At 63.3% G+C, this 55,775-nt stretch carries 52 protein-coding genes, 3 pseudogenes and 1 riboswitch (1 of these 56 running past the window's edge); of the genes and pseudogenes, 19 read left to right on the top strand and 36 right to left on the bottom strand.

Annotation, left to right across the window (positions count from 1 at the left end; translation table 11 throughout):
* A protein-coding gene (locus PG892_RS08570; protein ID WP_052815157.1) for an efflux RND transporter periplasmic adaptor subunit crosses the window boundary here: on the bottom strand, positions 1 to 114 show its 5' end (the start). The gene continues 939 nt to the left of window position 1, outside the view; only the first 114 of its 1,053 coding nucleotides appear in the window; it begins with the start codon at positions 112 to 114; the stop codon falls past the left edge of the window.
* 210 nt (positions 115 to 324) lie between these two features.
* Here PG892_RS08570 and PG892_RS08565 point away from each other — a divergent pair, with 210 nt between their 5' ends.
* Both PG892_RS08565 and rssA read left to right on the top strand, forming a co-directional pair.
* Positions 325 to 1,881 carry a sensor domain-containing diguanylate cyclase gene (locus tag PG892_RS08565; protein ID WP_052815156.1) on the top strand — a complete coding sequence of 519 codons (1,557 nt, stop codon included), beginning with the start codon at positions 325 to 327 and terminating at the stop codon, positions 1,879 to 1,881.
* A gap of 34 nt (positions 1,882 to 1,915) precedes the next feature.
* Positions 1,916 to 2,785 carry a patatin-like phospholipase RssA gene (rssA, locus tag PG892_RS08560; RefSeq protein ID WP_052815155.1) on the top strand — a complete coding sequence of 290 codons (870 nt, stop codon included), beginning with the start codon at positions 1,916 to 1,918 and terminating at the stop codon, positions 2,783 to 2,785.
* Positions 2,786 to 2,850: 65 nt separating this feature from the next.
* Here rssA and PG892_RS08555 read toward each other — a convergent pair whose 3' ends face one another.
* The 3 genes from PG892_RS08555 to PG892_RS08545 all read right to left on the bottom strand — a co-directional run bounded on the left by PG892_RS08555 (position 2,851) and on the right by PG892_RS08545 (position 5,944).
* Complete coding sequence (locus PG892_RS08555) at positions 2,851 to 4,191, bottom strand: sodium-dependent transporter (RefSeq protein WP_080989904.1); 1,341 nt, start codon at positions 4,189 to 4,191, stop codon at positions 2,851 to 2,853.
* An 18-nt stretch (positions 4,192 to 4,209) separates the two neighbouring features.
* Positions 4,210 to 5,352 (bottom strand): IS4-like element ISAs18 family transposase, encoded by a 1,143-nt coding sequence (locus PG892_RS08550; protein ID WP_041204923.1) that lies wholly within the window; start codon positions 5,350 to 5,352, stop codon positions 4,210 to 4,212.
* Between the two features lie 325 nt (positions 5,353 to 5,677).
* Positions 5,678 to 5,944, bottom strand: a complete 267-nt coding sequence (locus PG892_RS08545) for a helix-turn-helix domain-containing protein (protein ID WP_010673503.1) — start codon at positions 5,942 to 5,944, stop codon at positions 5,678 to 5,680.
* Between the two features lie 258 nt (positions 5,945 to 6,202).
* Between PG892_RS08545 and PG892_RS08540 the strand changes: the two genes are divergently transcribed.
* The 4 genes from PG892_RS08540 (at position 6,203) to PG892_RS08525 (ending at position 10,784) form a co-directional block, all read left to right on the top strand.
* The gene (locus PG892_RS08540; protein ID WP_043152400.1) at positions 6,203 to 6,790 is read left to right on the top strand and encodes a hypothetical protein; all 588 of its coding nucleotides are present in this window, start codon (positions 6,203 to 6,205) and stop codon (positions 6,788 to 6,790) included.
* Positions 6,791 to 7,072: 282 nt separating this feature from the next.
* A complete protein-coding gene (ompA, locus tag PG892_RS08535) occupies positions 7,073 to 8,092 on the top strand; it encodes a porin OmpA (protein ID WP_010673501.1) in 1,020 nt (339 codons plus the stop codon).
* 412 nt (positions 8,093 to 8,504) lie between these two features.
* Positions 8,505 to 9,506, top strand: coding sequence for a porin OmpA (gene ompA, locus PG892_RS08530; protein WP_052815703.1), 1,002 nt, complete (start codon positions 8,505 to 8,507; stop codon positions 9,504 to 9,506).
* A 219-nt stretch (positions 9,507 to 9,725) separates the two neighbouring features.
* Positions 9,726 to 10,784 (top strand): OmpA family protein, encoded by a 1,059-nt coding sequence (locus PG892_RS08525; protein WP_052815704.1) that lies wholly within the window; start codon positions 9,726 to 9,728, stop codon positions 10,782 to 10,784.
* Between the two features lie 74 nt (positions 10,785 to 10,858).
* On the opposite strand, the gene PG892_RS08520 is transcribed toward PG892_RS08525, so the two are convergent.
* Both PG892_RS08520 and PG892_RS08515 read right to left on the bottom strand, forming a co-directional pair.
* The gene (locus tag PG892_RS08520; RefSeq protein ID WP_039039301.1) at positions 10,859 to 12,553 is read right to left on the bottom strand and encodes an NAD-dependent malic enzyme; all 1,695 of its coding nucleotides are present in this window, start codon (positions 12,551 to 12,553) and stop codon (positions 10,859 to 10,861) included.
* Positions 12,554 to 12,608: 55 nt separating this feature from the next.
* Positions 12,609 to 13,466: a helix-turn-helix transcriptional regulator gene (locus PG892_RS08515; RefSeq protein ID WP_010673497.1), complete on the bottom strand. Its 858-nt coding sequence runs from the start codon at positions 13,464 to 13,466 to the stop codon at positions 12,609 to 12,611.
* Positions 13,467 to 13,586: 120 nt separating this feature from the next.
* On the opposite strand from PG892_RS08515, the gene PG892_RS08510 reads away from it, so the two are divergent.
* Complete coding sequence (locus PG892_RS08510) at positions 13,587 to 14,966, top strand: MATE family efflux transporter (protein WP_052815705.1); 1,380 nt, start codon at positions 13,587 to 13,589, stop codon at positions 14,964 to 14,966.
* Between the two features lie 151 nt (positions 14,967 to 15,117).
* Positions 15,118 to 15,366, top strand: coding sequence for a YciN family protein (locus PG892_RS08505; RefSeq protein ID WP_010673495.1), 249 nt, complete (start codon positions 15,118 to 15,120; stop codon positions 15,364 to 15,366).
* Between the two features lie 30 nt (positions 15,367 to 15,396).
* Here the strand turns inward: PG892_RS08505 and PG892_RS08500 are convergent, their stop codons facing one another.
* Positions 15,397 to 16,536: a GGDEF domain-containing protein gene (locus PG892_RS08500; protein WP_010673494.1), complete on the bottom strand. Its 1,140-nt coding sequence runs from the start codon at positions 16,534 to 16,536 to the stop codon at positions 15,397 to 15,399.
* 243 nt (positions 16,537 to 16,779) lie between these two features.
* On the opposite strand from PG892_RS08500, the gene PG892_RS08495 reads away from it, so the two are divergent.
* Positions 16,780 to 18,177, top strand: coding sequence for a nucleobase:cation symporter-2 family protein (locus PG892_RS08495; protein WP_041213345.1), 1,398 nt, complete (start codon positions 16,780 to 16,782; stop codon positions 18,175 to 18,177).
* A 100-nt stretch (positions 18,178 to 18,277) separates the two neighbouring features.
* Positions 18,278 to 18,991, top strand: coding sequence for a lipoyl protein ligase domain-containing protein (locus PG892_RS08490; protein ID WP_052816157.1), 714 nt, complete (start codon positions 18,278 to 18,280; stop codon positions 18,989 to 18,991).
* A 195-nt stretch (positions 18,992 to 19,186) separates the two neighbouring features.
* On the opposite strand, the gene PG892_RS08485 is transcribed toward PG892_RS08490, so the two are convergent.
* Complete coding sequence (locus PG892_RS08485) at positions 19,187 to 20,563, bottom strand: alanine/glycine:cation symporter family protein (protein ID WP_052816155.1); 1,377 nt, start codon at positions 20,561 to 20,563, stop codon at positions 19,187 to 19,189.
* Between the two features lie 264 nt (positions 20,564 to 20,827).
* A riboswitch (glycine riboswitch) is annotated at positions 20,828 to 20,938 on the bottom strand.
* Between the two features lie 506 nt (positions 20,939 to 21,444).
* Here PG892_RS08485 and PG892_RS08480 point away from each other — a divergent pair.
* Positions 21,445 to 22,593, top strand: coding sequence for a type III PLP-dependent enzyme (locus PG892_RS08480; protein WP_010673490.1), 1,149 nt, complete (start codon positions 21,445 to 21,447; stop codon positions 22,591 to 22,593).
* Positions 22,594 to 22,658: 65 nt separating this feature from the next.
* Here the strand turns inward: PG892_RS08480 and PG892_RS08475 are convergent, their stop codons facing one another.
* The 3 genes from PG892_RS08475 to yfcD form a co-directional block, all read right to left on the bottom strand.
* The gene (locus tag PG892_RS08475; protein ID WP_010673489.1) at positions 22,659 to 23,627 is read right to left on the bottom strand and encodes a calcium/sodium antiporter; all 969 of its coding nucleotides are present in this window, start codon (positions 23,625 to 23,627) and stop codon (positions 22,659 to 22,661) included.
* Positions 23,628 to 23,751: 124 nt separating this feature from the next.
* Positions 23,752 to 24,222: a peroxiredoxin gene (locus tag PG892_RS08470; RefSeq protein WP_052816154.1), complete on the bottom strand. Its 471-nt coding sequence runs from the start codon at positions 24,220 to 24,222 to the stop codon at positions 23,752 to 23,754.
* 112 nt (positions 24,223 to 24,334) lie between these two features.
* Positions 24,335 to 24,865: an NUDIX hydrolase YfcD gene (yfcD, locus tag PG892_RS08465; protein ID WP_080990053.1), complete on the bottom strand. Its 531-nt coding sequence runs from the start codon at positions 24,863 to 24,865 to the stop codon at positions 24,335 to 24,337.
* A gap of 177 nt (positions 24,866 to 25,042) precedes the next feature.
* Between yfcD and PG892_RS08460 the strand changes: the two genes are divergently transcribed.
* Positions 25,043 to 25,258: a DUF1107 family protein gene (locus PG892_RS08460; protein WP_010673486.1), complete on the top strand. Its 216-nt coding sequence runs from the start codon at positions 25,043 to 25,045 to the stop codon at positions 25,256 to 25,258.
* 95 nt (positions 25,259 to 25,353) lie between these two features.
* Here the strand turns inward: PG892_RS08460 and PG892_RS08455 are convergent, their stop codons facing one another.
* From PG892_RS08455 to PG892_RS08360, 20 genes and pseudogenes are all read right to left on the bottom strand, one after another.
* The gene (locus tag PG892_RS08455) at positions 25,354 to 26,097 is read right to left on the bottom strand and encodes an amino acid ABC transporter ATP-binding protein (protein WP_010673485.1); all 744 of its coding nucleotides are present in this window, start codon (positions 26,095 to 26,097) and stop codon (positions 25,354 to 25,356) included.
* 13 nt (positions 26,098 to 26,110) lie between these two features.
* Positions 26,111 to 27,205: an amino acid ABC transporter permease gene (locus tag PG892_RS08450; RefSeq protein WP_103857885.1), complete on the bottom strand. Its 1,095-nt coding sequence runs from the start codon at positions 27,203 to 27,205 to the stop codon at positions 26,111 to 26,113.
* A gap of 9 nt (positions 27,206 to 27,214) precedes the next feature.
* The gene (locus PG892_RS08445) at positions 27,215 to 28,402 is read right to left on the bottom strand and encodes an amino acid ABC transporter permease (RefSeq protein ID WP_223937699.1); all 1,188 of its coding nucleotides are present in this window, start codon (positions 28,400 to 28,402) and stop codon (positions 27,215 to 27,217) included.
* Positions 28,403 to 28,464: 62 nt separating this feature from the next.
* A complete protein-coding gene (locus tag PG892_RS08440; RefSeq protein WP_010673482.1) occupies positions 28,465 to 29,484 on the bottom strand; it encodes an amino acid ABC transporter substrate-binding protein in 1,020 nt (339 codons plus the stop codon).
* Between the two features lie 460 nt (positions 29,485 to 29,944).
* Positions 29,945 to 30,256, bottom strand: coding sequence for a DUF2845 domain-containing protein (locus tag PG892_RS08435; protein WP_161469726.1), 312 nt, complete (start codon positions 30,254 to 30,256; stop codon positions 29,945 to 29,947).
* Complete coding sequence (locus PG892_RS08430) at positions 30,241 to 31,254, bottom strand: ABC transporter permease (protein ID WP_103857888.1); 1,014 nt, start codon at positions 31,252 to 31,254, stop codon at positions 30,241 to 30,243. Before PG892_RS08430 ends, PG892_RS08435 begins: the two co-directional genes overlap by 16 nt.
* Positions 31,255 to 31,333: 79 nt before the next feature.
* Positions 31,334 to 32,213 (bottom strand): annotated as a pseudogene (locus PG892_RS08425) (ABC transporter ATP-binding protein).
* A 137-nt stretch (positions 32,214 to 32,350) separates the two neighbouring features.
* Entirely contained in the window at positions 32,351 to 32,962 is a 612-nt protein-coding gene (locus PG892_RS08420) for an FKBP-type peptidyl-prolyl cis-trans isomerase (RefSeq protein WP_010673478.1), read from the bottom strand.
* Positions 32,963 to 33,153: 191 nt separating this feature from the next.
* Positions 33,154 to 33,243, bottom strand: a pseudogene (locus PG892_RS08415) (copper homeostasis protein CutC); the annotation flags it as partial.
* A gap of 38 nt (positions 33,244 to 33,281) precedes the next feature.
* Entirely contained in the window at positions 33,282 to 33,401 is a 120-nt protein-coding gene (locus tag PG892_RS08410) for a copper homeostasis protein CutC (protein ID WP_080990051.1), read from the bottom strand.
* 8 nt (positions 33,402 to 33,409) lie between these two features.
* Positions 33,410 to 34,135: a copper homeostasis protein CutC gene (locus PG892_RS08405; protein WP_052816142.1), complete on the bottom strand. Its 726-nt coding sequence runs from the start codon at positions 34,133 to 34,135 to the stop codon at positions 33,410 to 33,412.
* Positions 34,136 to 34,176: 41 nt separating this feature from the next.
* The gene (locus PG892_RS08400; RefSeq protein WP_010673476.1) at positions 34,177 to 35,079 is read right to left on the bottom strand and encodes an ROK family protein; all 903 of its coding nucleotides are present in this window, start codon (positions 35,077 to 35,079) and stop codon (positions 34,177 to 34,179) included.
* 109 nt (positions 35,080 to 35,188) lie between these two features.
* Entirely contained in the window at positions 35,189 to 35,695 is a 507-nt protein-coding gene (locus tag PG892_RS08395) for a GNAT family N-acetyltransferase (protein WP_052816140.1), read from the bottom strand.
* Entirely contained in the window at positions 35,683 to 36,498 is an 816-nt protein-coding gene (locus PG892_RS08390) for a M48 family metallopeptidase (protein ID WP_010673474.1), read from the bottom strand. Before PG892_RS08390 ends, PG892_RS08395 begins: the two co-directional genes overlap by 13 nt.
* A gap of 152 nt (positions 36,499 to 36,650) precedes the next feature.
* Positions 36,651 to 37,625, bottom strand: a complete 975-nt coding sequence (locus tag PG892_RS08385; RefSeq protein ID WP_039039286.1) for a PstS family phosphate ABC transporter substrate-binding protein — start codon at positions 37,623 to 37,625, stop codon at positions 36,651 to 36,653.
* A gap of 273 nt (positions 37,626 to 37,898) precedes the next feature.
* A complete protein-coding gene (gene phoR / locus PG892_RS08380) occupies positions 37,899 to 39,194 on the bottom strand; it encodes a phosphate regulon sensor histidine kinase PhoR (RefSeq protein ID WP_010673472.1) in 1,296 nt (431 codons plus the stop codon).
* Between the two features lie 72 nt (positions 39,195 to 39,266).
* Entirely contained in the window at positions 39,267 to 39,956 is a 690-nt protein-coding gene (phoB, locus tag PG892_RS08375; RefSeq protein WP_010673471.1) for a phosphate regulon transcriptional regulator PhoB, read from the bottom strand.
* Positions 39,957 to 40,058: 102 nt separating this feature from the next.
* A pseudogene (locus PG892_RS08370) lies at positions 40,059 to 40,468 on the bottom strand (VOC family protein).
* Positions 40,469 to 40,536: 68 nt separating this feature from the next.
* Positions 40,537 to 41,823: a GGDEF domain-containing protein gene (locus PG892_RS08365; protein WP_053288159.1), complete on the bottom strand. Its 1,287-nt coding sequence runs from the start codon at positions 41,821 to 41,823 to the stop codon at positions 40,537 to 40,539.
* A 283-nt stretch (positions 41,824 to 42,106) separates the two neighbouring features.
* On the bottom strand, positions 42,107 to 43,783 hold the full coding sequence (locus PG892_RS08360; protein WP_128272612.1) for a sigma-54-dependent Fis family transcriptional regulator: 1,677 nt from the start codon (positions 43,781 to 43,783) through the stop codon (positions 42,107 to 42,109).
* Between the two features lie 288 nt (positions 43,784 to 44,071).
* On the opposite strand from PG892_RS08360, the gene exaC reads away from it, so the two are divergent.
* On the top strand, positions 44,072 to 45,589 hold the full coding sequence (gene exaC / locus PG892_RS08355) for an acetaldehyde dehydrogenase ExaC (RefSeq protein WP_041213364.1): 1,518 nt from the start codon (positions 44,072 to 44,074) through the stop codon (positions 45,587 to 45,589).
* Between the two features lie 51 nt (positions 45,590 to 45,640).
* Here exaC and PG892_RS08350 read toward each other — a convergent pair whose 3' ends face one another.
* Complete coding sequence (locus PG892_RS08350) at positions 45,641 to 46,435, bottom strand: AraC family transcriptional regulator (protein ID WP_103244450.1); 795 nt, start codon at positions 46,433 to 46,435, stop codon at positions 45,641 to 45,643.
* 96 nt (positions 46,436 to 46,531) lie between these two features.
* Between PG892_RS08350 and PG892_RS08345 the strand changes: the two genes are divergently transcribed.
* Entirely contained in the window at positions 46,532 to 47,419 is an 888-nt protein-coding gene (locus PG892_RS08345) for a DMT family transporter (protein ID WP_161470782.1), read from the top strand.
* A gap of 95 nt (positions 47,420 to 47,514) precedes the next feature.
* On the opposite strand, the gene PG892_RS08340 is transcribed toward PG892_RS08345, so the two are convergent.
* Both PG892_RS08340 and PG892_RS08335 read right to left on the bottom strand, forming a co-directional pair.
* Positions 47,515 to 47,919 carry a carboxymuconolactone decarboxylase family protein gene (locus PG892_RS08340; RefSeq protein ID WP_161470781.1) on the bottom strand — a complete coding sequence of 135 codons (405 nt, stop codon included), beginning with the start codon at positions 47,917 to 47,919 and terminating at the stop codon, positions 47,515 to 47,517.
* Positions 47,916 to 48,899, bottom strand: a complete 984-nt coding sequence (locus PG892_RS08335) for an aldo/keto reductase (RefSeq protein ID WP_161470780.1) — start codon at positions 48,897 to 48,899, stop codon at positions 47,916 to 47,918. Before PG892_RS08335 ends, PG892_RS08340 begins: the two co-directional genes overlap by 4 nt.
* 99 nt (positions 48,900 to 48,998) lie before the next feature.
* Between PG892_RS08335 and PG892_RS08330 the strand changes: the two genes are divergently transcribed.
* A complete protein-coding gene (locus tag PG892_RS08330) occupies positions 48,999 to 49,907 on the top strand; it encodes a LysR family transcriptional regulator (RefSeq protein ID WP_270825319.1) in 909 nt (302 codons plus the stop codon).
* Positions 49,908 to 50,021: 114 nt separating this feature from the next.
* Here the strand turns inward: PG892_RS08330 and PG892_RS08325 are convergent, their stop codons facing one another.
* Both PG892_RS08325 and PG892_RS08320 read right to left on the bottom strand, forming a co-directional pair.
* On the bottom strand, positions 50,022 to 50,714 hold the full coding sequence (locus PG892_RS08325) for a response regulator (protein ID WP_010673461.1): 693 nt from the start codon (positions 50,712 to 50,714) through the stop codon (positions 50,022 to 50,024).
* A 3-nt stretch (positions 50,715 to 50,717) separates the two neighbouring features.
* A complete protein-coding gene (locus tag PG892_RS08320) occupies positions 50,718 to 52,283 on the bottom strand; it encodes an ATP-binding protein (RefSeq protein ID WP_010673460.1) in 1,566 nt (521 codons plus the stop codon).
* Between the two features lie 258 nt (positions 52,284 to 52,541).
* Between PG892_RS08320 and slyA the strand changes: the two genes are divergently transcribed.
* From slyA to PG892_RS08300, 4 genes are all read left to right on the top strand, one after another.
* Complete coding sequence (gene slyA / locus PG892_RS08315) at positions 52,542 to 53,015, top strand: transcriptional regulator SlyA (RefSeq protein ID WP_010673459.1); 474 nt, start codon at positions 52,542 to 52,544, stop codon at positions 53,013 to 53,015.
* Between the two features lies 1 nt (position 53,016).
* A complete protein-coding gene (locus PG892_RS08310) occupies positions 53,017 to 54,072 on the top strand; it encodes an HlyD family secretion protein (protein ID WP_201872218.1) in 1,056 nt (351 codons plus the stop codon).
* A gap of 10 nt (positions 54,073 to 54,082) precedes the next feature.
* A complete protein-coding gene (locus PG892_RS08305) occupies positions 54,083 to 55,111 on the top strand; it encodes a DUF2955 domain-containing protein (RefSeq protein WP_052815465.1) in 1,029 nt (342 codons plus the stop codon).
* 183 nt (positions 55,112 to 55,294) lie between these two features.
* Entirely contained in the window at positions 55,295 to 55,654 is a 360-nt protein-coding gene (locus tag PG892_RS08300; protein WP_270825317.1) for an MliC family protein, read from the top strand.
* Positions 55,655 to 55,775 lie beyond the last annotated feature (121 nt).

Below are 55,775 nucleotides of genomic sequence, written 5' to 3'. Positions count from 1 at the left end.
ATTGATCTCTCTTGGTGCTGGCTTGCTGGCGGGTTCAGCCTGCCGCAGATGCCAGGCGCCCGCCGCCAGCAATAGAAGAAGAGGGAAAAGCCACAGCCACACGCGCGTTTTCATCACAAGATCCATGCAGTCAAAGAGAGAGGAAGAAGAGATAGCTTCATCAAGGATGGCACCATGTTACCCCCTGACTATGCCGTGACTATGTATAAATGTGACAAAACGTAACAGTCCGGTGAGAAGATCATCAAAAACGCATCTTGTCGGCACGCGCGTCAGGGTTCTGCCTTACACTGATGCCGACTCTCGCCATCTTCCGGTACGCCCATGTCCATTCCCTCCCCCGCCTTTGCCAGATACCGATTGCAGTGGCTGCTGCTGGGCCTCGGCCTGCTGCTGTTGCTGCTCGCCCTGCAACATGCGTTTCGCCAGGTTACCGAGATCAACAAGCGTGACACCATCAACGCCGCGACCCAGCTCAGCAGCCAGCACCAGCGGATGGAGACCTTCCTTGAGGCCATGCGCGGCCAGGCGGAGGAGCGCCTGCGCAGCAATCCCCAGTCCGTGCTCTCTCGCCAGCTCTATCAGGCGCTGCAATCCGACGGGGAGCACGGCATCAATCTGGATCGCATCCCTGTCGATCTGCCCCCCGCCCTCATCGGCAACCTGACCGGGCAGGGCCCGCTGCCCCATGACGGCAGCGAGCGGCAAGCCAGAATACATCTCGCCCTCAGCCTCTCCCCCCTGCTCGCCACGGCCAGCAAGCTGCTGGACAGGGACGTGGCCTGGATCTACTTCACCGGTACGGACAATTTCATCTACCTCTATCCCTGGGTGCCATCCAGCCAGTTTCGCTTCGATCCCGTGATTTACAGCAAGGCCTACTGGCAGGAGGCGATGGCCAGGCATCCCCACCTGGAGCACGCCATGCTCTCGCGCCCCTACCAGGATTTTGCCGGACGGGGGCAGATGATCACCCTCTCCCAGCCCATTACCCAGGGCGGCCAGATCATTGGCCTGCTCAGCATCGACATCCAGACCGTCACGCTGGCGCAGACCCTGCACCGCCTCGCCCCCCGGATTGGCACCCTGTTCCTGCTCAACGCCCATCAGCAGATCCTCGCCAGCAGCCAGTCCGGTACCGCGCCGCCCCCGGTCAGGACGGCGCAGTCAGCGGAATATGAGTGGCAACAGGGCGCCTTGCAGCTCGTCTATCCCATCCCGGAGACACCGCTCTCCCTCATCCATCGCATCCCGCTGCTGCCTCTGCTGCAGACGCTGTTGTGGCAATCGGCGACGGCGCTCATCACCATTCTCTGTCTGGTGGTGGCGACCGTCTCCAGCCTGCGTGCCCAGCGCCTCAACCGGCGCCTCAACTACCTGTCGCGCCACGATGCCCTGACCGGCGCCTTCAACCGCCACTACTTCGATGCCTTCGAACACCGCCAGGCCCTGGCAGGCCGCCAACGCATCGGCGCCATCATGTTTGACTGCGATCACTTCAAACAGGTCAACGACCGTTTCGGCCACGGGGTGGGCGATCAGGTCCTCATCCGTCTGGTGCAGCTCTGCCAGTCCCTGCTGACACGGGAGTGCCACCTGATCCGCTGGGGCGGCGAGGAGTTCCTGCTGCTCGTCACCGATGAAGCGATCCCTCTGGCCCCTTTGGCCGAGCGGCTTCGCCTGTGCATAGCAGAGCATCCCTGGAGCGCCATCGCGGCCGAGCTGAAGGTGACCGTCAGCCTGGGCCACTGTCGTCAATCACCGGCCATCTCCTTGCAGGAGGTGATCCGCCGCGCCGATATCGCCCTCTATCAGGCCAAGGCCAACGGCCGCAATCGCAGCGAAGCGTGGCGGGATGACGGACAGGAGAAGCCGGAGTAAGCTGGACTCCCACTTCATGTCAGGAGACGCAACTGTGTCACGAAAACCCCGTCTGGGATTGGCCCTGGGTAGCGGTGCGGCCCGAGGATGGGCCCACATCGGCATCATCCGTGCCCTGGAGCGACTGGGCGTCAAGCCGGATCTGGTGGCTGGCTGCTCCATCGGCAGCTTTGTCGGCGCCGCCTATGCCGCTGGTGAACTGGACAAGCTGGAGAGCTGGGTGCGCGGCTTCAGCCGCCTGCAGGTCATGGGGCTGCTCGATCCTGCCCTCTCCGGCGGCCTGTTTCGCGGTGACAAGGTATTTGGCATCGCCGCCGGCCATCTGGGGGATCCCGCCATCGAAAGCCTGCCGCTGCCCTTTGCCTGCGTCGCCACCGAACTCGATACCGGTCGCGAGATCTGGTTGCAGGAAGGACCGCTTCGCCAGTGTGTGCGCGCCTCTTGCGGTATGCCCGGCCTGCTCACCCCGACCCGGGTGGAGGAGCGCTGGCTGGTGGACGGGGCCGTGGTCAACCCGGTCCCCATCTCCCTAGCCCGCGCCATGGGAGCCGAGGTGGTGATCGCCGTCAACCTCAACACCGACATGCACCAGCCCTGGACCGACGAACCGGACGAGCCCGTGCAGGGGGGGCTGCTCAGCCAGTGGTTGAACCGGGGCGAGCGCGAACCCAGTACCCCCGGCATGTGGGGGGTGATGACGGGCTCCATCAACATCATGCAGGAGCGCATCACCCGTGCCCGGATGGCCGGGGATCCCCCCGAGATCCAGCTCTGCCCGCGCCTTGGCAACCTCTCCATCATGGATTTCCACCGCGCGAGCGACGCCATCAACGAGGGGGAAGCCTGTGTCGAGCGCAACCTGGAGCAGCTCAAGGAGGAGCTGTCACGACTCTGCCTGATATGAAGGCATATCGGGGTAAAAGACAAAAAGAGCGCCAATAGGCGCTTTTTTGTTTCGGGTTACGCGGCTCAGAACAGCCCCAGCCCCTTGAGCATCACTACCAGGATCAGCAGCGGCGACACATAGCGGATGATGAAAAACAGGGGGCTGAGGATGGGCAGCGCCAGCTTGCCCCCATTGGTCAGCGCCGTCGTCATCCGCTCGAATCCCCATACCCAGCCCACAAAGAGGCAGAGGAAAATGCCGCCAAGGGGCATCAGCACGTTGGAAGAGACGAAGTCGAACAGATCGAAGAAGGTTTTCCCGCCAACCTGCACATCCGCCAGCGTGCTGCTCGAGAGCGCACAGGTCGAGCCGACCGCTCCCAGCACCAGCAGGTTGATCAGGGTCGCCCTTGTGCGGCTCATGTGAAATCGCTCGGAGAGCACCGAGACCGGCACCTCCAGGATGGAGAGCATGGCCCCGGTGGCTGCGATGGCGGAGAGCACGAAGAAGAGCACCATGAAGAGGTGTCCAAACGGGATGCTGGCAAACACCGCGGGTATGGTGATGAACAGCAGGGAGGGGCCTGCGCTCGGCTCGAAGCCAAAGGCAAAGACCGCCGGGAAGATGGCGATCCCCGCCAGCATGGAGACGAAGAGATCCGCGCACATCACCCGTACCGTGGTGAGAGGGATGTGCTGATCGTCCCGAAAGTAGCTGCCATAGGTCATCATGCAGCCCATCCCGATGGAGAGCTTGAAGAACGCCAGCCCCATGGCCGTCAGCACGACGCCTGCGGTCACCTTGGAGAAATCCGGCGAGAACAGGAAATGCAGTCCTTCGCTCGCTCCGGGCAGAGTCAGGCTGCGCACGCCTATCACCAGCAGCAGGATGAAGAGCAGTGGCATCAACCGCTTGGTGACCGCTTCGATCCCCCTGGAGACCCCCATCAGCAAGATCCCCCCCATCAGGGCCAGCACCAGCCACTGCCAGAGCAGACTCTGCAAGGGATCCGTGATGAGTGAATTGAAGGCAGCACCCGTGACGGCGGGATCGGTGGAGAGGATCTCGCCGCTGGCCGCCTTGAAGATGTAGGCAAATACCCAGGCCGCCACCTCGGAGTAGAACGACATGATGAGGAAGGCCGCGCTCACCCCCATGGCGGCGATCAGCCACCAGGGTTGCCCCTTCGGAGCCAGCTTGATGAGCCCGCTGACCGCATCCGTCCTGGCCTCGCGCCCCAGCATGATCTCGGAGATCATCACCGGCAATCCCACCAGCAGGGTGGCGATGACATAGACCAGCAGAAAACCGGCGCCACCGTTCTCACCGGTCAGATAAGGAAACTTCCAGATATTGCCGAGCCCGACGGCAGACCCCAGAGTCGCGGCCAGCACGCCAAAGGTGCTGGTAAACCCCTCAGAGATCCCCTCATTTTTAGAGACTCAAATAATTCCAAGTGTGCGGGTATATAAGCGGTGTTGCTTCAGGTAGTAGATAAATTTATCCATCAACAAGACCGCATTGGCTTCTTTCATTTTAGGTAGCAACTGGTAATAGATGACCCCTTGCCGAAAGAACGAATAGGTTCGGCTCTTGCTGGTATTGACCTTGATCGTTCTCTCTAGACCGACACTGTCTCCAGCCTTACCCAGCAGCGTCAGCAAGACGATGGCCAGGGCACTGAATAAAAACAGTCGGTCGCGCCGGACCGGATTACTGATGTGCACATCTCCCATACCCATGCCGAATTTGTAATCTTTGATATCACGAAAACTGGTCTCGATACCCCAGCGCTGGCCGTATAGTTGCAACGCCTTGGCGGCGCTCAGGTCGGTCCGGTTACTGGCCAGAAACCACGCGTCTTTCATGCCACTCTTATGACAACAATAGACCCGTTCGACAGGCTGTCGCTGCCCAGTTAGCTCCACCGCTTTGAGGGTTCGGGTGCGCCCGGTCGGCGTTAGCCAGTCCCGAGCTGGAACCTGCTCTACACCAGGGTAACCAACCAAAACATTTCCTTTAAATCTAATGAGATAAGCAAAGCCTAGCTCTTGCTCCAGGCGTTCGAACAGCTCCATGTAACCAAAGCCGCGGTCAGCTACTACCGTCACGAAGATACCCTCTGGCAACGTCTGCTTGAGCTTGGTGAGCAGCTCTTTCTCATGGGCATTGCGTTGCCCTTTGAGCAACGATTTCCGATGGGTTTTCCACAGCAGCGGAGTACTGCGACCGTGGTTGGTTTGCAGGCTGATAACCAAGGTACTGTGATCATCGGCATCGAATTCGGTCCAGTCCATGGAGACTACGATCTCGGTACGTTCACCGACCACATAGGGCACCCAATCGTCAAAGAGGCTCCAGACATTGAGCTTGGTGTTAGTGAGCAGGCGATCCACCTGTTTAACCGCATGTTTACGTTCGAGACCGTTGGCCAAGGAGAGGCCACTACCGATGGCGTGGATGGCCAGTGAACCTGACTCGATAACCCCGAGGGTAGCATTGGCGAGGGAAAGAACACGCTTGGCATGCATGTCCTGTCCAAATATATCGTCGATGTGGTTGAGGATTAGTTCGTGGTTAAACATGGGGATAGTCTGTTGGGTATTAGCTGGTCAAGGATGGCGATCATACCTCAGAAGCCGCGCCACGCCTCGCTCATATGAGGGGATGGTTAAGGGTAAACCCATCTCTGGCTTTGGTAATGGATTGGCTCATCGTTGTCTCGCTGTGTGGATCACCGCCTGAATTAAAAGGGTCGGAGTGTTCCGTGGATTAATCCAGCCCGACAAGATGATTTAGTGAAAATCGCCGTTGACCGCACACAACGCATTATTTAATTAAATAATCATCCATTTTGATAAATAAAAAATGCCGCCTCGAGGGCGGCATTTTTATCAAGGTTGAACTAAATCAAGCCTTGGCAATATCGTCCGGACCGATCTGGCCGATTTCGGCGACTTTCTTGTCAGCCAGCAGCCAGAGGGTGAACTTGTGCAGATCGGGGTGGTGGGCCAGTGCAACCAGGAAGGCGCCTCCGACTTCACGGTAACCCAGTTCATAGTTCTTCAGGGTGGTTGGGGGGACGCCCAGCAGATCGGCAAACTTGGGACGGCTCAGGCCTACCGCTTCGCGGATCTGACGGATCTTCTTGCCAACAGTTACGATATTTGAATTCATGTGTTCCATACTCCGTTCGGCGGATTGACTCCACCTTTATTTTTCGCGACGACTCGTAGTCAAGTGTATCAGTTTTGAACGGACTCGTTATGGTCGAGCCTCTATCTATAATCAGCGTCTTTCGACGACAACCCTTCACAAACCTCGGGGATGGTAATCGCTGCGTCGCCTCAGGTAAACAGTCTCGAAAAGAAACCTTTCTTGTTGCCCGGCCATCCCTCGTATAATTCGCCGGTTATTTCCAAGAGAGTCATCAACATGGCATTTCCCGGCATCATTTCCCGTCTTCATTCCGACCCGGACTCCCTCCCCCGTCAGCTCGCCCAGGGTCTGCAGACCCGGGCCGAGGCGTTCTGGTTGCCCATGGCCATGCAGGGGGACGCCACCACCGTGCTGGCGGCCCTCCCGGACAGCTGCAGCCTCTATCTTGAAGGCCAGGCGACGCTTCCCCTGCGCAGCCACGACGGCGTCGTGGCAGAAAACGGCACCCTGGCACTGGGCAATGGTCACACGATGACGCTGGCCAAGGAGAAAGGCGATGGCGGCATCGTGCCGGAAGAAAGCCTCGCCGAGATGGCCCAATGGCTGGAAGCGGGTCATCGGCACTTCATCTGCTCTACCGCCGTCCAGCCCGTGGCGCGGGCCATCCTCAACATCTGGCCTCTCGATCCCTACCTCGCCCGTCACTTCTTGCTCAGTTTCACACCCTTGCTGTGCGAAGCAACCGAGGCGGACTATCTTGCTGTCCTCTCGGTCAGGGCGGGTGACGCCACCCCGCGGCACGCTTGGGCTGAGGCTTATATGAAGCTTGAGAAGAAACTGCATCGCGCCTACTTGGATCACTAATAAATCCCAAGAAACAGCCAGTTATCCCTACGACACAATTTGCCCCATCCCTTATCTGTGAGCTTGATCATGTTTTGAAATGGGCATAAAGTGCGCCACGTCATCGGAATGACGTCGGCTGTTCGTGGCGGAGTATGCACTTGTGCACCCAGATACGTGCCTCCTGGATGGATCTAGGATCCCTGTTCGCACCAACGTCGTTGGTCGACAGAGCCAGCAGCTTACATAAATTACAAAGTGCGAAGCACGTGAACAACGTGCCATCTCAACGAGGATTATTTTATGATGAAAATGGCTCCTTCCCTGATCGCCATCGCTATGGCCACCATGGGTGCAACTGCAGCTCACGCCGCTGACGACATCTACTTCGGCGCCGGTGTTGGTGCAACTCACTTCAACGGTCTGAACAAGATCGAAGGCGTGAACGTTGGCGAAGAAGATGCGGCTGCTGCCAATGCCTTCGTTGGTTACAACTTCAACGAATACTTCGGTTCCGAGCTGGGCTACCAGTACACCGGCCGTGGCAACACCGACGGCAACCGTTACGAGAGCCAGGGTGCCACCCTGTCCGGTATCGCTCGTCTGCCGCTGGGCAACGATTTCTCCCTGTTCGGTGAAGCTGGCGCCTACTGGGGCCACACCGACGGTCTGGGCACCAGCGATACCAAAGTATCCCCGCTGGCCGGTGCCGGTGTGACCTACAAGGTCAATGACGCGCTGGATCTGCAAGCTCGCTACCGCTACATGTGGGACGTGGCTGACCTGCACGCCGACAACGTACGCTACAAGTCCAACCAGAGCGTTGCGACCTTGGAAGCCGTTTACCACCCGTTCCGTACTTCCTACGTAGCGCCTGCTCCGGCCCCGGTTGTTGAAGAAGCACCGGCCCCGGCTCCGCAAATCGTTGAGAAGAACTTCGCCCTGAACTCCGACGTGCTGTTCGCCTTTGGCAAAGACAGCCTGAAAGCCGAAGGTGTGCAAGCCCTGAACGCTCTGTACCAGCAAATCGTTGAGTTCCAGCCGAAAGACGGCAACGCCGTTGTTGTTGGTTACACCGACCGTATCGGTTCCGACGCTTACAACCAGAAGCTGTCTGAAGCTCGTGCCCGCACCGTTGCCAACTTCCTGGTCAGCAAGGGTATGGCTGCCAGCAAGGTTGCCATCGAAGGTCGCGGCGAAGCCAACCCGGTCACCGGCACCAAGTGTGACGGCGTCAAGGCCAAGGCTCAGCTGATCTCCTGCCTGGCTCCGGACCGTCGCGTAGAAGTTCGCGTATCCGGCGTACAAGAAGTTCAAAAGTAATCTGACTTCGCTCAGGTAACGTAAAAAAGGGGATGCCACGGCATCCCCTTTTGCTGTCTCTCTCCTCCCCCCAGCGACACTCTCTGTCTCACCTTTTCTCCCCTTTACCCCCGTATTGCGGCCCCGCGACACCGGTGTCGGCGCTGCATATCTGTGCAGAAACTTGATCACGCTGATTCAAAAGAATACAGTAGCAACGCTTGTAAGACATTGGATGAACTATTAAAAGTGCTCAGTGCCCGGTTAGTTGTCCATGGAGAAACAGCTTCATGAGAATCCAGGTTTCCATCCATTTTTTATTCAAGCCGTCCGTGATCCGCTCACGGTGTCGCACATGAAGTGTCATCTGCGACCGGTATAACAAAGAGTGCGCAGTACGCCCATAGCACGGCAACTCAACAAGGATAAAACGATGAAAATGAAAATGGCACCAACCCTGATTGCTCTGGCCATTGCAGCCATGGGAACCACCACCGCTCAGGCGGCCGACGACTGGTACACGGGTATGGGTGCAGGTTGGGCCTATGGCCACGACCTGGATACCTTCGGCCAGGATGCTGACAAGGACGCCACCGCGCTCTCCCTGTTCGGCGGTTACAACTTCACCGAGAACTTTGCCGCCGAGCTCGGCTATCTCTATGCCGGCAAGGCTGGCGTCGATGGCGTCGACTTCAAAACCCAGGGTGCCACCCTGTCCGGTATCGCACGCCTGCCCATGAATGACATCTTCTCCGTCTTCGCCGAAGGGGGTGCCTACTTCAACCACGTCAACGGCAACGGCCAGAGCGACAACGGCACCTCGCCGCTGGCGGGTCTGGGTCTGACTGCCAAGCTCTCCGACCTTATCGACCTGCAGGCCCGCTACCGCTACATGTGGGATCTGGGTGACGATCAGAAAACCTGGAAAACCGACATGAGCGTCGCCACCCTGGAACTGGTGATGCACCCGAACCGCACCACCTATGTGGCACCGGCCCCGGCACCGGCTCCCGAGCCGGTTCCCGAGCCCGTCATGGTCGACAAGAACTTCTCCCTGAGCTCGGACGTGCTGTTTGCCTTCGGCAAATCCACCCTGAAGCCGGAAGGGGCTGCTGCGCTCAACACCCTGTATCAGCAGATCGTCGACGTCCAGCCGAAAGATGGCAGCGCCGTGGTGGTGGGTTACACCGACCGCATCGGCTCCGATGCCTACAACCTGAAGCTGTCTGAAGCCCGTGCCCGCACCGTGGCCGACTTCCTGGTTGGCAAGGGTCTGCCGGCTGGCAAGGTTTCCATCGAAGGTCGTGGTGAAGCCAACCCGGTCACCGGCACCCAGTGTGACGGCATCAAGGCCAAGGCTCAGCTGATCACCTGCCTGGCACCGGATCGCCGCGTCGAAGTGCGCGTCACCGGCGTACAGGAAGTGCAGCAATAAGGGGACAACCACCTGTTAAAAAAAGGGGCCATTCCGGCCCCTTTTTTAATGCCCGGACGGCACCGCCAGCGCGGGCAGCCCACCTGCCTGTCTCACCGATTTTCCATACAGATGCGTCACTTAAATGGTTAATGCGCTCACATCGCCTATACATAATGTTGGCTATACATAGCAAAGGGCTGGGAGCCCTATAACACCCAACATCGACGAGGATACGCGATGAACATAAGACTGAAACCTGTGTGGATTGTATTGGCATTGGCGACGAGTGCCGCCCAGGCGGCACCTGTTCACGACTGGTATGTGGGGGCTGGGGGTGGCTGGGCCTTTGCCCATGACATCGATGATTTCAGCAAGGACGTCGGCAAGGACGCGACCGCCATCAACGCCTTTGTCGGCTACAACTACAACGAGAATCTGGGGGCAGAGCTCGGCTACCTCTCCACCGGTGACTGGGATATCGCCGGCCAGGACTTCAACAGCAAGGGGGCCACCCTGTCGGTCATTGGCCGTTTGCCGCTGGGGGACATCTTCTCTGTCTTTGCCGAAGGGGGCGGTTATCTCTATCACGTCGACTCCGTCAACGGGGGAGATGACAATCTGGCTCCCCTGGCGGGTCTGGGCCTGACCGCCAGACTGAGCGACTGGGTAGACATCCAGACCCGCTACCGCTACATGGTGCGAGTCGGGGACGATCCTGACAACGATAAGGTGGGCAGCGGTACCAAACGCTGGGTCAGCGACATCAGTACCGCCACCATCGAGCTGGTACTTCACCCCAATCGCACCGTCGCCGCAGTGCCGGTGGCCGCGCCTCTGGTCGTGGCACCGCCGCCCCCGGCTCCCGAGCCGGTGGATCAGACCTTCAACCTGAGTTCGGATGTGCTGTTTGCCTTTGGCAAGGCGGAGCTCAAACCGGAGGGGATGCAGGCACTCGACGCCCTCTACCAGCAGATCGTCGACGTCAAACCCAAGGATGGCAACGCCATGGTGATGGGCTACACCGACCGCATCGGCTCGGATGCCAATAACCAGGCACTGTCGGAGGCCCGTGCAAGCACGGTCGCCAACTTCCTGATTGGCAAGGGGCTGCCCGCAGACAAGGTGAGCATCCAGGGCAATGGCGAGAGCAACCCGGTCACCGGCACCCAGTGTGATGCCATCAAGGCCAGGGCTGCCCTCATCGACTGCCTGGCCCCGGATCGCCGGGTCGAAATCCGGGTCACCGGTGTCAGCAATCCCGCCGAGCCCGCCCCCGCCGAGCAACCGGCACAATAACCTCCTCTTCCTTCACAGCTGTGCACAAAAAAGGGATGCCGAGGCATCCCTTCTGCATGTCTGTCCCCTTGGGATCAGAAGGAAGTACGACGATAGCGGCGGTACTCGGGGCGCCAGAAGTTCGCCTCGATGGCCTGATCGATCACATCATCGGGGGTCTGCACCGCCTTGCCCTGCAACATGGCGGTCTTGGCCACCATCTTGGCGATGTAGCGGGAGACCTGATGGATGTCCGCCAGATCCGGCAGCAAGGAGCCCTCTTCCCCCTTCACCAGGGGTGAACAATCCGCCAGGGCACGGCTGGCCGACATCAGCATGGCATCGGTCACCCGGTTGGCACCGGAGGCGATCACCCCAAGGCCGATACCCGGGAAGATGAAGGAGTTGTTGCACTGGGCGATGACGTAGCGCTTGCCCTTGTACTCCACCGGTGCGAACGGGCTGCCGGTGGCGACCAGCACCTGGCCGTCGGTCCAGCGAATGAGATCCGCCGGGGTGGCTTCCACCCGGGAAGTGGGGTTGGAGAGCGGGAAGATGATGGGACGGGCACAGTGCTTGTGCATGGTCTTGACCACCTCTTCGGTGAAGAGGCCCGGCTGGCCGGAGACCCCGATCAGGATGTCCGGGCGACCGTGCTCCATCACCTCCAGCAGGGAGATGTTGTCCCCCACCGGCCACTCCTTGATCCGTTCGACCGGCTGGGAGAGCTTGCGCTGGAAGTCGAGCTGGTTGGGGATCTTGTCGGTGATGAGACCGAATCGATCCACCATGAAGACCCGGCCCCGCGCCTCGGCGTCGGTCAGCCCTTCGGCCTTCATCTGCGCCACGATCTGCTCGGCGATGCCGCACCCGGCACTGCCCGCCCCGAGGAAGGCGACCCGCTTCTCGGAGAGCTTGGCACCGGAGGCCTTGCAGGCGGCGATGAGGCTGCCCAGGGTCACCGCGGCGGTCCCCTGAATGTCATCGTTGAAGCAGCACAGCTCATCCTTGTAGCGGTTGAGCAGCGGGGTGGCATTGCCCTGGGCGAAATCCTCGAACTGCAGCAGGATATCCGGCCAGCGGCGCTTGACCGCCTGGATGAAGGCATCGACGAACTCGTCGTACTCTTCGCCGGAGATGCGCGGATGGCGCCACCCCATGTAGAAGGGGTCGTTCAGCAACTGCTGGTTGTTGGTGCCCACGTCCAGCACCACCGGCAGGCAGTAGGCAGGGGAGATGCCGCCACAGGCGGTGTAGAGGGAGAGCTTGCCGATGGGAATGCCCATGCCGCCGATGCCCTGATCCCCGAGGCCCAGGATGCGTTCGCCATCGGTGACCACGATCACCTTGACGTTCTGCTTGGTGGCGTTTTGCAGCATGTCATCGATCCTGTCCTTGTCCGGATAGGAGATGAAGAGGCCGCGGGCGCGGCGATAGATGTTGGAGAACTCCTCGCACGCCTTGCCGACCGTCGGGGTGTAGATGACCGGCAGCATTTCGGTGAGGTGGTTGTTCAGCAGGCGGTAGAAGAGCGTTTCGTTGGTATCCTGGATGTTGCGCAAATAGATGTGCTTGTCCATGTCGTTGCCAAACGCCATGAACTGGCGATAGGCACGCTCTGCCTGCTCTTCGATGGTTTCGATGTTCTGGGGCAGCAGACCTTCCAGGTTGAAGCTGCTGCGTTCTTCGCTGGTGAAGGCGCTGCCCTTGTTGAGCAGCGGCGTCTCCAGCAGGGCTGGACCTGCGTAGGGAATGTAGAGGGGACGTTTCTGATTATTATCTTCAAACATGGATCTGTACCTTGACTGTGTGGCCCGTCGATCCTATGGGCTTGAGCCAACAATTTCAAAGGGTTTGCACCTCCCTTGCGAAAGGTTTGCGACCCAGTCGACGAAAGGCCCCCGGAGTCTGACCCGTCAGACGCCGAAAACGGTTGGCAAAGTTGGCGCCGTCGCTGTATCCGACCCGGGCCGCCAGCTCGGCCAGCGGCCAGTTGGTGTAGAGCAGCAACTGGCGCGCCTTGTTCATGCGAAGTCCGGTGAGCCAGGCCATGGGGCCCATGCCGAACACCTGCTGGCAGAGCCGGTGCAGATGGGGTACCGAGCAGGCCATCTGGTCGGCCAGCAGGGCCACGCTCCAGGGCTCGTCCAGACGTGCCTCCACCCGCCGAAACAGCGCCTGCAGCCGCAGCTCCGGCGTGCCGCGCACCTCCCCCTGCAGGGTCCGCTCCAAGAGCGCCAGCAGCAGGCTCAGCAGCTGGGGCTGGAGCGGCGAACGTATTCCCTCCCCCTGCATCAGGCTGAGCAGGTGGTAGAGCTGCTCCCCCTCCTCCCCCTGCCAGATGCGATGGCCAAGCCGGTGCAGATGCTGCCAGCGCGGCACGTCGTCCAGCAGGATCCAGCTGGTATGCCAGACTTCCCCCACCAGCCTGAGGCCCCCCGGCACGGCGGCCGGGAGAAAGACCAGGGCTCCCGCCGGGATGGGCTGCTCCCCGCCATCGGTGAGCAGGGCGCCCCCCTCGTCATGGCTCACCATCAGGATGTGAAACTCCGGTCGGTTGCGGCGGATAAGGTAGTGCTCCCGTATCGTCGAGAGGCCGGTCAGGAAGACGCCCGCCTCCCCAAGCAGGGGCAGCCCTTCGCGTCCCAGCATCCGCTCTTCGCAGGCCGGGGCGATTTCCAGACACTCGCTGATAAATGGCATAGCACCTCAACAGGATAGTTTTGCACAAGAAAGCCGAGAGAGGCTCACAGTGAAGCCTCCCGATATCACCCCTATCATACCCACGACAAAACCTGATTTTTACCAACCCGGTTAACATAAATGAATTATTGGCAAGCGATTTTAAAACAAACCACCGATCGCGAGTTCATGACGCGACTGTGGCGACTGGCCCTGCCGGTTTCGCTGCAATCCATGATGTTCTCCCTGCTCGGCCTCATCGACATCATGATGGTGAGCCAGCTCGGCACCACGGCTGTGGCGGCGGTCGGCTTGGGCAACCGGGTCTTCTTCTTCAATCTGCTGGTGATAGCGGGGCTCTCGGGCGGGGTCTCGGTGTTGGCGGCACAATATTTCGGCCGTGGCGAGATGGCCGGGGTGCGCCGCTCCCTGGCCCTGGCCCTGGTGGGCGCCCTGACGGTAAGCCTGCCCTTTGCCCTCGTCTATGTGCTCTCACCGGGCAGCGTGCTCGGGTTTGCCAGCCAGGAGCCCGCGCTGCGCGAGCTGGCCGACGAGTTCCTGATGATCACCGGCGCCACCATCCTCTGCACCGCCGTGGTGGTGCCCCTGGAGTCGGCCCTGCGCTCGGTGGGCAATGCCGCGGCGCCGACCCGTATCGGCATCATCGCCATCATCGCCAACGTCATCCTCAACTATGCCCTCATCTTCGGCCATTTCGGCGCCGAGGCCATGGGAGTAGCCGGTTCCGCCTGGGGCACCACCCTGTCGCGCCTGCTGCAGACCGCGCTGCTGCTTGCCTATGTGTGGCGTGCCGAGCCCCGTCTCATCCCGCGCAAGCAAGACTGGCTCGCCGCCTTCAAGCGCAAGGAGGTGGTGCGCTTCACCCTGATCGCCCTGCCGCTGTTGCTGCACGACGGGCTCTGGGCCTTCGGCATGCTGCTCTACGGCTTCCTCTACGCGCACCTCGGCACCGACGCCCTGGCCATCATGACCACCCTCGGCACGCTGGAGAGCATCCTCATCTCCCTCTTCTTCGGGCTGGCGGTGGCCTGCTCCACCCTGCTCGGTCACCGGCTCGGGGCCGAGGAGTATGACGAGGCCTGGCAGCACTCCCAGCTCTTCCTGCTGCTGGCCCCCGTCGGCGCCCTGCTGGTGGGGACCGCCGTCTGGCTGATGCAGGGCAGCCTGCTGCAATGGGTCGGCAACCTGCCGGGCGAGCTGATGACTGAGGCCGGCCAGGTGCTCGCCATCATGTGTCTGGGCATGCTGCTCAAGGTATTCAACATGGTGGGGATCGTCGGGGTGCTGCGCTCGGGGGGGGACGTCAACTACAGCATCTTCATCGACATCGTCGGCATGTGGTGCATCGGCCTGCCGCTGGCCTGGGTGGCGGTCAGCCTGCTGGGCTGGCCCCTCTCCTGGGTGGTGGCCGTGGTCCTGCTGGAGGAGCTCTCCAAGGTGCTGCTGGTGCAGCGCCGCATTCGCCAGCGGCGCTGGCTGCGCAATCTGGTGCTGGGATAAGGGAAGAGCGCAAAGCGGGAAAATGCGGGGTCATATCAATGACAGAAAATCCCGCTTTGCAGTATGCTGGCCCCCTCTTCAATCAGAGGCGGGGTGCGCCGGCCATGCCGACCCTTGTGCCCCTGCCCAGTAGTCGTTTAAGGAGACGAGCATGCAACCACAAAAAGAGCGGATCACCGAGACTGCCCTGCTGGAGATGGCCAACAAGATCATTCGTGAACACGAGGACTTCATCCACGGCATGCGCGCCGACTCGGTGGAGCAGAAGGGGGACATTCTGGTGTTCAAGGGGGAGTTCTTCCTGGCTGAGGACGGCACCCCGACCGGCAAGACCATGGCGGTGTTCAACATGTTCAAGCTGCTGGCCCAGCAGCTCTCCGGCAAATACACCCTGGCCTGACGCCAGCCCCGTCATCACCGGATGCCGCCCTCAGGCGGCATCCGTTTTTGTGCGCCCTGCATCGCCCGCGGGTTTGCCGGCCTCGGCCACCACGCAGTTGCGACCCGCCATCTTGGCCATGTAGAGGCACTCGTCCGCCCGGTTGAGCAGATCCTCCACCCCCTCGCCACGCTGGGCCAGGGTCAGACCGATGCTCACCGTCACCTCCAGCAGCTCGTCGGAGGTGGGGCTTTTCACCAACCTCGCCTCCACCGCGACCCGCAGCCGCTCCGCCACCCGCTTGGCTTGTGCCAGATCCGTGCAACCGGGCAACAGGATGGCAAACTCCTCCCCGCCGTAACGCCCGAGCACCATGCCGGGCTCCAGTTGTTCCGACAGGGTGGCCGCCACCTCCTTGAGCACCGCATCCCCCGCCAGATGGCCGAAGGTGTCGTTGATGCGCTTGAAGCGGTCCAGATCCAGCAGCAGCACCGCGAAGGGAGCCTGTTTGCGGATCATGGCGGCCCTCGCCTTCTCGAGCTGCTTCATCAGCAGGCGGCGGTTCATCATGCCGGTCAGCTCGTCCGTGGTGGATTCCCGATAGAGTTGCAGCAGCATGTTGAGCTGGCCGCACTGCACCCAGGCGCTGGCGATGGCAAAGAGCCCCAGCAGCCAGACCTGGTTGAGGGTCTGCACGCTCCAAAGAGGCTGGCCCACCAGCAACCAGTTGCCCGCCAGCATGGTGGCCAGAATGCCCCCCGCCAGTTGCAGGCTGAGGGAGAGGGGAATGGGGAAGATGGCGAACAGGCTGATGAGCAGATAGGGGAAGGCCATGTAGCCCGCCTGCATCTCCTGATCCGCGCCGAAGCTGTGCAGGCAGATGAGGGAGAAGAGCATCATCACCGCCATCAGGTAGCCCAGCGCCAGCTTCATGCGCTCGCGCTTGAAGTGGATGAGATAGGAGAGGGGGATGAGGGGCGAGAGGGCCAGCAGGCAGAAGATCCTGACCTGGAACAGCGCCTCGAACTGGATGGCTGGCAGGGTCAGCCAGTCCACCAGGGCCCAGCTCGGGAGCCCCGCCATCAGCAGACAGGTGAGCAGCCGCAGCCGCACCGTCATGAAGCCCATCCGGGTCAGGGTAAAATCTTCGGAGTGGGCGCGGGCACTCCAGAACTCCGACAGCTTCAGCATCCAGAGTCTCCATCTTCGAACCGAGGGCTCATTCTACACCGTCCCCATTCTGATGCATCAGCCTCCCTCCCCTTTGTGAGGGATCGGTCTCACACAAACCGGCGGATCTTAATCGCCACAGGAAAACGTTTCAACCCATCGAGAAATAAACGAGTTTGCGCTCAATTAGCGCTGGAAAGCGCGATACCAATCACTAAAATAGCGCCCAATTTTCTCCCATCCCCCCACACATTCGAGGTATTTATGGAACAGGCTGCCGCCCCAAGCGCCATCCGAGAGGCCCATCCCCCCAGGCGAGCCCACAGCGAACTGGTCTACGGCATCGAGGATGTCCCCCCCCTGCCCCAGACCCTGTTCGCCGCCCTGCAGCATATGCTCGCCATGTTTGTCGCCATCATCACCCCGCCCCTCATCATCGCCAACGCCCTCGGCCTCCCCGCCGACGACACCCGCTACATCGTCTCCATGTCCCTGGTCATGTCCGGCATCGCCTCCTTCATCCAGACCCGCCGTTTCGGCCCCCTCGGTTCCGGCCTGCTCTCGGTACAGGGCACCAGCTTCAACTTCCTCGGTCCCATCATCGCCTCCGGCCTCGCCCTCAAGCAGGCGGCCATGCCCACCGACGATCTGCTGGGCACCCTGTTCGGCACCATGCTGGCAGCGGCCCTCACCATCGTCGTCATGAGCCGCTTCCTGCACCTGGTCAAACGGATCATCACCCCGCTGGTGACCGGCATCGTGGTATTGCTCATCGGCCTGACCCTCATCAAGGTAGGGCTCATCAGCATGGGGGGCGGCTATGGCGCGCTGGCGGACGGCAGCTTCGCCAGCCACACCAACCTCTTTCTCTCCCTGCTGGTGCTCGGCCTCATCGTGCTGATGCAGCGCAGTCGCAACCCCTGGTTGCGCCTCTCCGCCATCATGATCGCCATGCTGGCGGGCTATGCAGTGGCACTGCTGCTGGGCAAGGTGGCTGCCCCCACCTTCGACGGCCCCCTGCTGATGGTGCCTGTTCCGCTGCACTACGGGCTCGGCTTTGACTGGCAGCTGTTCGTGCCGCTCGCCATCATCTTCGTGGTGACGGCGCTGGAAGCCATCGGCGACATGACCGCCACCTCCGACATCTCCGGCGAGCCGCTGGAAGGGCCGGTCTACATGGCGCGGATCAAGGGGGGCGTGCTGGCCGATGGCGCCAACTCCATGCTGGCGGCGGTCTTCTCCACCTTCCCCATGTCCACCTTCGCCCAGAACAACGGCGTCATCCAGCTGACCGGGGTGGCCAGCCGCCATGTCGGCCTCTTCATCGCCGCCATGCTGGCCCTGCTCGGCCTGTTCCCGGCGGTGGCGAGCCTGGTGCAACAAATACCTGAACCCGTGCTCGGCGGCGCCACCATCGTCATGTTCGGTACCATCGCCGCCGCCGGGGTGCGCATCATCTCCCGGGAGGAGCTCGACCGCCGCGCCCTGATGATCCTGGCGGTGTCGCTCGCCATGGGTCTCGGAGTGGCCCAGGTGCCCGAGGTGCTGCAACACCTGCCGGAGCTGGCCAGGAGCGTGCTCTCCTACGGCGTCGCCACCGGCGGCCTCACCGCCATCCTGCTCAATCTGCTGCTGCCCAGGCGCGCCGCCGCACAGGCCTGACACTCCGCCATCCTTGCACCAAAGCCCCGCCATGCGGGGCTTTACCTTGTTTGCCCCCGCGCGTACTGTGCTTGGCAGCCTCTGCCAAAGGATGCCTTTCATGCCTTATACCCTGCTGCCCCCGCCGCCCGCCCACCAGACACCCGACCAGATCCTGGCCGAGGAGCAGCGCTGGCTGCGGGAGTGCGCCGGTGACGGCGAGCCCAGGGCCCTCCTCTGGCAGGGCCCCCAATGCCTCATCGTCACCCGCAAGGATACCCGTTTGCCCCGCTACCAGGCCGCCTGCGAGCAGCTTGCCGCCGAGGGCTGGCCGGTGTTCGTGCGCGACAGCGGCGGCACCGCCGTGCCCCACGGCGCCGGCATCCTCAACCTCTCCCTCATGCTGCCCCGCATCACCACGGATCTGGCCCACTACTACCGGCTGCTGGGGGCGCCCCTGCTCGCCCTGCTGGAGGAACACGGTCTTGCGGGCAGCTACGACTTCGTGCCCGGCTCGTTTTGCGACGGCCAGTACAACCTGGTGATCGGAGGGCGCAAGGTGACCGGCACCGCCCAGCGCTGGCTGGCGCCGGGCCGGGAGCACGACGGCGCCGTGCTGGCTCAGGCCATGCTGCTGGTGGCGGGGGATGTGGACCAGGGCACCCGGATGGCGAGCCGCTTCTACGAACTGGCCGGGGGCGAGCTGCGCTTTGCTCCGGGCACCTCCACCACCCTGTCCCACGCCATTGGCTGGCAGGGGGATGAGGCGGCCCTGGTGAGCCGGGTGAGCAGGGCGCTGGCGCAGCGGCTCACCGGAGATATTCCCTCCCCCTGACCCCCTGGGGGCAACAAGCGCTGCCATTCATTGCGTAAAATGCAAAAAAGCCACGATGAGAGTCGTGGCTTTTGCGTATTTCGCACAGATATTGTCAGAAGAGCCGGGATCCGGGTTTTGCCATCCCAGCCCGGATCCCGGTTGACACCATGGACAGGAGCCCGGTGACAGGACTTCCCGCAGGCCCGCTTCTCATCAGGCCGTCTGCGGCTCGGGCTCGGACTCCGTATCCCGGTCCCGGCTGAAGTAGGCGCGGGTCTCGGCAATCACCACGTGGCGCAGGCCGATGAGGCCGATGAGGTTGGGCACCGCCATCAGGCCGTTGACGATGTCGGCCAAGAGCCAGATCAGGTCCAGATGGAGGAAGGCACCGCTCGCCACCAGCACCAGATAGATGAGGCGGTAGGGTTTGATCGCCTTCACCCCGAACAGGTACTCGGTGCAGCGCTCGCCGTAGTAGTTCCAGCCAAGGATGGTGGTAAAGGCGAAGAACAAGAGGCCGATGCTCACCAGATACTGGCCCACATGGGCATCCAGCCCCTGGGCAAAGGCCAGACTGGTCATGGCCGCACCGCTCACATCGCCGCTCCACACCCCGGTCACCACCAGCGTCAGGCCGGTCATGGTGCAGATGATGATGGTGTCGATGAAGGTACCGGTCATGGAGACCAGCCCCTGCTCCACGCAGGAATCGGTCTTGGCCGCCGCCGCCGCGATGGGGGCCGAGCCCAGGCCCGACTCGTTGGAGAAGACCCCGCGCGCCACCCCGGACTGGATCGCCAGCATGATGCCGGCGCCGACGAAGCCGCCGGTGGCCGCATGGCCGGTGAAGGCGCTCCCGATCACCAGCATGACCGCATCGGGCAGGGCGCCTGCATTGTTCACCAGCACCCCGGCACAGGCGACGATGTAAAAGATGGCCATGAAGGGCACCACCTTGCTCGACACACTGGAGATGGACTGAATACCCCCCAGGGTCACCAGCGCCACGATCAGGGTCAGCACCACGGCGGTCACTTCACGAGGTACCGAGAAGGAGAGGCTCATGGCATCACTGATGGCATTGACCTGGGGGAAGGTACCGATGCCGAAGAAGGCGACGCCGATGCCGAACAGGGCAAACAGCTTGGCGAGCGGCCTGGAGCCGAGCCCCTTCTCCAGATAGTACATGGGGCCACCCGCCATCTGGCCGTTGGCGTCCTGCTGGCGATATTTCACCGCCAGCAGGCACTCGGCATACTTGGTGGCCATGCCGAACAGGGCGGCCATCCACATCCAGAACAGGGCGCCGGGGCCGCCCAGCTTGATGGCGGTGGCGACCCCGACGATGTTGCCGGTGCCGATGGTGGCGGAGAGGGCGGTGCACAGGGCGCCGAAGCTGGAGACATCCCCCTGCTTGCCCTGACCCTGATCGCGGCCAAAGACCAGCTTGAGGGCCAGCGGCAAACGCACGATCTGAAGCAGACCCAGACGCAGGGTGAGATAGATACCGGTCCCGACCAGCAGGATCAGCAGGGGGGGACCCCAGATAAAGCTATCGATGGCGGCGAGCGCCGATTGAATTGATGACATGCATCCTCCTTAAAAAACAACGATTAAGGAGGAGAAGGATGATCTTCCCATAGGTGTCGCGATCGGCCAGAGGCGATCGGATGCGGGCCAAGAATGTGTTCACACTCTTACTGCGAGGCCGTGATCAAGGCTCATGCGCAGCTCGCTTATGTGGGACCGAGAGGCTCATGTACTCACATACACCCCGGTTCCTGCGCGGCGCTTTACCTTGCTGACGACCTCTCGTGACAGATTGTGAACAGTTCCAAGCTCAGGTACAACCATCCCATCCCCTCTGTCCTTTTGCCTGAGAGTTTCCGGCGCCAGATTGCGATGCAATCGTGGTGCCTTGCTCCTTCGGCGCCCGATCTAACGGGTCTCTCCAGAGTATCGTCCAGTAGCAGTCCACACCGGTTGCCCGGTACCTGAAAGATTCACTTCTTCGGTGGATGGTTGCCCATCGCTCTCCTGCTACCTTCATCCGAACTAGTTTGGATTAGGAAGCGGGCATGGTAATCCAAAAACTGTGAGCTGTCTCGCACTCCCTGGCCCCGGCGCCCCCTTTTTACATGGCCGCAACACCCAGGCCTGATGTTATTAGTTCGTTAACTATCAACAGCTTATCAAGCTCCCTTCGGGGGCGATCCCCATCACGGCCCTGAACGCTCCCCGTATCAAGAGCCTGTTTCGTCTCGACCAGAAAAACTTGCCAACATATCCAATCAAAATGCTTGCACACAAACTCAATAAGCCGATAATCCCGCGCATAACTAAGCACTTCGCAAGGGAGTTATGCAATGTGCCTGGTTGGTCCCTCCGGACCGCTCGCCTGAGCCGGCCGTCGCCGGTTCAATCGCATATGGCTTGGGCATATCACGCCCCCTAAGGATTTTCAAAAGAGAATGAACGAGACCCTGGTCGCACAAGATTACCGTCAGTTGGTTGAACAATTCGGCTCCCCCCTGCTGCTGCTCGACAAGGCAGCCGTCCGCAAACAGTATCGGGCCCTGGCGGCCGCCCTGCCCGATGTGCGCTTGCATTATGCACTCAAGCCCCTGCCCCACGAGGCGGTGGTCTCTGTCTTGAAGGAAGAGGGGGCCTGTTTCGATCTGGCCACCAATGGCGAAGTGGATCTGGTGCGCAGCCAAGGGGTTCGCCCGGGGCGCTGCATCCATACCCATCCCATCAAGCGCGACAGCGACATCCGTTATGCCCTGGAATTCGGCTGCACCGTGTTTGTCTATGACAACCCGCTGGAGCTGGAGAAATTCCTGCCCTACAAGGACGAGGTGAAACTGCTGCTGCGGGTCAGCTTCCCGAACCCCGAGACCAAGGTCGATCTTTCCAAGAAGTTCGGCTGCACCCCGGAGCAGGCACTGCCGTTGCTGCAACTGGCCCAGGCCAAGGGGATCAAGGTGATGGGGCTGTCATTCCACGTCGGCTCCCAGGTGCCCCATGCCCGTCGCCACGTGCAGGCCATCGACGCCTGCCGCGAGATCATGGAGCAGGCCTGGGAGCTAGGGCTCAAGCCCTGGGTGCTGGACATCGGCGGCGGCTTTCCGGTGGACTATGACGGCGGCGAGTTCGACATCGACGGTTTCTGCGCCCCGATCCGCGAGGCCCTGGCCAAGCTGCCCGCCACGGTGCAGAAGATTGCCGAGCCGGGCCGCTTCATCAGCGCGCCGGCCATGACCTCGGTTTCCAGCGTGATGGGCAAGGCCCACCGCGGCGACAAGATCTGGTACTACCTGGATGACGGTCTCTACGGCAGCTACAACGGCCAGCTCTACGACCACGTTACCTACCCGGTGAGCACGCCCTATGCCCACGGCGAACTGCACAATGCGGTGCTCTCCGGCCCCACCTGCGACAGCGTGGACGTCATCCGCGACAGCATCATGCTGCCGGATCTCGAGATCGGCGAGCTGGTGGTGGGTCGGGTGATGGGGGCCTACACCTGGGCCTCCGCCTCCACCTTCAACTTCTTCCCCAAGGCGAGCATCCTGATCCTGGACAGCGCCCAGAAGCAGAAGCTGGTTGCCGTGGCCTGAGACCAGGACCCGCGCACAAAAAAGAGGGGACGCCGCGGCGTCCCCTCTTTCATTTCATCACCAGACTAGATGAACTGGCTCGTCAGCAGCCAGCCGGTGTAGGCGACGAAGCAGGCGAGCAGCACGCCCCCCTCCAGCCGGTTGATGCGCCCCTGCCCCTTGCGGCCCAGACACATCACCAGCAGCAACAGGGTCAGCCCCATCATGATGCTCCAGTCGCGGGAAAGCACTTCGGGCGCCACCTCGAGCGGGTGGATGCCGGCGGCGATGCCCACCACGGCCAGGGTGTTGAACAGGTTGGAACCCAGCACGTTGCCAAGGGCCAGATCGTGCTCGTTCTTGCGAATGGCGATGAGGGACGATGCCAGCTCCGGCAGGGAGGTCCCCACCGCAACTATGGTCAGGCCAATCACCAGATCGCTGATGCCAAAGCCCTGGGCGATGGTCACCGCCCCCCACACCAGCAGACGGGAAGCCCCGATCAGCAGCACCAGGCCGACGATGAGCCAGAGGATGGCGCTCTTGAGAGACATGCCCTCGGAGACGATGTCCTCCTCAGTATCAGTATCCAGCGCATCCCCCTTGCCGTTCATGCCGGCCCAGATGGACCAGCCCATCAGCACTGCGAACACAGCCCCCAGAATGGCGGCATCCATCCGGCCCAGATTGCCATCGATGAGCAGGGCGCCGGAGAGCAGGGTGATGCCGAGCAGGATGGGGATCTCCTTGCGCACCACCTGGGAGGCGACGGCAATGGGGCTGATCAGGGCGGTCAGACCCAGGATCAGGGCAATATTGGTGATGTTGGAGCCATAGGCATTGCCGAGCGCGAGCCCGGGATTGCCCTGGGAGGCCGCCAGCGCGGAGACCACCATCTCGGGGGCCGAGGTACCAAAACCGATGATCACCATGCCGATCAGCAGCGGCGGCATACCGGCGTAACGGGCGGTGGCGGCGGCGCCGTCCACGAACTTGTCGGCACTCCAGACCAGCAACGCCAGTCCGGCAATCAGGGCAACAAAAGCCAGGGTCATATTGTTCTATCTCATCCACGGCAAACACGAGAGCCAGGCAAGTTGCCTGGCTCCATCCAAACGCGGCCTCAGTGTAACGGGGTCGCTTGCTATTTCAAGGTGTAATCAAACGCCGATTAATCTTTCACAGCGCCGCCAGCAGGCTCTGGGCATCCGACACCTCGAACTTGCCTGGCGCCTCCACGAAGAGCCGCTCCACCACACCGTCGTTGGCGATGAGGGCAAAACGCTGGGCCCGCACGCCGCCGAAGGCGCCGGTCTCCTTGGCCAGACCCAGTGCCCGGGTCCAGCTGCCGTCACCGTCCGCCATCATGGTGATGGCAGAGGCGTTCTGGGCCTCTTGCCACGCCTTCATCACGAAGGCGTCGTTGACCGACAGACAGCACAGTTCCACCCCCTTGGCCTTGAACTGATCGGCCAGCACCACGTAGCCCGGCAGGTGAGCGTTGGAGCAGGTGGGGGTGAAGGCGCCGGGCACCGCAAAGAGCACCACCCGCTTGTCGGCAAACAGGGCCTGGGTATCCTTCACCTGCTTGCCCTCGGCGGTGATAAAGGTAAATTCCCCTGCGGGCAGGGATTGACCGACCGTGATCATGATGACGCATCCTTCTGTGGTTCAAAGAGGCCCAGTCTACCCCATTCCACCAGAAGGCGAAGGGGTCCATCGAGCAGCAACCAAGCGATCGGGGAGCGAACGCCTGTCGCCCCTATTTCTGGCCTGATGGCAGGCGCCTTGCCTGCCAGGTGGCGATGGCGAGCAGGGAGTCAGGCGTGAACTCGTCCGCCCGATCGGCTATCTCGCCCAGGCTCATCCAGTGCACCTCGCTCACCTCTTCGGCCTGCAGTTGCAGCGGCCCCTGATAGTGACAACTGAACAGGCCGCCCCAGACCCGGTAGCGGCTGCAGCTCGCCTCCCCTTCGGCATAGAAGGTGCCGTAATCCTGCAGGGGCACGTCGCGGATCCCCAGCTCCTCGGCCAGCTCTCGCCGGGCGGAAAGGGCCATGGCCTCCCCCGTGGTCACCACGCCACCGGCGCAGGCATCCAGCATGCCGGGGCAAAAATCCTTGCTCGGGGTGCGCCGCTGCACCAGGATGCGCTCAGCCTCATCCAGCACCAGGATGTAGCTGGCACGATGGCGCAGGTTTTCCTGACGCACCCTGGCGCGCTCGGCCACCCCGATCACCCTGTCCTGCTCGTCTACTATGTCCACCCACTCCACGTGCGGCACCTTTGTCATGTCTGCAATGGCCGCAGTATATCGGGCCCCGGACCCGGACTCTCACTACTTTTTCAACGCCGGGGCTGCACGCCAGCCGATCACAAGACAGATTCATACAAATCTTTATCAAGTGTCACATCAGTGTCACGGTCCGTCGGCATAGTGTGCCCTGTCCAAACAACAGGGTCTCTTGCCATGAAGGTGTTCAAGCAGTGGTCTCCCCGTCGAATTGCTCGATATATCAAGAGCTTCCATCATGGAAGTTTCATGGTTGAAGCACTGGGGCGGTTTGAGTTTCAAGGGGGGATCATCGATGTGAAGCCGTTGAGCTGTCATCAGGCGCTGAGCCTGGCCCGGCAGATCAACCTGGCCGTGCGCGATCTGCGCACCACCACCCTGTTGCCGGGCTGACATACTCCTTTCTGTCTGTCGTCGACTTCCATGTACACATTTGCCCGCCGCTCATTCGAGCGTGCGGGCTGTTTTTCTGAAGGTTGTGCCCTGCCTCAGTGCTGCAGGATCTGGGAGAGGAAGAGCTTGGTCCGATCGGACTGGGGGTTGTCAAAGAACTGATCCGGCACGTTCTCTTCGATGATTTGCCCCCGGTCCATGAAGATCACCCTGTCCGCCACCTGCTTGGCAAACCCCATCTCGTGGGTGACGCAGAGCATGGTCATCCCCTCGTGGGCCAGCTCCACCATCACATCCAGCACCTCCCGCACCATCTCGGGATCCAGCGCTGACGTCGGCTCGTCAAACAGCATGACCTGGGGATTCATGCACAGACTGCGGGCGATGGCGACCCGCTGCTGCTGGCCACCGGAGAGCTGCCCCGGATACTTGAGCGCCTGCTCGGGGATCCGCACCCGGCGCAGGAAGTTCATGGCGATCTCCTCGGCCTCCTTGCGCGGCAACTGCTTGACCCAGATGGGCGCCAGGCAACAGTTCTCCAGCACGGTCAGATGGGGGAAGAGGTTGAAGTGCTGGAACACCATGCCCACCTCCCGGCGCACCGTCTCGATGTTCTTGAGATCGGAGGTCAGGGCCGTGCCCTTGACCAGGATGTCTCCGCTCTGGTGCTCTTCCAGCCGGTTGATGCAGCGGATCATGGTGGACTTGCCCGACCCCGATGGTCCACAGATGACGATCTTCTCCCCTCTGCCCACCTGCAGGTTGATGTTGCGCAGCACGTGAAACTCACCGTACCACTTGTTGACCTCTTTCAGTTCGACAACTGCGTCCGTTTTCATATCAGAACGACTCCTAATGCTTGTGGCCCGTGTTGAGTTTGCGCTCCAGATAGATGGAGTAGCGGGACATGCCAAAACAGAACATCCAGAAGATCATGGCGATAAAGACATAAGCTTCGGTGGAATACCCCAGCCAGGCCGGATCCGCCAGGGCCACCTTGGAGATGGCCAGCAGATCGAACAGCCCGATGATCAGCACCAGGCTGGTGTCCTTGAACAGGGAAATAAAGGTGTTCACCAGGGAAGGAATGGTGATCTTGAGGGCCTGGGGCATGATGATGAAGCCCATCACCTTCCAGTAGGAGAGCCCGAGGGCATCCCCCGCCTCATATTGCCCCTTGGGGATCGCCTGCAGCCCCCCTCTCACCACCTCGGCCACATAGGCCGCCTGGAACAGGATGATGCCGATGAGCGCCCGCAGCAGCTTGTCGAGCTCCACCTCGGTACTCATGAACAGTGGCAGCATGACGGACGCCATGAAGAGCACAGTAATGAGCGGCACCGCCCGCCAGAACTCGATGTAGACGGTACAGAGGCTGGAGATGACCGGCATGTGGGAGCGGCGCCCCAGTGCCAGCAGGATGCCGAACGGCAGTGCTACGACTATGCCCACCACCGCCAGCACCAGGGTGAGCATCAGCCCGCCCCAGCGGTTCGTTTCCACCACCTCCAGCCCCGCTCCCCCATGGATGAGGAAGAAGGCGATGACAGGGAACACCAGCAGGGTGAAGAGCGCCAGCCACCCCTTGCGCGGGGTCTTTGGCCAGATGAGCAGGGCCAGCAGCGCCGCCAGACCGGCGAAGGTCAGGTTGATGCGCCAGTACTGATCAGCCGGGTAGAAGCCATAGAGATACTGCCCCAGCCGGCTCTCGATGAAGATCCAGCAGGCACCGCCCTGGACGCAGGCCTCGCGGCTGCTCCCCTGCCAGGTGGCCGAGAACAGCGCCCAGTCCAGTGCAGACCAGATGAGTGGCAGCAACAGATAGGCCAGCACCAGGGTCAGCAGGCCGTTCCACCAGTTGGGGAAAAGGTTCTGCCTGATCCAGGCGAGCGGCCCCCGACGGTGGTTGGGAGGCGGCAGCGCCTCCTGCAATTCATTCACGAACATGACAGCTCCCTAGCGCTCAACCAGCGTCATTCTGCGGTTGTAGATGTTCATCAGCACCGAGGTGGTGATACTGATGACGAGATAGACCCCCATGGTCATGGCGATGACCTCGATGGCCTGCCCTGTCTGGTTGAGAGTCGTCCCCATGAACACCGAGACCAGATCCGGGTAGCCGATGGCGGTCGCCAGGGAGGAGTTCTTGGTGAGGTTCAGATACTGGCTGGTCAAGGGAGGAATGATGACCCGCATGGCCTGGGGAATGATCACCAGCCGCAGCGTCTTGGTGGGCGAGAGCCCGAGGGCGGAAGCCGCCTCCGTCTGCCCCTTGCTGATGGCCAGGATGCCGGATCGCACTATCTCGGCGATGAAGGCCGCCGTATAGATGGTGAGCGCCAGCAAGAGGGCCGCGAGCTCCGGCAGCACCGTCAGCCCGCCCCGGAAGTTGAACCCCTGCAGCGCAGGCACGCTCCAGCTGAGCGGGCTGCCCGCCAGCAGGAAGGTGATGCCCGGGAGCAGCATGACCAGGGCGGCCACACAGCGCCAGAACGGGAAGATCCTGCCTGTCAGGGCCTGACGGCGGCGAGCCCAGCGGCCCAGCCCCCAGCTCAGCAGCACCGCGAGCACCAGTGCACAGAGCACGTAGCCGAATCCCTCTTCGAACAGGGGCTTGGGCAGATAGAAACCCCGCACGTTGAGGAAGGCGAGCCCGCCTATATCCACGCTCTGACGCGGGGAAGGCAGGGTACGCAGCACCGAGAAGTACCAGAAGAAGATCTGCAGCAGCAGCGGGATGTTGCGAAACGTCTCTATGTAGACGGCCGCTATCTTGGCCACCAGCCAGTTGCGCGACAGGCGCGCGACCCCGAGTGCGAACCCGAGCAGGGTGGCAAACAGAATGCCGAGCACGGAGACCAGCAGGGTGTTGAGCAGGCCCACCACAAAGGTGCGACCGAAGGTGTAGGTCTCGTCGTAGGGGATGAGGCTCTGCAAGATGCCGAAACCGGCCGTGTTGCCCAGAAAATCAAAGCCTGTGGTGATGCCACGGGTGGCCAGATTGGTCAGGGCATTGTTGACGATGTAGAACAGAAACCCGATAACCGCCGCGATGGCCAGGCACTGGAAGAGCAGCGCCCGCACCTTGGCGTCATACCACCAGCGGCCCTGTTCTTTCCTATGGTTTGATGCGTGTAACGCCATGAGGATGACTCCGACAAAGCCAGGGAAAACATGGGGGGCCAGGCCCCCCGGTGACTGTCGACTCAGCGGATGGGTGGCGCGTACATCAGACCGCCCTTGTTCCAGAGGGCATTGATGCCGCGATCAATCTTGAGGGGGGAGCCGGCACCGACGTTGCGATCGAAGGATTCACCGTAGTTGCCGACCTGTTTGACGATGTTGTAGGCCCATTTGTCATCCAGCCCCAGCACAGTCCCTTTGGGCTCTTCCAGCCCCAGCAGGCGACGGATGTCAGGGTTGGTGGACTTGAGCATCTCGTCCACGTTGGCACTGGTGACCCCGGCCTCCTCGGCATTGAGCATGGCGTTGAGGCTCCAGCGCACCACCTTGAACCACTGATCGTCACCCTGACGCACGGCTGGGCCCAGCGGCTCCTTGGAGATGACCTCCGGCAGCACCACGGCTTCCTCTGGCTTGGTGAGCTTGATCTTGAGGGCATAGAGCTGGGACTGATCCGAGGTCAGCACGTCACAGCGGCCGGCTTCGAAGCCCTTGACGGTCTGATCCGAGGTATCGAACACCACTGGGGTGTACTTCATGCCGCCATTGGCGCGGAAATAGTCGGCCAGGTTGAGCTCGGTGGTGGTACCGGACTGGATACAGACGGCGGCACCGTCAAGCTCCTTGGCGCTCTTGACCCCGAGGGACTGCTTGACCAGGAACCCCTGCCCGTCGTAGTAGTTCACCCCGGCGAACGTGAGGCCCAGCGACCCATCCCGGGTCAGGGTCCAGGTGGTGTTGCGCGAGAGCAGATCCACTTCCCCGGACTGCAGGGCGGTAAAGCGCTCCTTGGCGGTGAGGGAGACATACTTGACCTTGCTGGCGTCCCCCAGTACCGCGGCGGCCACGGCGCGGCACACGTCCACGTCGAGCCCGGTCCAGGTTCCCTTGGCATCCGGGTTGGAGAACCCGGGCAGGCCGTCACCGACCCCGCACTGCACGAATCCCTTCTTCTTGACGGCATCCAGCGTACCGTCCGCCCACGCATTGGCTGCCATCAGCGACAGCGCCATCACCATACCAGCCTTGTGTATCTGCTTCATGTCACTCTTCCCTGTGGTTTGATTCGAACAGGCATCAAAATCTAGCGAGATGCCATCGTTTCCCTGCTTTTTGGCAGCTTATCCAGCCGCAGAAAAACCTGTCAATCGGTGCAATCCGGCCCAACCATGGTGCAACAGAACAAAATATCTAAACGGGGGAATATGCACTCTCAGAATCAAAAGTAGACCCTTATTTGCCAAATAGCCTGCTGCTTAAAACCCTTCTTGGCATGAGGATTATTTTTCGAAAATAAATCGGCTGCACCGCATTGGGGCAGCCATTTCTGCTGACAACTGACTCATCAGATTCGGTTTTATGCCAAAAGCACCAGAGTGAGGCAGCATGACCCCATATGGAAAAATGGCGATAACAGGCAGGGGAAAGCAACAGAAAAAGAGGTAAAAGGCGGGGAAGTGGCGACCTTATCTCCCGCAGGCTGGGCTTCAGAAAACCAGGAGGTCATCCTCCCCGTGGGCCATCCACAATGTCGGTGATGACGCCGTTTTCGACGGTGACAAACTGCATGAATTCCCGCTTGCCGAAGTTGTAGGTCCAGCGCTCGGCATACTTGACCGTCACTCTCGCCCCGAAGCCGTTCTCCTCGAAGCGGGTGAGATCTTCCTTGAGCATCGGCTGGCCGCAGCGAACCAGCAGCTCTGCCGTGGTGTCTCCCTCGGTCAGCAAGGCGTTCTTGCAACGCAGGGTACCTGCCTGCACAGGCAAGGCCGCCACCAGCAACAACCACAGAACAGGTTTCATTTTGCACTCCATTTGAACAGCATGGTTCCCAGCGAGATGCACACCAGGGCGAACACCATGACCTGGCCCAGAGGGCCTGCCACCTCCTGCCATCCCGCCCCTTCCAGCATCACGGCGCGGGCTGCTTCGATGATCTGGCTGAGGGGCAGCCTGGCCGCAAGCTGCTGCAGCCAGGCGGGCGCGCCTTCTAGCGAGAACCAGACACCGGATAAAAACATCATGGGCAAGCTGATGAGATTGAGCAAACCGCTCGCCAGCTCCTCGTTCTGCAGGCGAGCGGCGATGAGCAGGCCAAGGGAGGCCATGGCCGTTCCTCCCGCCAGGGCGATCACCAGCAGCAGCCACCCCGACCCGATGAGGGGCACATCCAGCAACCAGTAGGCCGCGCAGAAGACCAGCAGGCTCACCACCAGGGTGATCAGCACCCGTGACAGCAACTGGGCGAAGAGAAACTCCAGCGCGCCGAGCGGCGTGGCTCGCAGCCGTTTCAGCACCCCGTTCTTGCGATAACGCACGATGACAAACCCGACCCCGAACAGGCCGGAGAACATCAGGTTCATGCCGATCACCCCGGGCAGCAGCCAGTCGCCGTAGCGAATGGCGCGCCCGCTCAGGGTCTCTCTTTGCAAGGGCCCCTGCACCGCCTGGCGCAGCAGATACTCGGCCATGGCCCCCTGAGGGGCGTCCGGATTTATCCAGTAACGCCCCCCGGCGGGTGAGAGCAGCAGGTCCAGCTGATGGTGACGGACCTTGAGCTGGCCTCTCGACGCCTCGTCATAGGGGATGATCTTGAGCAGCGGCACGGCGCGCAGCGGGGCATAGGTTGCGGGCAGTGCCCCCACCACCCCGATCTGCACCAGCGGTTTGGGCGGGCCGGAGAAGATGAGGGAGAAGCCGATGACCAGCAGGAGCGGGAAAAGCAGGTTCCACACCAGGGCCGCGCGATCGCGCACGAACTCGAGGGTGCGGGCATAGAAGAGCGCCCCGATGCGCTTGAGGGATCCCTTCATCGTCCACTCCCGGGATTGCATGTCGGCAAGGCGTACCACAGCCCGGAGGCCACGGTCAGACAGAACTCGGTCATCCCTCTCATGCGCCGCTCCGCAGGCTGTGGCCGGTCAGGTTCAGGAAGAGATCTTCCAGATTGGGGGAGCGCACCTGCATGCCGGTGAGCGGCACACCAAGATCCAGCAAGGCTGGCAACAGGGTCGCCACGTCGGGGCAACAGAGCTCCACCTGATCGCCGACCGGACGCAGGGGATAGCCGAGCCCAGCCAGGGCCGGGTGCCCCCCAAGGCGCACCAGCACGCCGTCGAAGTGTTGCGCCAGCAAGGCAGCCGGCGTATCCAGACTGAGCAGGTGGCCGTGATCGACGATGGCAATCAGATCGCACAGCTGCTGCGCTTCGTCCATGTAGTGGGTGGTGAGCACCACCGTCTTGCCCTGGGCCTTGATCGCCTCTATTCGCTGCCAGAAGTGGTGGCGCGCGGGGATCCAGTCCTGTGGTGGGCTCATCCAGAAACAGCAGTTCGGGATCCCCGAGCAGGGCCAGAGCCAGCAGCAGGCGCTGACGCTGGCCCCCCGAGAGCTTGCGACTGTCCCTGTCGATGAACTCGCCCAAGGCGCACAGATCGATGAGCAGCTCCCGTGGCAAGGGATTGGGGTAGAGGCTGGCGAACAGGCGCAGGGTATCGCGCACCGTCAGGAAATCCTGCAGCGCCGTGTGCTGGAACTGGATGCCGATGCGGGAGCGATAATCCGGGCCGCGCGGGGCGCCGTGAAACAGGATCTGGCCGCTGTCCGGGGTGAGGAGCCCCTCCAGCAATTCTATGGTCGTGGTCTTGCCCGCCCCGTTCGGGCCGAGCAGGCCGAAGCAGCTGCCGGCGGGAATGGCAAAACTGAGCCCGTCCACCGCCTTGACGCCGGGGAAGTGCTTGACGAGATCGACGACCTCGATGATGGCTGCCATGGCGTGTCTCCCTCACATGGCCGGAATGGACGACGCTCTGACTATATCCAAATCCCCGCCGTAGGCACATGGCCCGTTTGGGCGGTCCAAAAACAAACGGCGACCTCAGGGTCGCCGTTTGCATCACGCCAGCCGGATCACAGGATGTCCAGCAGCTCCACTTCGAATACCAGAGCGGAGTACGGCGGGATGGAGCCGGCGCCACGGGCACCGTAGGCCAGATCCTGCGGAATGTAGAGCTTCCACTTGGAGCCAACCGGCATCATCTGCAGCGCTTCCACCCAACCGGCGATCACGCCGGTCACTGGGAACTCGGCCGGTTGGCCGCGCGCAACGGAGCTGTCGAACACACCACCGTGGGTGAAGGTACCGTGGTAGTGCACGCGCACGGACTGACCGGCAACCGGCACGGCACCATTGCCTTCGACCATGACTTCATATTGCAGACCAGAGTCGGTGGTCTTCACTTCGGCGCGCTTGGCGTTGTCGGCCAGGAAGGCTTCGCCTTCGGCGGCAGCGGCCTTGGCGGCAGCTTCCTGCTCTTCCTGCATACGGGCGGTGATGACCTGGAAGGCATCGTTGATATCGTCACGGCTGACCGCGAACTCCAGACCGTTCAGGGCATCAGCCAGACCTTGTTGCAGGGCCGGGATATCCAGACCGGCGAAGGCTTGCTGAGCCAGTTGGTCGCCCATGTTGCGGCCGATGCCGTAGCTGGCCTTCTGTTCGATAGAGTCGTATTGGGACATTGAGAGGTTGCTCCGGGTCCTGATGGTAAAAGAGACGGGATGATAACAGACTTTTTTGCACCGTGCTGCCAAGACGCCCCTCAATTGCCCGCCGGTGGGAGACGCCTCACATCGGCCCCCTCATCCCCGCCCCTTCTCCCGCAAGGGGAGAAGGGAGCAAAACAGGGCACCATGCCGCCGCACAGTCTGTATCAGGCCCTGTCCAGCAACGCCCTCACCGCCGCGACCTTGGCCCCATCGGTGATGTTGACCCGGCCATCGTCCGAGGTGCCCATGTTGACGTCACAGAGAGAGGCACCATGGCGCCGCACAGTCTGTATCAGGCCCTGTCCAGCAGAGCCCGCACCGCCGCGACCTTGGCGCCGTCGGTGATGTTGACCCGGCCGTCGTCCGAGGTGCCCATGTTGACGTCACAGATAGAGGCACCATGGCGCCGCACGGTCTGTATCAGGCCCTGTCCAGCAGTGCCCTCACCGCTGCGACCTTGGCGCCGTCGGTGATGTTGACCCGGCCATCGTCCGAAGTGCCCATGTTCACACCATGGGGCACCATGCCGCCGCGCCAGCCCATGCCGGACATGTGCACTTCATTGACGCCGGTGAATTCGATGATGGTGCGCACGTTGTCGGCGTTGACCCCGGCCCCGGGCATCAGGCTGGCGCGACCCGCCAGCGCCTGGTGCATGGCCTGCAGGGTTTCGAGCCCCGCCAGCGCGGTCGGCGCATGGCCGGAGCTCAGAATGCGCTCGCAACCTGCCGCGACGATCGTCTCGAGATCCAGCCGCCAGTCGGAGGAGAGATCGATGGCCCGGTGGAAGGTGACGCCGAGCGGCCCCGCCGCCTCGACCAGTTGCCGGAGCTTGCCTTCGGGTACCCGTCCATCTTCATCCAGCAGACCGACCACCACCCCTTGCAGGCCCGCAGCACGAGCGGCCGCGATATCCAAGAGCATCATCTCGAACTCGCCGTCGTTGAAGCAAAAATCTCCGGCGCGTGGACGGATCATGGCGTAGACGGGGACGGTGGCGTGGCGCGCCACCTGCTGCATGAAACCATAGGAGGGAGTGAGACCGCCCAGCCCCAGCGCAGAGCAGAGCTCGATGCGATCGGCGCCGGCCGCCTGGGCGGTGAACAGGGATTCGAGGTTGTCGATACAGATTTCAAGACGGGTCATGATGACTCCTTGTTCGGGGAGATCAGACCCTCTGTCCGATCTCACAGATTGAGCAGGGCTGCACCGCGCACACCGCCGGCTCCACCGAAGCGGGCCTCGCGGATCGCCGGCAGGGCGACACCGGGCAGCAGGTGGCCGGGCAGACGTTTGGGCAACTCCTCATAGAGGGCTGGCAGGGCGCTCAGGCCGCCCCCCAGCACCACCACATCGGGATCAATCACCGAGATGGCGGTGGCGAGGCCAGCGGCGATGATCTCGAGCCAGCAGTCGATGGTCGAGAGGGCCGCCGCCTCACGGGCATCGGCACGGGCGACGATCTGGTGGCCGCTCACCCGTTCTCCATGAACATGGTGGTATAGCCGCTCCAGGCCCGTGCCCGACGCATAGGTTTCGAAACAGACCAGGCGCCCGCAGCCACAGCGGGGACGGGGCAAATCCGGGTATTTCATCAGGATGGTGGCGGGCAGCGGGTAGTGACCTATCTCCCCCGCCAGCCAGTTGCGCCCCTGGATGAGCTTGCCCGCCAGGTAGACGGCGCCGCCGATGCCGGTACCTATGGTGACGCCGAGGGCGCTGCCAGCACCGTCTGCGGCCCCCTGATGCACTTCCGACCAGAGGAAACAGTTGGCGTCATTGTCGACCTTGACCGGTCGGCCCAGCAGTTCGGCCAGATCCGCCCCCAGATGGCGGCCATGGATGGCGGGCAGGTTGGCCGCCACTATGCTCCCGTCGAGGCGATTGAGGATCCCCGGAAACCCGATGCCGACGGCCCCTTTCACCCCGAAGCGCGCATCCGCCGCCTCGACCCGCTCGCGCACAAGCTGCTGCAGCGCCGGGTAGTCGTTGCCCGGCGTGCTCACCCGCTCTTCATGGCAGAGGGTCAGGGCGTCGTCATACACCGCGAAGGCAATCTTGGTGCCGCCAATATCAAATCCGTAGTACATGCCACACTCCCTTGCGGTGGACCCGGCCACCTCGGTCTGTCCAGATGGGGCACATTGTATTAATTCGCAAAAAAAATAAAGTGACCAGGGGCGAAAAACGGGAGCCAGCTCAAAGCAAACGGAACATTTGTCGTTGTTGGCAAGGGTGTCCGAGGCTCATCAGGGTGCGCTCCTGACCGTCGAACATGAAGCCGCGGCGCAGGTAGAATCCCTCGCCGATGTGATTGCCATCCAGCAGCCAGAGCCTGACACACTCGCAACCGGCCCGGCGCATCTGCACCGCCACCGCCTGCCACAGCCGTTTGCCATGACCCTGACGCCAGTGATCGGGATGAAGGTAGAGCGCCCGGATCCGCGCCGTCATCAAGCCTTCCTCCAAAGAGGGCTGCCAGTAGAGCAGGCCTATGACCACGTCGTCCTGACAGACCAGCATGGGAACGGGGCCGGGCTCGGCGAGCCGGTGTCGCCAGATCTGCAGGTGGTCGGTCACCGCCAGCTGGGCCAGCATGTCGGCCCCCAGCACCTCCCCGTAGGCCGCCAGCCAGCTCGCCCGCTGCATCACCGTCATGGCGGCGGCATCGGCGGGACGCGCCAGGCGCAGGCTTACGCCTTGCACTGGGGAACCAGCCCTGATGCTTTCGCCTGCTGGTACAGGGGCTGCACTTCGGCCTGCTGGGCCTGCAGGTTGGCGATCCGGCTCTGGTCGCTGGGGTGGGTGGAGAGCAGCTGGGGCGGTGCCTTGCCACCGGAGGCGGCGCTCATGTTCTGCCACAGGGTGACGGCTTCGGCCGGGTTGAACCCGGCGCGGGCCATCAGCTCGAGGCCGAGCCGGTCCGCCTCGCTCTCCTGGGTTCTGCCATAAGGCAGGGCTATCCCCACCTGGACCCCGAGGCCCAGGGCGGCCATGGTGGCAGCGCCCCCGAGGCTGTCGCTGCTGCCGATGGCGGCGTCCGCCACCGCCAGCCCGATACCGGTCAGCTGATCCCGGGAGAGGCGCTCGTTGGAGTGCTGGGCCAGCACGTGGGTCAGCTCGTGACCGATGACGGTGGCGAGCTGGTCCTGATTCTTGGCGACTTTCAGCAGGCCGCTGTAAACGCCTATCTTGCCGCCGGGCAGGGCGAAGGCGTTGATCTCCTTGGAGTCGAACACCACTACCTCCCAGCTGGTGATGCCATAGCTGGCAGGCACCTGGGCGGTCACCGCCTTGGCCACGCAGCCCACATAGGCATTCATCCTGGCATCCGTGCTCACCTTCTCCTGCTGCTTCATCTGGGTGAAGGAGTCGGCGCCCAGCTGGTTCATCTGCTGGGGGGAGAAAAGCAGCATCTGGTTGCGACCAGTCGGCGACTGGGCGCAGCCGGCCAGCAGGGCGCTGCACAAGGCCGTCAGGGCCAGTCTGGAGAGGGAAGATGCGCGCATGAGAGGGTCCTTTGCCGTGAAGTTGCCCTATTCTCGGAAATGCCGCCGCCCGGCGCAAGCCGGGCGCTGCGCCCTGCGACCAAAAAGATCCTGGGGCGCACCAATGAAAACGAGCCCGCATGGGGCTCGTTTTTCTGCAAGGGCATGTTCTGTTACATGATGCCCAGCTTCTTCAGGTCGGCCTGAACCACCTTGGCCGGGACCGGCACATAGCCGTCCTTGGCAACGATGGTCTGGCCCGCCTTGGAGAGCATCATCTTCACAAACTCCTGCTCCATCGGGGAGAGCGGCTTGTTCGGATGCTTGTTCACGTAGACGTACAGGAAGCGCGACAGCGGGTACTTGCCGGTGATGGCGTTGTCGGAGCTCGCCTCGATGAAGGTCTTGCCATCCTTGGAGAGCGGAACGGCGCGCACGCCGGAGGTGACGTAGCCGATACCGGAGTAGCCGATGCCGTTCAGGGAGGAGGAGACGGACTGTACCACGGAGGCGGAGCCCGGCTGCTCGTTCACGCCGCTCTTGAAGTCACCGTTGCACAGGGCGTGTTCCTTGAAGTAACCGTAGGTACCGGACACGGAGTTGCGACCGAACAGTTGCAGATCCTTGCCGGACCAGCTGCCGTCCAGACCCAGATCAGACCACTTGGTGGCCGCCTTGGCTTCGCCGCACTTGAGGGTGCTGGAGAAGATGGCGTCGATCTGCGACATGGTCAGCCCCTTGATGGGGTTGTCCTTGTTGACGAACACGGCCAGGGCATCGACGGCGACGCGGATGGCGGTCGGCTTGTAGCCGTAGCGCTTCTCGAATGCCTCCTCTTCACCGGCCTTCATGGCGCGGCTCATGGGGCCAAACTGGGCGACGCCCTCGGTCAGGGCAGTCGGTGCGGTGGAAGAACCGGCGGCCTGGATCTGCACGTTGACGTTGGGATACATGCGCTTAAATTCTTCGGCCCACAGGGTCATCATGTTGGCCAGAGTGTCCGAGCCGACAGAGGACAGGTTGCCCGAGATGCCGCTGGTCGGTGTGTATTCCGGCAGGTCTTTATCCACACCGGCAGCCAGAGCGCTGACAGAAAACAGGGTTGCTGCGGTGAATCCGATGACACCAGCCAGTTTGTTGAGTTTCATCCAATCTCTCCAAGTCCAAGGTTGCAGAAGGCAATCGTCAGGTTGACGTCTATACGTGGTTGACACCCGATCGCAATGATCCGTGGGCCAGCACCACTCCTTCTCCAGTGTTACAGAAGGTCCGTTCTTTAAGACGGCGCCAGTATCTGGCCTGGCAGTGACAAATTTATGGAATTTATATGACACTTTGATGACATGGGCCGAGAGTGGCCCGGATGAAAAAAGGGCTGCGATGCAGCCCTTCTATCGTTGCTAACACATTGACACAAAATATTATTTCACCAGCACCATGCGGGCGGGAATGAGAAAGCTGAAGCGGCTGCCCGCACCGACCCGGCTCTCGATATCGAGATGGGCATCGTGATGACTCAGGGCATGCTTGACGATGGCAAGGCCGAGCCCGGACCCTCCGGTGTGGCGCGAGCGGGCCTTGTCGACCCGATAGAACCGCTCGGTGAGCCGTGCCAGATGCTCGGGGGGGATCCCCTCCCCCTCATCCTGCACCGCAAACAGCGCCATGCTCCCCTGCTTGCGCCACTCCACGGTGATCTTGCGCCCCGCCGGGGTGTAGTGGATGGCGTTGTAGACCAGGTTGGAGACGGCGCTGCGCAGCTGATCCTGATCCCCGCGCACCAGCAGATTGGGCTGGACCATGAAGACGATTTCGTGGGCCCGCTCGCCGGAGAGCGCCCGCGCCTCCTGCTCCAGCAGCCCCAGCATGGCGGGCATGTCCACCAGATGGGAGAGATCCACGGTGGGCGCCGCCTCGATGCGCGACAGGGTGAGCAGCTGGTTGACCAGATTGTCCATGCGGATCGTCTGCTCCATCATCACCTTGTGCGCCTTGGCCCACATGGCGGGGGGCGGCGGCTCCTCGGTCATCTCCAGATACCCCTTGAGCACGGTGAGGGGGGTACGCAACTCGTGAGAGACGTTGGAGACGAAGTGCTTGCGCGTCTTCTCCAGGCTGCGCAGCCGGGTCACATCCCGCACCACCAGCATGGCCTGATCCTCCGCATAGGGCATGATGCGAAATTCGAGGAACTTCTCCTCGTTGATGGGGGAGTGCATCTCGAATGGCTCGTCATACTGCCCCTTGCCCAGATAGGCGACGAAGGCGGGGTGACGGATCAGGTTGCCGATGTGCTGGCCGGCATCCTCGGGCCAGCGAAAGCCGAGCAGTTGCTCCGCCAGCCGGTTGCACCAGAGGATGCTGCCGTCGGTGCGAAACACCACGGCCGCATCGGGCAGCGCCTCCGCCCCTTCCCGAAAGCGGCGGATGAGGCCCGCCAGCTCCCGGCGCCGGGCCCGGTGACGCTGCTGCAACTTGTAGATGCCGTTGAAGATGTGCTCCCAGCTGCCGCTGCCGTGGGGCGGCACCAGGCTGCGATCGTGCCACAGCCAGTCCGACAGCCGCTTCTGGAAGCGGTAGTGCCAGACCAGGTGCACCACAGTGGCCACCAGCAGGCAGAGAACGAGATGATCGATTAACCAACCTACCAAGACGAAGGGGCTGTAGAAGAACGCCATTCGCCACAACTGTCGCCGCCAGGCGTAAGGTTGCAACATTAAGATCTCCTAGAGGCAGCAAAGAGCCGGGTCCAATGCCCGCCGGCAGGCGCTGGCGGCACTGGCCCTGACCTAGAGACGGGTCGAGAAGCGGTAGCCGGCCCCGCGCACCGTCTGGATCAATCTGTCGTGCCCCGTCTCTTCGATGGCCTTGCGCAGGCGGCGAATGTGCACGTCCACCGTCCTGTCCTCGACATACACGTTGGTACCCCAGACGTTGTTGAGCAACTGCTCGCGGCTGTAGACCCGCTCGGGGTGGGTCATGAAGAAGTGCAGCAGCTTGAATTCGGTCGGCCCCATGTCGAGGGCCTTCTCCTCGGCACTGACCCGGTGGGAAACGGGATCCAGTTTGAGCCCCTGCACCTCGATCACCTCGTCCACCGAGGTGGGAGAGACGCGGCGCATCACGGCGTGCAGGCGGGCGGTGAGCTCCTTGGGGGAGAAGGGCTTGGTGATGTAGTCGTCGGCACCGGCCTCGAGCCCGCGCACCTTGTCCTCTTCCTCGCCCCGGGCGGTCAGCATCACCACCGGGATCTGGCGAGTCATCTCATCCTGCTTGAGCTGCTTGAGGAACTGGATACCGCTGCCACCTGGCATCATCCAGTCCAGCACGATGAGTTCGGGGTAGGGTTCGCGCACCTTTGCCAGTCCATCGGCGTAATCTTCTGCTTCTACTGTTTCATATCCCTTCTGCTCAAGCACGAAGCAGAGCATTTCGCGGATCGGTGCCTCGTCCTCGACCACCAGAATTCGCTTAGCCATATCCCTTCTCTCTCCTCTGTGAAGATGGGTGCGCCAATTATTAGAACTTTCTGTGACACTTTTATGACTTTATGACGGGCGGGATGATAAACGTTTTCAGATTCAGTTGGCAGCAGCGAGTTGCAGCAGGTCCCAGCGATTGCCACTGATGTCCTCGAACACCACCACGGTGCCGTAGGGTTCGAGGCGCGGCTGTTCACAAAAATGAACACCATAGGCCAGCATCCGCTCGTAATCGCCCCAGAAGTCGTCGGTCTCAAGGAACAGGAAGACCCGACCGCCCCCCTGGCGACAGATGGCGGCGCGCTGCTCCTCGTTGGCCGCGCGAGCCAGCAGCAGGGCGGAGCCGGGAGCCCCCTTGGGAGCGACCCGCACCCAGCGTTTGCCCGGTTTGCCCGGCTCGTCGAGGGGGTGTCTTCCAGTAGCTCGAAGCCCATTCCCCGGGTGAAGAAGGCGATGGCCTCGTCGTAATCCGCCACCAGCAGCGTCAGGGCGCCAATGTGTTGTGCCATGGCATCTCTCCTCGGATAAATGATGGGGCGCATGATAGCCCCGCCCGGCCATGGGCTCCAGCGCCGGATCAGTCGGGCGCCACCTCCACCCGGTTGCGACCATTCTGCTTGGCCTGATAGAGCGCCTCGTCGGCCCGCTTGAGCGCCTGCTCCAGGCTATCCTTGCGCCGCTCGGCCACCCCGAAGGAGGCGGTGATACCGAGCCCCAGCGGCCAGTGCCTGTACCCCTCCAGCGCCCCTCTCAGCCGCTCCGCCAGGGCGGCGGCCCGTCCCTCGTCGTAATGGAGGCAGACCAGCACGAACTCCTCCCCGCCCCAGCGCACCAGTCGGCACAGGCTGTCGCAATGGCGCAGCAGCTCGCTCACCATGTGCTTGAGCACCTCGTCCCCCACCGGGTGGCCGTGACCGTCGTTGACCCCCTTGAAGTGATCGATGTCGATGTAGATGAAGGAGAGCGGCATCTCGCCGAGCTCCCCGAGCAGCTTTTCGCCGCCGAGCCGATTGAGGGCCCCGGTCAGGGGATCGTAACGGGCCTCCTCCTCGGTGCGCCGGTTCTGCTCGCACAGGCTCGCACTCAGGGCTTCAGCCGCGAGGCGCGCCTCCCTGGCCTTGCGCAGCCGATCCCCGAACATCAGGTTCTGGACCAGGAAGAGCAGCACGCCGTAGACAAGCCACCCCAGCAGCAGATAGCGATAGAAGTCCCCCGGCTTGCACCAGCGGCCATAGAACTCCAGCCGCTCGAGCCGCAACCGGTGCTCCCCCGGCAACATCTTGTCATCGGAGGCGATCTCGATGGCGTAAACATGGTGCAGATCCGGCCCCTGCTGGACCAGCGGAATGTCGTACTGCTGCACCCACCAGGAGCTGGGGGCAAAGACATTCAGGGGGACATCCTGCTCACGACCAAAATCCCTGGCGGTGAAGAGCACTTCGTTGAACTTGTGGGAACTCTCGTCTTCCCGCGTCGAGTAGACGGGATCGTAGTTGCGCAGATAAAGGCGCCAGGCCTGTACCCCCTGCCCTTCTACATCCAGCCTCACCCGCACCCCGGTGAAGCCGGAGAGATCCAGCCCCTGCTCGGGATCGGTCAGGGTCAGAACCAGCTCGCAGAAAGGATAGGCATATTGGCTTCGCAGGGTGCACTGGATGGCGGGTCTGTCGCCCCCCTGACTCAGGGTGGCGACGGAGGAGCCCTTGTGGGCCCTGTCATCCTGGGCACGCACGGACAAACCGGCCTGGCTCAGGATGTCGAGCCGCCGCTCGGGTCCGAATTCGAATAACACCATGGCCAGCAGGCTCGCCGCCAGCAGGCACCAGAACAACAGCGTCGTCATGCGGGAATAGGAAGGGATCATCGGCATCACACCTGAAAAAGGGCTTTTACCCTACACCTTGAAGCGCCGAACCGCGCTGATCCAGATCCAAGGTTATTACACGCGCCGCACCGGGCGCAGACGGGTGCCGACTAACCGGCACGGGCCCCATGGGGCGCAAGCGGCATCGGCCAGCAGCCGGGAGAGAGGCGGGGGGCCTCGTCGGTGGTGAGATGGGTCATTGCGCACTCCCTGCGATGGAAACATAACGAAAAAACGTCCTTGCCTTCGCAGTCTACACAAGCGCTGGACGGCGCGACACCCTTCACCCCTCCTCCCGCAGCGCCCGATAGAGGGTGGTGCGACTGATGCCAAGACGGCGCGCCGCCTCGCTCACGTTGCCGCCGCACTCTGCCAGGGTCTGTTGCACCCGCTGCCGACTCTGCTCGCGCAGGGTACTCCCTCCCAAAGGTGAGCTCGCTCCCCCTTCCACGGCGGGCAGATGCAGATGGGCAGGTTCAATCCAGCCCTGCCCCTCTGCCAGTACACAGGCCACCTCCAGCGCCTGTTTGAGCTGGCGCACGTTGCCGGGCAGAGGGTGAGCCAGCAGCCGCTGCTCCGCCTCCCGGCTCAGTTGTAGCGCCGGGTCCATCTGGGCGAGCAGGTTCAGGATCAACCCCTGACGCTCGGGCACCGACCAGGCCCGCAGGGGTGCCAGTTGCTGGCGCCAGCCGCAGATGCGGTAGTAGAGATCTTCGCGAAAGGTGCCGGCCGCCACCATGGCCGCCAGATCCCGATGGCTGGCGCTGACCAGCCAGAAATCCACCGCCTCGGGTCTGTGGCTGCCTACCGGGGTGACGACGCGCTCCTGCAACACCCGCAGCAGCCGGGTCTGGGCCTGGAGCGGCAGCTCGCCAATTTCATCCAGCATCAGGATGCCGCCGTGGGCGGCGCGCAGATAGCCCTGGCTGCCCTGGCTGCGGGCACCGCTGAAGGCCCCCCCCACGTAGCCGAACAGCTCGGCCTCCACCAGCTCCGCCGGCAGGGCGCCGCAGTTGACGCACACCAGAGGCCGCTCCCGACGGCTCGAACTGGCGTGCAGGGTGCGCACCAGGTGCTCCTTGCCGCTGCCGGTCTCCCCCTCGATGAGCAATGAGATGCCCCGCTCCAGCATCTTGAGCGGCACCTGCTGCGCCTGCGATCCCCCCTCCTCAACCGCGCTCGGCAGGGGGAGCCTGGCGGCGCGCTCCCCCGCCTCCGGCACCAGCCGCAGGCCGCGGCGCTCGCGCAGCAACTGCTGACCGTCGAAGGGGTGCTGGCCGAGCCAGAGCCGACCGGCCCGGTTGGCCCCGAGCAGCTCGCCCCCCTCCCCCAGCAGCAGGCGGGCAGACCAGAGGCTCTGGGGATCGAGATCCACCAGCCAGCCCGGCTGGCGGGCCAGCAGGGCGTTTTCCAGGGTCATGGCCAGGAGGCGCACGGTGCCCAGCATGTCGCCGCCGTGGTGGGCCGCATCGGTGGAGATGTCGAGCACGCCGAGCAGTTGCCCGTCCGGCCCGAGCAGGGGGCAGGCGCTGCAACTGAGAAAGCTGTGCTGGGCGAAGAAGTGCTGCGCCCCCAGCACCTGCACCTCGCTCTGCTCGGCCAGCGCGGTGCCGATGGCGTTGGTGCCCTTGCTCGCCTCCCCCCAGCGGGCGCCGCTGCGCAAAAAAATGCGCTCGGCATGGCGGGCAAACCGGTCGTCTCCGCTCACCGCGAGGATGGCCCCCTCGCCGTCACACAGCAGCAGACGACAGGGTCTGCCTGCCAGCAACTGGCCAAAGAGCGGCAGCACGAAGCGCTGGAAGCAGGCGATGAGCGTCCTGTGCTGCTCCTGGCGAGCCGACAGCTCCCCCTGGGGCAGCAAGTCCAGCTCGGCGCTCTGCTGGCGGCTCAGCCCCTGATGCAGGCAGCGCTCCCAGGAGCGCTGGATTGGGCTGGCACCGGATTGAGGCAACTCGCTCATCACACCTCCTTCTACACACTCGCGAATAGGGCCGCCTTGGGGGAGCGCCTTCATCACGTCTCCTGTTCACAAACGGCACAGTGTCACACCCGATGTTCAGAAACGGCACAGTTCGGGGGCCGCTCTGGGGGGCACTGGTTAACCAAGATACCCCTTGGCACCCCGTTTTATAACGTTTTTGCAACCTTTTTGTGTAGAGCGCCGCCCGCTGGCACGCCCCTTGCGATGACAGGAAGCAACCGGACTGCCCGCCAGGCCGGTCAGGACCACACACATAAGGATGATGAGATGATTTATACCGCTCCCGGTCAGGCAGGTGCCCTGGTCAGCTTCAAATCCCGTTATGACAACTTCATCGGTGGCGACTGGGTGGCGCCGCGCGCCGGCCGCTATTTCGAGAACATCTCGCCGGTGGATGGCCGGGTGTTCTGCGAGGTGGCCCGCTCCGACGCCGCCGACATCGAGCTCGCCCTGGACGCGGCCCACAAGGCGTTCGCCAGCTGGAGCAAGACCAGCGTCACCGAGCGCAGCAACCTGCTGCTGCGCATCGCCGATCGCATCGAACAGAACATTGAGCGGCTTGCCGTCGCCGAGACCTGGGAAAACGGCAAGGCGGTGCGCGAGACCCTGGCCGCCGACCTGCCCCTGGTGGTGGATCACTTCCGCTACTTTGCCGGCTGCATCCGCGCCCAGGAGGGCTCCGCCGCCGAGCTGGACCAGAACACCGTCAGCTACCACTTCAAGGAGCCCATCGGCGTGGTCGGCCAGATCATCCCGTGGAACTTCCCCCTGCTGATGGCCGCCTGGAAGCTGGCCCCGGTACTGGCGGCCGGCTGCTGCAGCGTGCTCAAGCCCGCCGAGCAGACCCCGGTCACCATCATGCTGATGATGGATCTCATCAAGGACATCCTGCCCCCTGGCGTGGTCAACGTGGTCAACGGCTTCGGCGCCGAGGCGGGCCAGGCGCTCGCCACCAGCAACCGGATCCAGAAGCTGGCGTTTACCGGCTCCACCGAGGTGGGCGCCCATATCCTGCGCTGCGCCGCCGACAAGCTGATCCCTTCCACCGTGGAGCTCGGTGGCAAGTCCCCCAACATCTACTTCGCCGACGTGATGCAGCACGAGAGCAGCTACATCGACAAGGCGGTGGAAGGGATGCTGATGACCTTCTTCAACCAGGGAGAGGTATGTACCTGCCCCTCCCGCGCCCTGGTGCAGGCCAGCATCTATGACGACTTCATGGACCGGGTGCTGGCCCGCGCCCGCACCATAGTGCAGGGCAACCCCCTCGACACCACGACCCAGGTGGGGGCCCAGGCGTCCCGCGAGCAGTTCGACAAGATCCTGAGCTACATGGAAATCGGCCGCGGCGAAGGGGCCAAGATGCTGCTGGGCGGCGGCCCGGCCAAGGTGAGCGGGCTGGAGGGGGGCTTCTACATCCAGCCCACCATCTTCTCGGGCCTGAACAAGATGCGGGTGTTCCAGGAGGAGATCTTCGGGCCGGCGCTCGGGGTCACCACCTTCAAGGACGAGGCGGATGCCCTGGCCATTGCCAACGACACCCAGTACGGGCTCGGGGCGGGCCTGTGGACCCGGGACAGCAACCTGGCCTGGCGCATGGGGCGCGGCATCCAGGCCGGCCGGGTCTGGGTCAACTGCTACCACGCCTACCCGGCCCACGCGGCCTTTGGCGGCTACAAGAAGTCGGGGATCGGTCGAGAGACCCACAAGATGATGCTGGACCACTACCAGAACACCAAGAACCTGCTGGTGAGCCACGACATCAACCCCCTCGGCTTCTTCTAAGCCCATCCCATGATCCACAAGGGCGCCTGCGGGCGCCCTTTTTCATGCGGTTCAGGCCACGGGTTGGCCCAGTTGCTGGCGATAGCGCTGGGGGGCGCAGCCCTGTTCGCGCTGGAACATGGCGATGAAAGCCGAGGTGGAAGCGTAACCGAGGCGCCAGGCGATCTCCTGCACCGGCATCTCGCCCCGCAGCCAGTCCAGCGCCTTCACCAGCCGCAGCCGGGTGCGCCACTGGCCGAGGCTCATGCCAAGCTCCTTCTGGCAGCGCCGCGCCAGGGTGCGCTCCGTGGTGTGCAGCGCCCTGGCCCACTCCACCAGCGTGCGGTTGTCCTCCGGCGCCGCCTGCAATGCCGCCAGCAAGGGGGCCAGCAGGCGATCCCGGCTCTGGGGCAGGTAGCTCGGCTGGCAACGGGTGCGGGCCAGCTTCTCGATGAAGAGTTCACCTTGACGGGCATCCCACTCATCCTCCATGTGCCCGACCCGGCGCTGGGTGAAGTCCTCCAGCAGGGCCCGCAGCAAGGGGGTGAGCGCCAGCAGCTGGGGTTCCCGTGGCAGGCGCGGGGCCAGGGCGTGGCTCACGTAGATGGAGGTGTAATCCAGGGTCTGCTCGTTGAAGGCGGTGTGGGGAAGGTCCGCCGGCACCCAGATGAGGTAGTCCGGGGGCGCCACCAGCCGCTCTCCCCCCACCTCCACCACCATGACCCCCAGGCTGATGAGGCTGAGCTGACCCCAGGGGTGGGCGTGCTCGGCGCAGGCGTTGCCCCCCTGGATCTGGCTGTAGCGAAAGTAGAGGGGGTCGGGGTCGGCCAGCAGGCGATCCTGCTCGGCCAGGGTGAGGGTGCCCATGCAGATTGTCCCAAAGCGGTTATGACATGTCTTATTTACGCTACTTACCTCGTTCAAGACAAGGCTAGACTCTCCCCATCGTACCAAGGAGTGCCTATGCCTTTTCTCTTCCCCCTGCTCGCCATCCTGATCTGGGCCGCCAATACCGTGGTCTCCAAGGCCGCCGCCGGCGTGCTGGATCCCGCCGCCATCTCCTTCTATCGCTGGGTGATCGCCGCCCTCGCGCTCTCCCCCTTCTGCCTGCCGCAGCTCTGGCGCCGCCGGGCCGACATCCGCCCCTGGCTCGGCAAGCTGCTGGTGCTCTCCCTGCTCGGCATGGTGCTCTACCAGTGCCTCGCCTACTACGCCGCCCACAGCACCTCGGCCACCAACATGGGGGTCATCGGCTCCCTGCTGCCCCTGCTCACCCTGCTCATCGGGGCCTGCTGCTTTGGCCAGAAGCCGGGCAAGCAGGCGCTGCTCGGCATGAGCCTCTCCCTGTTCGGGGTGCTCTGGCTGCTGGGTCAGGGCAACCCCCTGGCACTGCTGCACAGCGGCATCAACCCCGGCGACGGCATGATGCTGCTGGGGGCGGCCAGCTATGCCCTCTATGGCCTGCTGATCCGCCGCTGGCAACTGCCGTTCGGCCCCTGGCTCAACCTCTACCTGCAGATCCTGCTGGCGGTGCTGCTGCTCATCCCGGTGGCCCTCTCTGCCGACTCCCTGGCCATTCCCGCCCAGGGCTGGAGCATGGTGCTGTTCGCCAGCCTCGCCTCCTCCATCTTCGCCGCCTACTGCTGGATGCGCGGCCTCGCCACCCTGGGGGCGGAGCGCACCTCGGTCTTCATGAACCTGATGCCCCTGTGCACGGCCCTCATCGCCGTCATCACCCTGGGGGAGCCCATTCACGGCTATCACCTGCTGGGGGGCGGCCTCATCCTGACCGGGGTCATGCTCTCCCAGCTCAAGCCGAGGGTACGCCGTCCTCTGCCAGAAGGGGCTTGAGCCGGCCAGCACCATGAAAGAAGGGAGCCTCGGCTCCCTTCTTGCTGCCCTCGTCAGGGCACACCTGACCTTTTCGCCAGGGTGACGTCTCCACCTTAATCCCTGCCCCCCCGCCCCTTGTCATGGGCGGCGAAGGCGCTGCGGGCCGCACGGATGCCATTCATGCAGGCGGGCACTCCGGCATAGACGGCGACCTGGAGCAGGATCTCGATGATGGTCTCCCGGCTGACCCCCACATTGAGGGCGGCCCGGATATGGAACTCGAGCTGTCCGGGCGCCGTGCCCATTCCCATCAGGGTCGCCACCGTGAGTATCTCGCGGGTGCAGAGATCGATGCCGGGACGGGCGAGCACATCGGCAAAGGCAAACCCCAGCACCAGCTCGGCAAGTTCCGGTGGCAGGGCATCCAGGCTGGCGGCGACTCGCGTGGGTGCCTGGGGATCGAGCCGGGCCAGCAGCGCGAACGCCCGTTCATGGCGATCCGTGTGCGAGCCGCTCATGCGTTCACCCCCTTCATCCCCTCGGCAGTATAGCGCTCCCCCGCCACCGGCAGGGTCCGGATGGCCTGGCCCAGGGCCCCGAGCTCCGCTGGGGAGAGGCGCACCGAGAGGGCGCCGAGGTTATCCTCAAGGTGGGTCAGGCGCCGGGTGCCGGGGATGGGCACTATCCCCTCCCATTGCGCCAGCAGCCAGGCCAGGGCTATCTGCGCCGCCGTGCACCCCTTCTGCCGGGTCAGGGCCATGACCGCCTGCACCAGGGTGCGGTTGGTGGCGAGGTTCTCCCCCTGAAAGCGCGGCAGACTGGCCCGAAAATCCCCTTCCTCGAACACCGCCTCCTGCTGGTAACGCCCGGTCAGAAACCCGCGCCCCAGGGGGGAGTAGGCCACCAGACCAATCCCCAGCTCCCGGCAGACGGGCAGCACCGCCGCCTCCACCTCCCGGGTCCAGAGGGAGTATTCGGTCTGCACCGCCGCCACCGGGTGCACGGCATGGGCGCGCCTCAGGGTGGCCTCGCTCACCTCGCACAGACCGATGCGGGCTATCTTGCCCTCCTGTACCAGCTGCGCCAGCCCGGCCATGGTCTCATCGACGGGATGGGCCGGATCGAGGCGGTGCACATAGTAGAGATCGATCTGCTCGATGCCGAGGCGGCGCAGGGAGCCCTCGCAGCTCTGGCGCGCATAGCGGGCGCTGTTGTCGAGGGTACGCCTGTACTCCCCGTGCTGGCGCACGATGCCAAACTTGGTGGCGACCTTCACCTGCCCCCGCCGGGTCGCGAGAAAACGCCCGATCAGCGCCTCGTTGTGGTGGGGGCCGTACATGTCGGCGGTGTCGAGCAGGTCGATGCCCCGCTCCACCGCCTCCGCCAGCACTCGCAAGGACATCTCATCGTCCCGCGGCCCGTAGAATTCGCTCATCCCCATGCAGCCCAGCACCAGGGCAGAGACCTGCAGGTTGGCTCCCAGTGTTCGTCGTTGCATCGCATTTTCTCCCTGACAAGTTGCAGGGGAGTATGGTCTTCCGAAAATTAATGAGATATAGAGATAACTGGCAACCCATTTTCCGATTATGGAAACACTATGCACGATCCCCTGCTCTGGGACGACGCCCGCGTCTTCCTGGCCATCGCCCGCAGCGGCACCCTGAGCGGTGCCGCCCACGCCCTTCGCATGGGGGTGGCCACCGTCTCCCGGCGCCTGGACAGGCTGGAGGCGGCCCTCGGCCTCCCCCTGTTCAGCCGCCACCAGCAGGGCTATCGCCTGACCGACGACGGGGAGGCCCTGCTTGAGCGAGCCGAGGCGCTGGAACATGCGGGACTGGCCTTTGGCGAGGCGGGGCAGTTGCAGGGACAGGTGGCCGGCACCGTGCGCCTCGCCACTGCCGAGAACCTGGCCAATCCCCTCATCATCCCCTCCCTGCCGACGCTCTTTGCCCAGCACCCCGAGCTGAGGGTGGAGCTGGTCACCGGGGTGCAGACGGTGAACCTGCACCGGCGCGATGCCGATCTCGCGGTGCGCATGGTCAAGCTCGATGCCGGCCACCTCACCCTGCGGCGCCTGGGCACCCTGGGCTTTGGCCTCTACGGGACCGGCGCCTACCTGGATGCCCGCAGCCCCGGGCTGGATGCCGCCAGCTTCGATCAGGATGACTTCATCGGATGGAACGAAACCCAGAGCCACCTGCCCGCCGCCAGATGGATGACCCGCATGCTGCGCGGCCGCCCCTGCCGGGTGGAGACCAGCACCCTGGCGGCCCAGCTCGCCGCCGCCCAGGCCGGTCTGGGGCTCGCGGTGCTGCCCCACTACCTGGCCCGCCAGACGGATCTGGTCTGCCTGCTGCCGGAGCTCGGAGTGGATCAGCCCATCTGGCTGGTGCTCCACAGCGATCTCGCCCACTCCCGGCGGGTGAGAGCCGTGGCGGATCATCTCATCGCCCTGTTCGAGCGCGCCCGCACCGCCCTGCACCCCTTCTCGGGCGATCCCAGATAGAAGGGCCGGGTCGCATCGGGGCAAAACAAAAGGGAGCTCAAAGGCTCCCTTTTATCTGCGCGGCCTGCGCAGCATGGTGTGCGCGGCCTCTTCGGCGTTGTGCCCGCGGCGGGGTCACGACTCCCGGCGCCAGTGGTAGCGCCGCTCCGGGCGGCCACGCTGGCCGTAGTTGAGCTCCACGTCCAGCCGATCTTCTGACTCCAGAAACTCCAGGTAGCGGCGGGCCGTGGTGCGACTCAGGGAGAGGCGCAGGGCCACGGTGTCGGTGGAGAAGGTGTTGTCCGGCTCCCCCGCCAGCAGATCCAGCACCTGTCGCAGGGTGATGGCGTCGATCCCCTTGGGGGTCTCCCGCGCCTCCCGACCCTGGTTGCGCGCCTTGCCCATCAGGCGGTCCAGGTCGCTCTGGGCCAGCTCCCCCGGCTCGCACAGGCGGCGATGCAGGACCAGGATCTCCTCCAGGCTCTGCTGGATGCGAAACAGCCGCAGCGGCTTGATGACGTAGTCCTGCACGCCCAGGTTGAGGGCCTGCTGTATGGTCTCCACGTCGCAGGAGGCGGTCACCATCATCACCATCACCTCCCGGTTGTAGCTGCGCAGCCGGCTCACCCACTCCAGGCCCGAGCCATCGGGCAGGGAGATGTCGACCATCAGCAAGCGGGGCTCGCTCCCCGCCATCAGGCGATCCGCCTCGGCCAGGGTGCCGGCCCGCCCCATCAGGGAGAACCCGGCCGTGGAGGAGACCAGCTCCCCCAACATGGCGCCTATCCGCTCGTCATCCTCGATAATCAGCGTGAAAATTGGCTTCATGACTTACACCAATTGGTTTTTATTCAAATAGATACCAAACAGGGTCGTCTGCTCGGCGGTGCGACGCCATTCTATCACGCCCCCCCGCCTGGCCACCGTCTTCTTGACCAGGAAGAGGCCGACCCCGTGATCCCCGGTCTGGCGGCTGACACCGTAGTCGAACAGGTGATCCGCCAGCGCCTCGTCCACCCCCTCGCCACTGTCCTCCACCTCGATCACCAGCCGCCGCCCCAGATCATCGAGGGAGAGCAGCACCCTGGGCGCGGCGTGCTCGCGGTTCCCCCAGGCGGCGCGAATGCCGTTGTCCAGCAGGTTGCCGATGCAGGTGATGAGATCCGCCGACACCTCGGCCGGATACTCCCCGAGGGCCGACCCCGCATCCAGCACCAGCTCCACCCCCAGCTCCCGCGCCCGGCTGAACTTGCCGAGGATGAGCCCGGCCACCGGCTTGTTCTCGATGACCCGCAGCAGATCCTGCAACATGTTCTGGCAGGCTTCGTTCTCCTGCTGGATGAGGTCTACCGCCTGATCCACGTGGCCGAGCTGGAGCAGACCGGAGAGGCTGCTGAGCTTGTTGGCGAATTCATGGGTCTGGATGCGCAGCATCTCGCCGTACTGGCGCAGGTGGGTCACCTGCATGCCCAGGCTGCCGGTGCCGTCTGGCCGGCTGAAGATGAGCATGCGCCCCGGCTCGCGACCGCTGAGCTCCTGCCAGTGGCCGACGAAGTCATCCCCCTGCACGGTGAACCTGACCGCCCCCCCTTGCTGCAACGTGGGCACGAGGCCGGGGGCCAGCTCCGCCAGGGAGCGGCCCAGCAGGGCGTGGCGCCCGGTGCCGGGCAGTCGCAACTGATAGAAGGCGGCGCTGTTGAGCATGGTGATCCTGTGCTGGTTGTCCAGGGCCACTATCCCCTCCGAGATCCCCTCCAGCACCAGATCCTGCTGGGCGAAGCGATTGGCGATGGTCTCCGGCTCCAGATCCAGCAGGGTGCGGCGCAGCAGGTGCTGCACCCAGAGCGCCAGCAGCAGGCCGCACCCCAGCACCGCTGCGATGGCGCCGACCAGCAGGGCGATCCGCTCCTGATAGGTGCCCTCCACGGTGCGCATCAGATAACCCACCGCCACTGCACCGATGGCCTGGCCATCGGGCCCCACTACGGGAGCGAAGCAGCGGATGGCGGGACCCAGGGTGCCCACGTCCCGGGAGCAGTAGCTCTCGCGCGACTGGAGTGCAGGCCAGATGTCCTCCCCCCGGAAGGTCTGGCCCACCAGCTCGGGCGAGGGGTGGCTCAGGCGCCTGGCATGTTCGTCGGTCACCACCATGTAGGCGGCGTCGGTGCGGCTGCAGATCCCCTGCACATAATCCCGCAGCCCGGGATCGCTCCCCTTCTCCAGGGCCCGGACCACCCGGCTGTCCGCCGCCAGCACCCGGGCCAGATCGCTCCCCTTCTCCTTCAGGTTGTTCTCCAGCAGGTGGCGCATGAAGAGGGCGAGCAGACAGCCCAGGATCAGGATCAGCAGCAGTGACAAGCCAAGCGAGAGGGTGACTAGCTGGTGGCGCAGTTTCATCGTTCAACCTTGCAGCGGACAGGAAAGCCCAGGGTGAGGGTGTCCCCCGGCCGGGTCAGTGGCCAGCCTGGCGCACCTCAAAGGTGGCCACTCTAGCGCCTCCCCCGGCCGTTGTCGGTTAGCTGGCCCGCAAAGCCATATAAAAACTTAAACACCACGGCCCGGGCAAAAAACCTGAACGTGAGCTGTATCACACTATTTACTTAGCCTGCGAAATAAATATAATGCTTCGCAAGCTAAGTAATTGAGGTGCCCGTCATGAAAAAGGATCTGGAGATGTTGCGAGAACTCTCCCTCGCCGAGCAGCTGGGGCGATTGCACCGGCTCTGGCGCACCGTGGCCGATCTCGAGCTGGCACCTCTAGGGCTCACCCATCCCCGCTGGACCGCCCTGTGGAAACTCAGCCGCCTCGGCGGCCACCTCAGCCAGAAGACCCTGGCCGAGGCCCTGGAGATAGAGCTCCCCTCCCTGATGCGGACCCTGGGTCAGCTCGAGGAGCAGGGGCTGATCGAGCGCCATTGCTGCAGCCAGGACAAGCGGGCCCGCATCGTCACCCTGACCCCGGCGGGCAAGGCGCTGCTCGATCAGATCGAGGGCCGCATCATCGCCGTGCGCCGGGAGCTGCTCACCGGCATCAGCCAGCAGGAGCTGGCCCAGTTTGAAGACATTGTGCACCGCATCTCCGCCAACGCCCTCGGCAAGATAGCCGCACAGCACGAAGAGAGAGAATAAGATGACACCGGATCAACAATTCAAGCGCTGGATAAAGTGGGCCATCATCTGCTTCGTCCTGGTGTTTGGCTACTTTCTGCTGGCCGACATCAAGATGCCCCTGACCCCCCAGGCCATGGCCACCCGGGTCGTCACCCGGATGGCCCCCCAGGTCAGCGGCAAGGTGGTCGAAGTCGCCGTCGCCAACAACCAGCACGTCAAGCAGGGGGATCTGCTGTTCGCCCTCGACCCGGAACCCTTCCAGCTCGCCGTGGATCAGGCCAGGCTCGCCCTGGATCAGGCCAGGCAGCAGAACCGCCAGCTGGACGCGACCCTGACCGCCTACGAGGCGGAGTACAGCTCGCTGCGCACCCAGGCCGACCAGAAACAGCGGGAAGCGGCGCGCATCGACGCCCTCTACCGCCGTCACATGGTCTCTGAACAGCAGAAAGATGACGCCGACAGCGCCGCCCGTACCGCCCGTGCCAACCTGCTCGGCAGCCAGGCCCGGGTAGAGCAGGCCCGCGTCAACCGCGGCTTGCCAGGGGAAGACAACCTGCTGCTGCGCCAGGCCCGCAACCGCCTCGCCCAGGCCGAGCTCAACCTCGCCTACAGCCGGGTTCATGCGAGCCAGGACGGCATCATCACCAACTTGCAGCTCAAGCCTGGCAGCGTGGCCAATGCGGGTTCCCCTCTGCTGGCCCTGGTCTCCGAGCAGGTGGACGTGATCGCCGATTTTCGCGAGAAGAGCCTGCGCCACGTCAGCGCCGGCAGTCAGGCCCTCGTCGCCTTCGACGGCGAGCCCGGTCGCCTCTATCCTGCCCGCGTCGCCAGCCTGGATGCCGGGGTCAGCGCCGGCCAGTTTGACGCCAACGGCCAGCTTGCGAACCCTGTCGAGTCCGATCGCTGGGTACGGGATGCCCAGCGCCTGCGCCTGCACCTGACCCTGGAGCAACTGCCCGCCCACCTGCCGGCCGGGGCCCGCGCCACGGTGCAGCTGCTGCCGGACAACGCCCTGACCGGGCTGCTGGCCCGCGGCCAGATCCGTCTGCTCAGCCTGCTGCACTACATCTATTGAGATGACGACCATGAACCTGTGGCACAGACCCCTCACCCCCAACGAACTGCGCCAGTGTCTGCGCATCGCCTTTGGCTGTACCCTGGGGTTTGTGCTGTGCAAGATCTTCGGCTGGAGCAACGGGGTCTTCTTCACCGTCACCCCGGTGCTGCTGCTCGGCCTGGTGCCGGTGATGAACGGTCACGCCGCCCGCCAGCTCATCGCCTCCGCCGCCATGTGCGGTCTGGAAGTGGGGCTGCTCGGCGGCCTGTTCGGCGGCCACCCGGGGCTCATGACCCCCCTGGTCTTTTTGCTCTTCCTCTACCGTTTCGCCGCCATGTCCCGGGGCAGCCTGTTCCTGTTCGGTGCCAACGGGGTGCTCAGCCTCAGCATCATGCTGCACTTTGCCAGCTACCCCGGGATTGATCTGAACGACCTCATCTTCAGCAACCTCTGGGCCAGCGTCCTGTCGGTGCTCATCGCCTATCTGATGACGGCCCTCATTCCGGACGTGGAGGAGCGCCCCAGGCCGGCCCCCTCCCCCAAGGCGCCGCACCGGATGCGCCACGAAGCCCTGCTGGGGGCGTCCATCGCGACCCTCTCGTTCCTGGTGTTCCAGATCTTCGATCTGCGCGACTCCATGTCCGCCCAGGCCACCACCCTGCTGCTGCTCTTCCCCATGCACTGGAACGGCGCCCTGGACTATGCCCGCAAGCGGGCCATGGGCACCCTGCTGGGGGTGAGTTTCGGCATCCTGGGGCAGCTGGTGCTCTATGACTGGTCCGGCTTGCTGCTGCTGGTGACCCCGGTGCTCTGGCTCGGCGCCATGCTGTTCAGCTATGCCCATGTGAAGGAGGCGAGCGGGTCCGGAGTCGGCTTCGGTGCCCTCACCACCCTCGGCATCCTGTTCGGCCAGTACCTGACCCCGGGCAACGACCTGGTGTTCAGCGCCCTCTATCGGGTGAGCAGCATCCTCTTTACCATCGTGGTCACCCTGCTCGCCTGCTACCTCATCCACCGGCTGCTCAATCGCTTCGAGGCGACACGGTTCGGCCACTGACCCTTTTCTGCAGCCATTGGACGGCTCCCTTTCGCCCCGCTTGCCTGCCGGGGCGTTTTTTTGCCTGCCCCACGGACCAGAGGGAGACGGACGCATCCCGACGCAGGGCTCCTGCCATGAGGTTGCAGTTGTGCCTCATCCTGTTAGGCTCAAGGCCATATGACACCGTTGTGAGGATCAAACATGAAACACGCCAAGCTCTTTCTACTGGGGGCGGGCGCCATCACCCTGCTCGGCGGCTGCGATCTGGGCAGCGGCAAGCTGGGAGTGACCGGCGGCGATCCCGTCACCTATCTGTGTGAACAGAACCAGAAAGTGCAGGTTCGCTACTTCTCCCTCTCGGACGAGAGCCTGAACTTCGTCAAGCTCTCCCTCCCCGATGGCAAGGATTACACCCTGCCTCAGGCGGTTTCCGCCTCCGGCGCCCGCTATACCGACGATCACGAGGTGGTCTGGTGGAACAAGGGCAAGGAGGGGTTCGTCGAGATGCGTGATGACGCCGGGGAGTGGCAGAGCCTCTACAACGACTGCAAGGAGCAGTGATCCGCGCCGTCATGGCACACCGCCCACACGAAACACCCCGGCCTGGCCGCAATGCTGTTCACTTAAGAGAATTTGAGTTCCAGTCCACGTAGTATCAGGGCTAAAAAATGAGGGAGGCATG

It is taken from the genome of Aeromonas sp. QDB68, assembly GCF_027707405.1.
Classification (GTDB): domain Bacteria; phylum Pseudomonadota; class Gammaproteobacteria; order Enterobacterales; family Aeromonadaceae; genus Aeromonas; species Aeromonas caviae.
Note: the sequence above shows the minus strand (reverse complement) of the source record. Positions and strands in the feature narration are given on the sequence as shown.

What these genes read in the sequence shown, in the direction of transcription:
- PG892_RS08565 (WP_052815156.1), top strand. Translation starts at nt 325, where the DNA reads ATGTCCATTCCCTCCCCCGCCTTTGCCAGATACCGATTGCAGTGGCTG.
- PG892_RS08550 (WP_041204923.1), bottom strand. Translation starts at nt 5,352, where the DNA reads ATGTTTAACCACGAACTAATCCTCAACCACATCGACGATATATTTGGA.
- PG892_RS08545 (WP_010673503.1), bottom strand. Translation starts at nt 5,944, where the DNA reads ATGAATTCAAATATCGTAACTGTTGGCAAGAAGATCCGTCAGATCCGC.
- PG892_RS08540 (WP_043152400.1), top strand. Translation starts at nt 6,203, where the DNA reads ATGGCATTTCCCGGCATCATTTCCCGTCTTCATTCCGACCCGGACTCC.
- ompA (WP_010673501.1), top strand. Translation starts at nt 7,073, where the DNA reads ATGATGAAAATGGCTCCTTCCCTGATCGCCATCGCTATGGCCACCATG.
- ompA (WP_052815703.1), top strand. Translation starts at nt 8,505, where the DNA reads ATGAAAATGAAAATGGCACCAACCCTGATTGCTCTGGCCATTGCAGCC.
- PG892_RS08525 (WP_052815704.1), top strand. Translation starts at nt 9,726, where the DNA reads ATGAACATAAGACTGAAACCTGTGTGGATTGTATTGGCATTGGCGACG.
- PG892_RS08520 (WP_039039301.1), bottom strand. Translation starts at nt 12,553, where the DNA reads ATGTTTGAAGATAATAATCAGAAACGTCCCCTCTACATTCCCTACGCA.
- PG892_RS08515 (WP_010673497.1), bottom strand. Translation starts at nt 13,466, where the DNA reads ATGCCATTTATCAGCGAGTGTCTGGAAATCGCCCCGGCCTGCGAAGAG.
- PG892_RS08510 (WP_052815705.1), top strand. Translation starts at nt 13,587, where the DNA reads ATGAATTATTGGCAAGCGATTTTAAAACAAACCACCGATCGCGAGTTC.
- PG892_RS08505 (WP_010673495.1), top strand. Translation starts at nt 15,118, where the DNA reads ATGCAACCACAAAAAGAGCGGATCACCGAGACTGCCCTGCTGGAGATG.
- PG892_RS08500 (WP_010673494.1), bottom strand. Translation starts at nt 16,536, where the DNA reads ATGCTGAAGCTGTCGGAGTTCTGGAGTGCCCGCGCCCACTCCGAAGAT.
- PG892_RS08495 (WP_041213345.1), top strand. Translation starts at nt 16,780, where the DNA reads ATGGAACAGGCTGCCGCCCCAAGCGCCATCCGAGAGGCCCATCCCCCC.
- PG892_RS08490 (WP_052816157.1), top strand. Translation starts at nt 18,278, where the DNA reads ATGCCTTATACCCTGCTGCCCCCGCCGCCCGCCCACCAGACACCCGAC.
- PG892_RS08485 (WP_052816155.1), bottom strand. Translation starts at nt 20,563, where the DNA reads ATGTCATCAATTCAATCGGCGCTCGCCGCCATCGATAGCTTTATCTGG.
- PG892_RS08480 (WP_010673490.1), top strand. Translation starts at nt 21,445, where the DNA reads ATGAACGAGACCCTGGTCGCACAAGATTACCGTCAGTTGGTTGAACAA.
- PG892_RS08475 (WP_010673489.1), bottom strand. Translation starts at nt 23,627, where the DNA reads ATGACCCTGGCTTTTGTTGCCCTGATTGCCGGACTGGCGTTGCTGGTC.
- PG892_RS08470 (WP_052816154.1), bottom strand. Translation starts at nt 24,222, where the DNA reads ATGATCACGGTCGGTCAATCCCTGCCCGCAGGGGAATTTACCTTTATC.
- yfcD (WP_080990053.1), bottom strand. Translation starts at nt 24,865, where the DNA reads ATGACAAAGGTGCCGCACGTGGAGTGGGTGGACATAGTAGACGAGCAG.
- PG892_RS08460 (WP_010673486.1), top strand. Translation starts at nt 25,043, where the DNA reads ATGAAGGTGTTCAAGCAGTGGTCTCCCCGTCGAATTGCTCGATATATC.
- PG892_RS08455 (WP_010673485.1), bottom strand. Translation starts at nt 26,097, where the DNA reads ATGAAAACGGACGCAGTTGTCGAACTGAAAGAGGTCAACAAGTGGTAC.
- PG892_RS08450 (WP_103857885.1), bottom strand. Translation starts at nt 27,205, where the DNA reads ATGTTCGTGAATGAATTGCAGGAGGCGCTGCCGCCTCCCAACCACCGT.
- PG892_RS08445 (WP_223937699.1), bottom strand. Translation starts at nt 28,402, where the DNA reads ATGGCGTTACACGCATCAAACCATAGGAAAGAACAGGGCCGCTGGTGG.
- PG892_RS08440 (WP_010673482.1), bottom strand. Translation starts at nt 29,484, where the DNA reads ATGAAGCAGATACACAAGGCTGGTATGGTGATGGCGCTGTCGCTGATG.
- PG892_RS08435 (WP_161469726.1), bottom strand. Translation starts at nt 30,256, where the DNA reads ATGGAGTGCAAAATGAAACCTGTTCTGTGGTTGTTGCTGGTGGCGGCC.
- PG892_RS08430 (WP_103857888.1), bottom strand. Translation starts at nt 31,254, where the DNA reads ATGAAGGGATCCCTCAAGCGCATCGGGGCGCTCTTCTATGCCCGCACC.
- PG892_RS08420 (WP_010673478.1), bottom strand. Translation starts at nt 32,962, where the DNA reads ATGTCCCAATACGACTCTATCGAACAGAAGGCCAGCTACGGCATCGGC.
- PG892_RS08405 (WP_052816142.1), bottom strand. Translation starts at nt 34,135, where the DNA reads ATGACCCGTCTTGAAATCTGTATCGACAACCTCGAATCCCTGTTCACC.
- PG892_RS08400 (WP_010673476.1), bottom strand. Translation starts at nt 35,079, where the DNA reads ATGTACTACGGATTTGATATTGGCGGCACCAAGATTGCCTTCGCGGTG.
- PG892_RS08390 (WP_010673474.1), bottom strand. Translation starts at nt 36,498, where the DNA reads ATGCGCGCATCTTCCCTCTCCAGACTGGCCCTGACGGCCTTGTGCAGC.
- PG892_RS08385 (WP_039039286.1), bottom strand. Translation starts at nt 37,625, where the DNA reads ATGAAACTCAACAAACTGGCTGGTGTCATCGGATTCACCGCAGCAACC.
- phoR (WP_010673472.1), bottom strand. Translation starts at nt 39,194, where the DNA reads ATGTTGCAACCTTACGCCTGGCGGCGACAGTTGTGGCGAATGGCGTTC.
- phoB (WP_010673471.1), bottom strand. Translation starts at nt 39,956, where the DNA reads ATGGCTAAGCGAATTCTGGTGGTCGAGGACGAGGCACCGATCCGCGAA.
- PG892_RS08365 (WP_053288159.1), bottom strand. Translation starts at nt 41,823, where the DNA reads ATGATCCCTTCCTATTCCCGCATGACGACGCTGTTGTTCTGGTGCCTG.
- PG892_RS08360 (WP_128272612.1), bottom strand. Translation starts at nt 43,783, where the DNA reads ATGAGCGAGTTGCCTCAATCCGGTGCCAGCCCAATCCAGCGCTCCTGG.
- exaC (WP_041213364.1), top strand. Translation starts at nt 44,072, where the DNA reads ATGATTTATACCGCTCCCGGTCAGGCAGGTGCCCTGGTCAGCTTCAAA.
- PG892_RS08350 (WP_103244450.1), bottom strand. Translation starts at nt 46,435, where the DNA reads ATGGGCACCCTCACCCTGGCCGAGCAGGATCGCCTGCTGGCCGACCCC.
- PG892_RS08345 (WP_161470782.1), top strand. Translation starts at nt 46,532, where the DNA reads ATGCCTTTTCTCTTCCCCCTGCTCGCCATCCTGATCTGGGCCGCCAAT.
- PG892_RS08340 (WP_161470781.1), bottom strand. Translation starts at nt 47,919, where the DNA reads ATGAGCGGCTCGCACACGGATCGCCATGAACGGGCGTTCGCGCTGCTG.
- PG892_RS08335 (WP_161470780.1), bottom strand. Translation starts at nt 48,899, where the DNA reads ATGCAACGACGAACACTGGGAGCCAACCTGCAGGTCTCTGCCCTGGTG.
- PG892_RS08330 (WP_270825319.1), top strand. Translation starts at nt 48,999, where the DNA reads ATGCACGATCCCCTGCTCTGGGACGACGCCCGCGTCTTCCTGGCCATC.
- PG892_RS08325 (WP_010673461.1), bottom strand. Translation starts at nt 50,714, where the DNA reads ATGAAGCCAATTTTCACGCTGATTATCGAGGATGACGAGCGGATAGGC.
- PG892_RS08320 (WP_010673460.1), bottom strand. Translation starts at nt 52,283, where the DNA reads ATGAAACTGCGCCACCAGCTAGTCACCCTCTCGCTTGGCTTGTCACTG.
- slyA (WP_010673459.1), top strand. Translation starts at nt 52,542, where the DNA reads ATGAAAAAGGATCTGGAGATGTTGCGAGAACTCTCCCTCGCCGAGCAG.
- PG892_RS08310 (WP_201872218.1), top strand. Translation starts at nt 53,017, where the DNA reads ATGACACCGGATCAACAATTCAAGCGCTGGATAAAGTGGGCCATCATC.
- PG892_RS08305 (WP_052815465.1), top strand. Translation starts at nt 54,083, where the DNA reads ATGAACCTGTGGCACAGACCCCTCACCCCCAACGAACTGCGCCAGTGT.
- PG892_RS08300 (WP_270825317.1), top strand. Translation starts at nt 55,295, where the DNA reads ATGAAACACGCCAAGCTCTTTCTACTGGGGGCGGGCGCCATCACCCTG.